Origin of the sequence: Ancylobacter mangrovi, assembly GCF_024752355.1 — a bacterium.
Taxonomy (GTDB): domain Bacteria; phylum Pseudomonadota; class Alphaproteobacteria; order Rhizobiales; family Xanthobacteraceae; genus Ancylobacter; species Ancylobacter mangrovi.
On the sequence record NZ_JANTHZ010000005.1, the window covers coordinates 111895 to 167894 of the forward strand.

At 68.6% G+C, this 56000-nt stretch carries 56 protein-coding genes and 1 tRNA gene (2 of these 57 only partly in view); 29 read left to right on the forward strand and 28 right to left on the reverse strand.

Going from position 1 to position 56000, the window contains the following annotated elements; all coding sequences use genetic code 11:
• Positions 1 to 418, reverse strand: partial view of a glutamate decarboxylase gene (gene gad, locus NVS89_RS12770; protein ID WP_258733139.1) — the beginning only. 989 nt of this gene lie to the left of the window's left edge; the window shows 418 of its 1407 coding nt (coding positions 1–418); the start codon lies at positions 416 to 418; the stop codon falls past the left edge of the window.
• 252 nt (positions 419 to 670) lie between these two features.
• Between gad and NVS89_RS12775 the strand changes: the two genes are divergently transcribed.
• The gene (locus tag NVS89_RS12775; RefSeq protein ID WP_258733140.1) at positions 671 to 1558 is read left to right on the forward strand and encodes a hypothetical protein; all 888 of its coding nucleotides are present in this window, start codon (positions 671 to 673) and stop codon (positions 1556 to 1558) included.
• Between the two features lie 6 nt (positions 1559 to 1564).
• Here NVS89_RS12775 and NVS89_RS12780 read toward each other — a convergent pair whose 3' ends face one another.
• The 13 genes from NVS89_RS12780 to NVS89_RS12840 all read right to left on the reverse strand — a co-directional run bounded on the left by NVS89_RS12780 (position 1565) and on the right by NVS89_RS12840 (position 13300).
• A complete protein-coding gene (locus tag NVS89_RS12780; protein WP_258733141.1) occupies positions 1565 to 2638 on the reverse strand; it encodes a threonine aldolase family protein in 1074 nt (357 codons plus the stop codon).
• On the reverse strand, positions 2635 to 3843 hold the full coding sequence (locus tag NVS89_RS12785) for an aminotransferase class V-fold PLP-dependent enzyme (protein ID WP_258733142.1): 1209 nt from the start codon (positions 3841 to 3843) through the stop codon (positions 2635 to 2637). Before NVS89_RS12785 ends, NVS89_RS12780 begins: the two co-directional genes overlap by 4 nt.
• 6 nt (positions 3844 to 3849) lie before the next feature.
• Positions 3850 to 4623 (reverse strand): amino acid ABC transporter ATP-binding protein, encoded by a 774-nt coding sequence (locus NVS89_RS12790; protein WP_309486223.1) that lies wholly within the window; start codon positions 4621 to 4623, stop codon positions 3850 to 3852.
• A complete protein-coding gene (locus NVS89_RS12795) occupies positions 4620 to 5747 on the reverse strand; it encodes an amino acid ABC transporter permease (protein WP_258733143.1) in 1128 nt (375 codons plus the stop codon). Before NVS89_RS12795 ends, NVS89_RS12790 begins: the two co-directional genes overlap by 4 nt.
• A gap of 1 nt (position 5748) precedes the next feature.
• Positions 5749 to 6966, reverse strand: a complete 1218-nt coding sequence (locus NVS89_RS12800) for an amino acid ABC transporter permease (RefSeq protein ID WP_258733144.1) — start codon at positions 6964 to 6966, stop codon at positions 5749 to 5751.
• Positions 6967 to 6994: 28 nt separating this feature from the next.
• Entirely contained in the window at positions 6995 to 8017 is a 1023-nt protein-coding gene (locus NVS89_RS12805) for an amino acid ABC transporter substrate-binding protein (RefSeq protein WP_258733145.1), read from the reverse strand.
• A 22-nt stretch (positions 8018 to 8039) separates the two neighbouring features.
• Complete coding sequence (locus NVS89_RS12810; protein WP_258733146.1) at positions 8040 to 8735, reverse strand: GntR family transcriptional regulator; 696 nt, start codon at positions 8733 to 8735, stop codon at positions 8040 to 8042.
• Between the two features lie 264 nt (positions 8736 to 8999).
• A tRNA-Leu gene (locus tag NVS89_RS12815) sits at positions 9000 to 9085 on the reverse strand.
• Between the two features lie 199 nt (positions 9086 to 9284).
• Complete coding sequence (locus NVS89_RS12820; protein ID WP_258733303.1) at positions 9285 to 10979, reverse strand: formate--tetrahydrofolate ligase; 1695 nt, start codon at positions 10977 to 10979, stop codon at positions 9285 to 9287.
• A gap of 24 nt (positions 10980 to 11003) precedes the next feature.
• On the reverse strand, positions 11004 to 11414 hold the full coding sequence (locus tag NVS89_RS12825; protein ID WP_258733147.1) for a DoxX family protein: 411 nt from the start codon (positions 11412 to 11414) through the stop codon (positions 11004 to 11006).
• Positions 11415 to 11514: 100 nt separating this feature from the next.
• Positions 11515 to 11904 carry a hypothetical protein gene (locus NVS89_RS12830; protein WP_258733148.1) on the reverse strand — a complete coding sequence of 130 codons (390 nt, stop codon included), beginning with the start codon at positions 11902 to 11904 and terminating at the stop codon, positions 11515 to 11517.
• A gap of 25 nt (positions 11905 to 11929) precedes the next feature.
• A complete protein-coding gene (gene gpt / locus NVS89_RS12835) occupies positions 11930 to 12478 on the reverse strand; it encodes a xanthine phosphoribosyltransferase (protein WP_374114567.1) in 549 nt (182 codons plus the stop codon).
• A gap of 69 nt (positions 12479 to 12547) precedes the next feature.
• Positions 12548 to 13300, reverse strand: coding sequence for a competence/damage-inducible protein A (locus NVS89_RS12840; RefSeq protein ID WP_258733150.1), 753 nt, complete (start codon positions 13298 to 13300; stop codon positions 12548 to 12550).
• A gap of 202 nt (positions 13301 to 13502) precedes the next feature.
• Here NVS89_RS12840 and NVS89_RS12845 point away from each other — a divergent pair, with 202 nt between their 5' ends.
• The 6 genes from NVS89_RS12845 (at position 13503) to NVS89_RS12870 (ending at position 19433) form a co-directional block, all read left to right on the forward strand.
• On the forward strand, positions 13503 to 14924 hold the full coding sequence (locus tag NVS89_RS12845) for a circularly permuted type 2 ATP-grasp protein (protein ID WP_258733151.1): 1422 nt from the start codon (positions 13503 to 13505) through the stop codon (positions 14922 to 14924).
• 52 nt (positions 14925 to 14976) lie between these two features.
• A complete protein-coding gene (locus tag NVS89_RS12850; RefSeq protein ID WP_258733152.1) occupies positions 14977 to 15600 on the forward strand; it encodes a LysE family translocator in 624 nt (207 codons plus the stop codon).
• An 11-nt stretch (positions 15601 to 15611) separates the two neighbouring features.
• Entirely contained in the window at positions 15612 to 16556 is a 945-nt protein-coding gene (locus NVS89_RS12855) for an alpha-E domain-containing protein (protein ID WP_258733153.1), read from the forward strand.
• Positions 16557 to 16578: 22 nt separating this feature from the next.
• The gene (locus NVS89_RS12860; protein ID WP_258733154.1) at positions 16579 to 17421 is read left to right on the forward strand and encodes a transglutaminase family protein; all 843 of its coding nucleotides are present in this window, start codon (positions 16579 to 16581) and stop codon (positions 17419 to 17421) included.
• Positions 17422 to 17508: 87 nt separating this feature from the next.
• Positions 17509 to 18255, forward strand: coding sequence for a proteasome-type protease (locus NVS89_RS12865; protein ID WP_258733155.1), 747 nt, complete (start codon positions 17509 to 17511; stop codon positions 18253 to 18255).
• 431 nt (positions 18256 to 18686) lie between these two features.
• Positions 18687 to 19433: an SDR family oxidoreductase gene (locus tag NVS89_RS12870; RefSeq protein ID WP_258733156.1), complete on the forward strand. Its 747-nt coding sequence runs from the start codon at positions 18687 to 18689 to the stop codon at positions 19431 to 19433.
• An 85-nt stretch (positions 19434 to 19518) separates the two neighbouring features.
• On the opposite strand, the gene NVS89_RS12875 is transcribed toward NVS89_RS12870, so the two are convergent.
• Both NVS89_RS12875 and NVS89_RS12880 read right to left on the reverse strand, forming a co-directional pair.
• Positions 19519 to 20121, reverse strand: a complete 603-nt coding sequence (locus NVS89_RS12875; protein WP_258733157.1) for an exopolysaccharide biosynthesis protein — start codon at positions 20119 to 20121, stop codon at positions 19519 to 19521.
• 152 nt (positions 20122 to 20273) lie between these two features.
• Positions 20274 to 20600: an usg protein gene (locus NVS89_RS12880; protein WP_258733158.1), complete on the reverse strand. Its 327-nt coding sequence runs from the start codon at positions 20598 to 20600 to the stop codon at positions 20274 to 20276.
• Between the two features lie 290 nt (positions 20601 to 20890).
• On the opposite strand from NVS89_RS12880, the gene groES reads away from it, so the two are divergent.
• Both groES and groL read left to right on the forward strand, forming a co-directional pair.
• Complete coding sequence (groES, locus tag NVS89_RS12885; protein ID WP_258733159.1) at positions 20891 to 21205, forward strand: co-chaperone GroES; 315 nt, start codon at positions 20891 to 20893, stop codon at positions 21203 to 21205.
• A gap of 49 nt (positions 21206 to 21254) precedes the next feature.
• A complete protein-coding gene (gene groL / locus NVS89_RS12890; protein WP_258733160.1) occupies positions 21255 to 22889 on the forward strand; it encodes a chaperonin GroEL in 1635 nt (544 codons plus the stop codon).
• Positions 22890 to 22989: 100 nt separating this feature from the next.
• Here groL and NVS89_RS12895 read toward each other — a convergent pair whose 3' ends face one another.
• The 6 genes from NVS89_RS12895 to NVS89_RS12920 all read right to left on the reverse strand — a co-directional run bounded on the left by NVS89_RS12895 (position 22990) and on the right by NVS89_RS12920 (position 30787).
• Positions 22990 to 24516 carry an MFS transporter gene (locus tag NVS89_RS12895; protein ID WP_258733161.1) on the reverse strand — a complete coding sequence of 509 codons (1527 nt, stop codon included), beginning with the start codon at positions 24514 to 24516 and terminating at the stop codon, positions 22990 to 22992.
• A 102-nt stretch (positions 24517 to 24618) separates the two neighbouring features.
• The gene (locus tag NVS89_RS12900) at positions 24619 to 25782 is read right to left on the reverse strand and encodes an ABC transporter permease (RefSeq protein WP_258733162.1); all 1164 of its coding nucleotides are present in this window, start codon (positions 25780 to 25782) and stop codon (positions 24619 to 24621) included.
• A complete protein-coding gene (locus NVS89_RS12905; RefSeq protein WP_258733304.1) occupies positions 25779 to 26732 on the reverse strand; it encodes an ABC transporter ATP-binding protein in 954 nt (317 codons plus the stop codon). The genes NVS89_RS12900 and NVS89_RS12905 overlap by 4 nt, the downstream gene beginning before the upstream one ends.
• A 17-nt stretch (positions 26733 to 26749) precedes the next feature.
• Positions 26750 to 27730: an HlyD family secretion protein gene (locus NVS89_RS12910; protein ID WP_258733163.1), complete on the reverse strand. Its 981-nt coding sequence runs from the start codon at positions 27728 to 27730 to the stop codon at positions 26750 to 26752.
• The gene (locus tag NVS89_RS12915; RefSeq protein ID WP_258733164.1) at positions 27727 to 28404 is read right to left on the reverse strand and encodes a TetR/AcrR family transcriptional regulator; all 678 of its coding nucleotides are present in this window, start codon (positions 28402 to 28404) and stop codon (positions 27727 to 27729) included. Before NVS89_RS12915 ends, NVS89_RS12910 begins: the two co-directional genes overlap by 4 nt.
• Before the next feature lie 169 nt (positions 28405 to 28573).
• Positions 28574 to 30787: an esterase-like activity of phytase family protein gene (locus tag NVS89_RS12920; protein WP_258733165.1), complete on the reverse strand. Its 2214-nt coding sequence runs from the start codon at positions 30785 to 30787 to the stop codon at positions 28574 to 28576.
• Positions 30788 to 31647: 860 nt separating this feature from the next.
• On the opposite strand from NVS89_RS12920, the gene NVS89_RS12925 reads away from it, so the two are divergent.
• From NVS89_RS12925 to bcsS, 7 genes are all read left to right on the forward strand, one after another.
• Entirely contained in the window at positions 31648 to 32778 is a 1131-nt protein-coding gene (locus tag NVS89_RS12925; RefSeq protein WP_258733166.1) for a TRAP transporter substrate-binding protein, read from the forward strand.
• A 71-nt stretch (positions 32779 to 32849) separates the two neighbouring features.
• Positions 32850 to 33437, forward strand: coding sequence for a TRAP transporter small permease subunit (locus NVS89_RS12930; RefSeq protein WP_258733167.1), 588 nt, complete (start codon positions 32850 to 32852; stop codon positions 33435 to 33437).
• A 37-nt stretch (positions 33438 to 33474) separates the two neighbouring features.
• A complete protein-coding gene (locus tag NVS89_RS12935) occupies positions 33475 to 34893 on the forward strand; it encodes a TRAP transporter large permease (protein ID WP_258733168.1) in 1419 nt (472 codons plus the stop codon).
• Positions 34890 to 36257: an amidase gene (locus NVS89_RS12940; RefSeq protein WP_258733169.1), complete on the forward strand. Its 1368-nt coding sequence runs from the start codon at positions 34890 to 34892 to the stop codon at positions 36255 to 36257. Before NVS89_RS12935 ends, NVS89_RS12940 begins: the two co-directional genes overlap by 4 nt.
• Positions 36257 to 36424, forward strand: a complete 168-nt coding sequence (locus NVS89_RS12945; RefSeq protein ID WP_258733170.1) for a hypothetical protein — start codon at positions 36257 to 36259, stop codon at positions 36422 to 36424. Before NVS89_RS12940 ends, NVS89_RS12945 begins: the two co-directional genes overlap by 1 nt.
• A 140-nt stretch (positions 36425 to 36564) precedes the next feature.
• Positions 36565 to 37017: a DUF488 domain-containing protein gene (locus NVS89_RS12950; RefSeq protein ID WP_258733171.1), complete on the forward strand. Its 453-nt coding sequence runs from the start codon at positions 36565 to 36567 to the stop codon at positions 37015 to 37017.
• A gap of 147 nt (positions 37018 to 37164) precedes the next feature.
• Complete coding sequence (bcsS, locus tag NVS89_RS12955; RefSeq protein WP_258733172.1) at positions 37165 to 37920, forward strand: cellulose biosynthesis protein BcsS; 756 nt, start codon at positions 37165 to 37167, stop codon at positions 37918 to 37920.
• A gap of 93 nt (positions 37921 to 38013) precedes the next feature.
• Here the strand turns inward: bcsS and NVS89_RS12960 are convergent, their stop codons facing one another.
• The 3 genes from NVS89_RS12960 to NVS89_RS12970 are packed head-to-tail and all read right to left on the reverse strand — an operon-like array spanning position 38014 to position 40699.
• Positions 38014 to 39678: an NTP transferase domain-containing protein gene (locus NVS89_RS12960; protein ID WP_258733173.1), complete on the reverse strand. Its 1665-nt coding sequence runs from the start codon at positions 39676 to 39678 to the stop codon at positions 38014 to 38016.
• Entirely contained in the window at positions 39675 to 40376 is a 702-nt protein-coding gene (locus tag NVS89_RS12965) for an XdhC family protein (RefSeq protein WP_258733174.1), read from the reverse strand. Before NVS89_RS12965 ends, NVS89_RS12960 begins: the two co-directional genes overlap by 4 nt.
• On the reverse strand, positions 40376 to 40699 hold the full coding sequence (locus NVS89_RS12970) for an XdhC family protein (protein ID WP_258733175.1): 324 nt from the start codon (positions 40697 to 40699) through the stop codon (positions 40376 to 40378). Before NVS89_RS12970 ends, NVS89_RS12965 begins: the two co-directional genes overlap by 1 nt.
• 104 nt (positions 40700 to 40803) lie before the next feature.
• On the opposite strand from NVS89_RS12970, the gene NVS89_RS12975 reads away from it, so the two are divergent.
• Positions 40804 to 41916, forward strand: a complete 1113-nt coding sequence (locus NVS89_RS12975) for a lysine-2,3-aminomutase-like protein (RefSeq protein ID WP_258733176.1) — start codon at positions 40804 to 40806, stop codon at positions 41914 to 41916.
• A complete protein-coding gene (locus tag NVS89_RS12980; RefSeq protein WP_258733177.1) occupies positions 41913 to 43103 on the forward strand; it encodes a BaiN/RdsA family NAD(P)/FAD-dependent oxidoreductase in 1191 nt (396 codons plus the stop codon). Before NVS89_RS12975 ends, NVS89_RS12980 begins: the two co-directional genes overlap by 4 nt.
• Before the next feature lie 15 nt (positions 43104 to 43118).
• Here NVS89_RS12980 and NVS89_RS12985 read toward each other — a convergent pair whose 3' ends face one another.
• A complete protein-coding gene (locus tag NVS89_RS12985) occupies positions 43119 to 43643 on the reverse strand; it encodes a flavin reductase (RefSeq protein ID WP_258733178.1) in 525 nt (174 codons plus the stop codon).
• Positions 43644 to 44010: 367 nt separating this feature from the next.
• Here NVS89_RS12985 and NVS89_RS12990 point away from each other — a divergent pair, with 367 nt between their 5' ends.
• The 7 genes from NVS89_RS12990 to NVS89_RS13020 all read left to right on the forward strand — a co-directional run bounded on the left by NVS89_RS12990 (position 44011) and on the right by NVS89_RS13020 (position 50475).
• A complete protein-coding gene (locus NVS89_RS12990) occupies positions 44011 to 44928 on the forward strand; it encodes a branched-chain amino acid ABC transporter permease (protein WP_258733179.1) in 918 nt (305 codons plus the stop codon).
• An 11-nt stretch (positions 44929 to 44939) separates the two neighbouring features.
• On the forward strand, positions 44940 to 46376 hold the full coding sequence (livM, locus tag NVS89_RS12995; RefSeq protein WP_258733180.1) for a high-affinity branched-chain amino acid ABC transporter permease LivM: 1437 nt from the start codon (positions 44940 to 44942) through the stop codon (positions 46374 to 46376).
• Complete coding sequence (locus NVS89_RS13000) at positions 46376 to 47344, forward strand: ABC transporter ATP-binding protein (protein WP_258733181.1); 969 nt, start codon at positions 46376 to 46378, stop codon at positions 47342 to 47344. The genes livM and NVS89_RS13000 overlap by 1 nt, the downstream gene beginning before the upstream one ends.
• A gap of 68 nt (positions 47345 to 47412) precedes the next feature.
• On the forward strand, positions 47413 to 48126 hold the full coding sequence (locus tag NVS89_RS13005) for an ABC transporter ATP-binding protein (RefSeq protein ID WP_258733305.1): 714 nt from the start codon (positions 47413 to 47415) through the stop codon (positions 48124 to 48126).
• Between the two features lie 113 nt (positions 48127 to 48239).
• Positions 48240 to 48602 carry a DUF6867 family protein gene (locus NVS89_RS13010; RefSeq protein ID WP_258733306.1) on the forward strand — a complete coding sequence of 121 codons (363 nt, stop codon included), beginning with the start codon at positions 48240 to 48242 and terminating at the stop codon, positions 48600 to 48602.
• Positions 48603 to 48733: 131 nt separating this feature from the next.
• Positions 48734 to 49834 carry a branched-chain amino acid ABC transporter substrate-binding protein gene (locus NVS89_RS13015; RefSeq protein ID WP_258733182.1) on the forward strand — a complete coding sequence of 367 codons (1101 nt, stop codon included), beginning with the start codon at positions 48734 to 48736 and terminating at the stop codon, positions 49832 to 49834.
• A gap of 128 nt (positions 49835 to 49962) precedes the next feature.
• Positions 49963 to 50475: a GNAT family N-acetyltransferase gene (locus NVS89_RS13020; RefSeq protein ID WP_258733183.1), complete on the forward strand. Its 513-nt coding sequence runs from the start codon at positions 49963 to 49965 to the stop codon at positions 50473 to 50475.
• A gap of 20 nt (positions 50476 to 50495) precedes the next feature.
• Here NVS89_RS13020 and NVS89_RS13025 read toward each other — a convergent pair whose 3' ends face one another.
• Positions 50496 to 51227 (reverse strand): cytochrome c biogenesis CcdA family protein, encoded by a 732-nt coding sequence (locus tag NVS89_RS13025; RefSeq protein ID WP_258733307.1) that lies wholly within the window; start codon positions 51225 to 51227, stop codon positions 50496 to 50498.
• 228 nt (positions 51228 to 51455) lie between these two features.
• Here NVS89_RS13025 and NVS89_RS13030 point away from each other — a divergent pair, with 228 nt between their 5' ends.
• From NVS89_RS13030 to NVS89_RS13045, 4 genes are all read left to right on the forward strand, one after another.
• Complete coding sequence (locus NVS89_RS13030; protein ID WP_258733184.1) at positions 51456 to 52463, forward strand: P1 family peptidase; 1008 nt, start codon at positions 51456 to 51458, stop codon at positions 52461 to 52463.
• Positions 52464 to 52602: 139 nt separating this feature from the next.
• The gene (locus NVS89_RS13035) at positions 52603 to 53814 is read left to right on the forward strand and encodes a quaternary amine ABC transporter ATP-binding protein (protein WP_258733185.1); all 1212 of its coding nucleotides are present in this window, start codon (positions 52603 to 52605) and stop codon (positions 53812 to 53814) included.
• Between the two features lie 11 nt (positions 53815 to 53825).
• Positions 53826 to 54680, forward strand: a complete 855-nt coding sequence (locus tag NVS89_RS13040) for an ABC transporter permease (RefSeq protein WP_258733186.1) — start codon at positions 53826 to 53828, stop codon at positions 54678 to 54680.
• Positions 54681 to 54759: 79 nt separating this feature from the next.
• Positions 54760 to 55614: a glycine betaine ABC transporter substrate-binding protein gene (locus NVS89_RS13045; protein WP_258733187.1), complete on the forward strand. Its 855-nt coding sequence runs from the start codon at positions 54760 to 54762 to the stop codon at positions 55612 to 55614.
• Positions 55615 to 55736: 122 nt separating this feature from the next.
• On the opposite strand, the gene NVS89_RS13050 is transcribed toward NVS89_RS13045, so the two are convergent.
• Positions 55737 to 56000 carry the 3' portion of a hypothetical protein gene (locus NVS89_RS13050; protein ID WP_258733188.1) on the reverse strand. It continues 120 nt past the right edge of the window, so the window shows 264 of its 384 coding nt (coding positions 121–384); its start codon lies beyond the right edge, outside the window — the gene reads right to left on this strand; the stop codon is at positions 55737 to 55739.

The window sequence follows — 56000 nt, forward strand, 5'->3', positions numbered from 1 at the left end:
ACTGCCATTTCAGCGCCAGCCCGCCCAGCATCGCCGCCTCGGACGAGCCGACCGTCGAGCAGCCGAGCGTGCCCTGCGGGTCGGGCGAGTTCCACAGATCGGCCAGCATGTGGACGCAGCGCGCCTCGATCTCGGCGGTCTGGGGATATTCGTCCTTGTCGATCATGTTCTTGTCGATCGACAGCGACATCAGGTTCTGGATCTCGTCATCGACCCAGGTCTGGCAGAAGGTGGCGAGGTTCTGGCGCGAGTTGCCGTCCAGCATCAGCTCGTCGCGCACGGCGGCGAAGACATGGCGCGGATCCCGCTCGGCCTTGGGAAAATGGACCTTGGGAAGCTGCTTCAGGAGGTCGCTCGACGAATAGACGTCGTCGAGGATCTCGTTGCGCAGCTCGCGGCCGGAATGATGCGACGTCAAGGCTAGCCTCCCTCACCAGAGTATGTCGTTTTTCCCGCGGCGCGGAACGTCATCGGCGCGGCACAATGGATGACTGTTCTGGCGCGACAATCGCGCCATCCGCCGATTGCGGTCAATGTGAGCCGGATATTGAATCACTCATCTTCCGAACCGTGAGGATAGACATATCGCCCATTCGCCGATACCGCGAGCGGGTAACGGAGCGACGCTCTGCGCGAACGCCTCTTGAGTGGAAGTCGGACGATGACGGGCATGGAGAGGCTGCGGACCCCGGACAGTGAGGATGGCCATGGCGGCCCCTCGCCCGGAACGCCCATGGCGACGGCCGGGGCGTGGCCCTTCGTCACGCTGCGCCGCTACCACCTGCCGGGCCGGCGCGTGGTCTGGCGCGACCGCCAGCACCGCAAGGGGCTGGAGCGCGAGGCCCGCGCGCTGGAGGCGCTGCCGGTCGCCTTCTGGCAGACGCAGATCTACAATTTCTATGTCGGCCTCATCTTCGCCGTCGGGTCGTTCCTGTTCATGCTCGGCAGCGCGCTGTCGCTGATACCCGGTAACGCGGGGGTCCCGCTCCACATCGTCAACGCCATCTTCTTTGCCGGCTCGGTCCCCTTCACCACCGCCGCCTACATGCAGCACCTGCAGGCGGCGAATGCGAGCGCCTTCGCGCCCGACCCGGCCGCGCACCTCCCGCGCGAGCGCCCTTCGCTGATCGGCTGGCATCCGCGCAGCCCGGGCTGGCTCAGCACCTTCACCCAGTTCGTCGGCACGCTGGCGTTCAACGTGAACACCTATGACGGGCTTCACGCCCCCGCGCGCTGGTACATGCAGGACCTCGCGCTCTGGCTGCCGGACATGGTCGGCTCGGTGCTGTTCCTGGTCTCGGCCTATCTCGCCTTCATCGAGACCAGCCACGGCTACTGGAGCTGGAAGCCGCGCGAGCTCGCCTGGCAGATCGTGTTCGTCAATCTCGCCGGCTGCGTCGCCTTCATGGTGGCGGCCGTCCTCGCCTATGTCCCGCGCGGCGCGGAGCCGGCATGGATCGGCGCCGCCTCGAACGCGAACCTGTTCGCCGGCGCGCTGTGCTTCTTCATCGGCGCCGCGCTGTCGATGCGCGAGAGCCGCCTCGCCGCGCCGGCGTAAGGGGCGTCAGGCGGCCCGCGCCGCCTGCTCGAGGATGCGCACGAGCTGCGCCGCCGCTTCTTCGACCTGCGCCGTGCCCACGTCGAGATGGGTGACGACGCGCATGCGGGTCGGGCTCTCCACGCCGAGCCGGATGCCCTGCTCGGCAAGCGCGGCGGCGATCCCGCCGGCCTCGATCCCGCAGCCGGACAGGTCGAGGAACAGGATGTTGGTCGTCACTTCAGCCGGGAACACCTTCACCCCGCCCGCGCCGTCGACCTTGCGGGCGAACAGGCGCGCATTGGCGTGGTCCTCGGCGAGGCGCTCCAGATTGTGGTCGAGCGCATAGAGGCCGGCCGCGGCCAGATAGCCGGACTGGCGCATGGCGCCGCCGAGCCGGTGCTTCCAGTACCAGGCTTCCTCGATGAATTCCTTCGTGCCCGCCAGCACCGCCCCGACCGGGCAGCCCAGCCCCTTGGAGAGGTCGATCCAGGCGCTGTCATAGCCGCGCGTGTGGTCGGCCATCGGCGCGCCGGAGGCGACGGCGGCGTTGGGGAGCCGGGCGCCGTCCATATGGGCGGCGAGGCCGCTCGCATGGGCGAGGCGCGCCATCTCCGCCAGTGTCGCCGTCGGCCACACGCTGCCGCCGCCGCGATTGGCGGTCTGCTCCACCGATATCACCCGGCTGCGCGGCGAGCGGTGGCGCGGCGCCCGGATCGCGGCGCGCGCCTCCTCGACGCCGAAGATGCCGTCCGGCGTCGCGACGGGGCGGAACTGCGCCCCCGCGAGCGCCGACGCCCCCGCCCCTTCCGAGCCGAACACATGCGCGTTCGCGGCGACGATGATCTCGTCGCCGGGCCGGCAATGCACGAGATAGGCGATCTGGTTGCACATGGTGCCCGAGGGCAGGAACAGGGCGTCGTCCATGCCCAGCATCTGCGCCACCCTTGCGCACAGGGCGAGCGTGGTCGGGTCCTCGCCGCGCTGCTCGTCACCGACCTCGGCCGCGCCCATCGCCGCCAGCATGCCGGCCGAGGGGCGGGTCGAGGTGTCGGAGACGAGATCGATCGCCCAACTCTTGGTCGCGGTACCCTGCGTCACTTTCCGGCCTCCAGATGATGGGCGAGCCGCTCGAACAGGCGCGCCACGTCATCCTCGTTGTTGTAGAAATGCGCCGCCGCGCGCAGATGGCCGTCCTTGCTGGCGACCCGCACCCCGTCGGCCGCCAGCAAAGACTCCATCCGGTCCGCATCCGCGCCGCCGAGATCGAAGCTGACGATGCCCGCCCGCTGGTTCCACGGTCGCGGCGTGCGCAGCCCGAGCCCGTGCCGGTCGGCCTCCTCGATCATCAGGTCGGTCAGCGCATGCACCCGCGCCTCGATGGCGCCGAGCCCGATCGCGCCGATGAAGCGGGCCGAGCGGCGCTGCACGGCGAGGCCGAGGAAGTTCGGATTGCCATATTCGAACCGGTGCGCGTCCGGCGCCAGCTCCGGCTCGGGGTCGGTGCGGTCGAAGGTGGCGAAGGAATATTTGGCGGCGAAGGGCGGGCGGAAGCGGTCGAGCGCCTCGGGCGCCACATACATCAGGCCCGCGCCGGCGACGCTCATCTGGGCCTTGTGCCCGCCCGAGGCGACCACATGCGCGCCGAGATCGTCGAGCCGCCGGTTCAGCACCCCGATCGCCTGGATGCCGTCGACCAGGAACAGCACGCCCTTCTCGCGGCAGAGCTGCGCCAGCGCGTCGACATCGGCACGCTCGCCGAGCCCGTAGGCGACCCAGGCGATGGAGAGGATGCGGGTGCGCGCATCCACCGCCGCGCGCAGCGCATCGGTGCTCACCTGCCCGTCCGGGCCGGCGGCGACGATGCGCAGCTCGACCCCGCGCCGGGTGAGCGGGCGCCAGGGGAAAGTGTTGTTCTCGTGCTCGGAGACCGAGATCACGACATTGTCGCCCTCGCGCCAGTCGAAGCCCTGGGCAACGATGTTCACCGCCTCCGAAGTGTTCTTCACCAGCGCCAGCGTCTCCGGCGCCGCGCCGAAGGTCTCGCCGACCGCGCGGCGCGTCTCCTCGACCTTGTCCATCGAGAAGGACTGCTTGCCGGCCGCCGGACCCTCGATGTCGGCGAACCAGTCGGCCGCGGCCTGCGCCGCGCAGCGCGGCAGCAGCGCCTTGCGGGCGATGTCGAGATAGGCGGTGGACTGCGTCGCGCCGAACTCGCGGCGCAGAGCGGCCCAGTCCGGCGTGCCGTCGGCGAGGCGAGGAACGAGCGGGGTCTCGTCCTGCGGCGGATGCATGGTCTTGTTCATGACGTCCTACGTGATGGGGCCCTGATTGGCGTGGGAAATCTGTCCGATGAAGGTCCGGGCGCGTTCCGTCGCCGGAGCTTCGAAGAAGGTGGCCGGCGGCGCGGCCTCGACGATCTCGCCGCGGTCCATGAACACGACGAGGTCGGCGACGCGGCGCGCGAAGCCCATCTCATGGGTCACGACGATCATGGACTGGCCGGCCGCCGCCAGCTCCTCCATCACGTCGAGCACCTCGTGCACCATTTCCGGGTCGAGCGCCGAGGTCGGCTCGTCGAACAGCATCACCTCCGGCTCGAGCATCAGCGCGCGGGCGATCGCCACCCGCTGGCGCTGGCCGCCGGAAAGCTGGCCGGGAAACTTCAGCGTCTGGTCGCTCAGCCGCACGCGGGCGAGAAGGCCGTGGGCGCGCTCGGCCGCCCGCGCCTCCGGCTCGCCGCGCGCATAGACCGCGCCGAGCGTCAGGTTCTCCAGCACGGTGAGGTGCGGGAACAGGTTGAAGCTCTGGAACACCATGCCGGCGTGCCGGCGCACCTCGGCCAGCGCCTGCGCGCTGCCGTCGAGCCGGGTGCCGCACACGGTGAGGTCGCCCTCGTGGAACGGCTCCAGCCCGTTGATGCAGCGGATCAGCGTCGACTTGCCCGAGCCGGACGGCCCGCACAGCACGATCTTCTCGCCGCGCGCGAGGCCGAGCGCGACGTCCCGCAGCACATGGTGCTCGCCGTACCATTTGTTGAGGCCGGCCATCTCGACCACCAGCCCGCCGCGCTCGATCCCGCTCATCGCGCCGCCTTCCGCGCCCGGCGCTGGTTGTCCCGCTCGATCGACGAGCCATAGGCGGACATGGCCGAACAGATGAGGAAATAGAGCAGGAAGACGAACAGGTACCCCTCCGTGCCGTAGCGCACCCACTGCGGGTCCTGCAGCGCCGCCTTGGTGGCGCCGAGCACGTCGAACAGGCCGAGAATGCTGAAGAACGTGGTGTTCTTGAAGGCACGGATGATGTCGTTGAACAGCGCCGGCACCACGATGGCGAGCGCCTGCGGCAGGATGATCTTGCGCGTGCGCAGCCAGTAGCCGAGCCCGAGCGCCTTGGCCGCCTCGTCCTGGCCCTCGGGTATCGCCTGCAGCCCGCCGCGGATCACCTCCGCGGCATAGGAGGCGAAGAACACGATCATGCCGACCTCGGCGCGGATCAGCTTGTCGACCGTGAGCTGCGGCGGCAGGAACAGCGGCAGGATCAGCGCCGCGAAGAACAGCAGCGCCAGCAGCGGAATGCCGCGCACGCCCTCGATCGTCGCCACGCAGATGAACCGCACCACCGGAAGCTGCGAGCGCCGCCCCAGCGCCAGCAGCACCGCGAGCGGCAGCCCGCCGGCCACCGTGCCGCCGAAGATGATGAAGGTCAGCGGCAGGCCGCCCCACACATCGGTACCCACCGCCTCGAGGCCGAGAAAGCCGCCGCCGAGCAGCAGGATCGAGGCGACGAACACCACCGCCCAGCCAGCGAGGCGCAGCGTCACCGACAGGAGCCGCGTCGCCGAGATCGCGCCCCAGCCGAGCCAGAGCGCGACGACGAGTGCCCCGCGCCACTGCTGCTGATAGGGATAGGCGCCGAACAGGATGACGCGGTATTTCTCGGCGATCACCGCCCAGCAGGCGCCGGCCGCGTCGCGGCAGGCGCTGCCGTCGCCCGGCGAATACCAGACGGCGTCAACCACGCTCCACTGCAGCACCCGCCACAGCACGATGGCGATGACGGCACCCAGCACGAAGGTCGCGACGCCGCCCAGCGGCGAGTTGAACAGGTGCCGGTGCAGGAAGGCGCGGACGCCGCGCGGCACCTCGGGCGGGGTGCGGGTCGCCGCCGTGCCGGAATAGGCGAAGGAGCGCGGAGCGGTCGTCATCTCAGCGCTCCGGGATCTGCACGAAGCGGTTGACGAGATTGGCGACCGCACCGATGGCGAGGCACATCAGCAGGTAGATCACCGCCATGATGCACAGCACCTCGATGGTGCGCCCGCTATAGGTCAGCGCCGTGTTCGAGACGCTGAACAGGTCCGGATAGCCAACCGCGACGCCGAGCGAGGAGTTCTTCAAGAGGCTCACATATTGCGCGGCGAGCGGGGGCACGATCACCCGCATCGCCTGCGGCACCATCACCTTCCGGTAGAGGTCTGCGCGGCGCAGGCCGATGGCGTTGGCGGCCTCGATCTGGCCAGCGTCGACGCTGATCAGCCCGCCGCGGATGATCTCGGCGATGAAGGCGGCAATGTAGAAGGACAGGCCGAAATAGATGGCGAGGAATTCCGGCGCCAGCGTCGCCCCGCCCGTATAGTTAAAGCCGCGCAGCACCGGCACCGACCATCCCGTCGGCGCGCCCATGGCGAGCCAGGCGGCGAGCGGCGGCAGCACCAGCGCGGCGATCTCGACGACGCCGACATATCGCCAGCGCCGGCCGGTGCGGCGCCGGCGGCGATCGGCGAGACGGCCGATCGCAAAGGCGGCGATCGCGCCGACGACCAGCATGCCGGCCACCAGCAGCGCCACCCCGCCCTGCTCCGGCGCCGGCACGGTCAGGCCGCGATTGGAGGCATAGCCGAGCCCGAGCAGCGGCCAGGACTGCCGGGGCGGCGGCAGCAGGGTGAAGAAGCTGTACCAGAAGACGATCTGGACGAGCTGCGGCGTGTTGCGGAACGCCTCGACATAGGCCTTGGCGAGGCCCGAGACGAGCGCGTTGCCCGACAGCCGCGCGAAGCCCAGCGCCACGCCGAGCACGCTCGCCGTCACAATGCTCACCAGCGAGAGCAGCACCGTGTTGCCGACGCCGACCGCAAACGCGTCGAGATAGGGCGAGCCCGGCGTGAAGGTGAAAAAGGCTTCGCCGAGCGCAAAGTTCGCGGGGTCGAGCAGGAAGCCGAAGCCCGAGGTCATGCCGCGCTCGTCGAGCGCGCGGCGGGCGTTCATGGCCAGCCACAGCACCAGCGCCAGCAGGGCCAGCACCAGCAGCGCCTGCCAGACGAAGGCGCGCACGCGCGGGTTCCGCCACGGCGGAATGCCCGGGGACGGCGCGCCGGAGGACGGCACGCGCGGCGCCGCCCCCTGCGATGTGGATGACAGGCTCATCGACGAGCGCTCGCCACCGTTGCCATGGTCACAGCGGCGGCGCGTAGATGAGGCCGCCGTCGGTGTACTGGGCGTTGATGCCGCGCTCCAGCTTCAGCGGCGAATCCTTGCCGACATTGCGGTCGAACACCTCGCCGTAATTGCCGACCTGCTTGATGACGTTGTAGGCCCACGCCGGATCGAGACCGAGGCCCTTGCCGCCGGAATCGTCGACGCCGAGCAGGCGGCGCACGGTGGCGTCCTTGGAGTCGGCCTTCATCTCGTCGACGTTCTTGGAGGTGACGCCGCTCTCCTCGGCCTGGAACAGCGTGAACACGGTCCACTGCACGATGTCGCGCCACTGCGGGTCGTCCTGGCGCACCACCGGGCCCATCGGGTCCTTGCCGAAGATCTGCGGCAGGATCACGTAGTCGTCCGGGTTGGGCGCCACCGCCGCGCGGGTCGAGGACAGGCCGGAGGTCGACTGCACCGCCACGTCGCAGCGCCCGCCGAAGAAGGCGGTGTTGATCTCCTTCTGGTCGTCGATGACGACGAGCTTCAGCTTGATGCCGAACTTCTTCTGGATGTCGGCCACCACGCGCTCGGAGGTCGAGCCGGGACGCACGCAGACGCTGGCGCCGTCGAGCTCCTGCGCGTTCTTCACGCCGAGCGCCTTGGGCACCATCAGGCCCTGGCCGTCATAGAAGGTGGGCGACACGAAATCGAGGCCGAGATCGGTGTCGCGGGCGCGGGTCCAGGTGGTGTTGGCCACCGTGACGTCGACCTCGCCGGTCTGCAGCGCGGTGAGGCGCGTCTGGTTGTTGGTCTTGAGGAACTTCACCTTGCTCGCGTCGCCGAACACTGCCGCGGCGAGGGCCCGACAGGTGTCGACGTCGATACCGTGCCATTCGCCCTTGCTGTCGACCGCCGAGAAGCCCGGGCGGCTGCCGTTGACCGCGCAGGTCACGACCCCGTTCTTCTTCACCGTGTCGAGCGTGGACGCGCCGGCCGGGCCGCACACGGCGGCAAGCGCGCTCAAGGCCACGAGCCCCGTCGCCAGATAGTTCCTCATCTCACTGTCTCCGTGCCTCTGGTTATGACGCTTGTGCGTCGCTTTTCTGCTTGGAAGTTCGGGGTGCGCTGGTCGCGCCGAGACGCAGCCGCATCTCGAGGCCGCGACGCAGATGCGCGCGCATCAGCTTCGCGGCGGCCCGCGGCTTGCGCGCGATGATCGCGTCGAGGATCTCGATGTGGTCGGTGAGCGTCGAATAGACGTTCTCGTGCGAGAAATAGCGCGGCAGGTGGAAGGCGAGCCGGAAGCGCAGGCGCAGCAGCCGCACCGTCTCGACCAGCGCGGCGTTGCCGGCCGCCTGCATCATCAGCTCGTGGAATTCGGTGCCGGCGTCGTCGATCTCCACCGCCGTGAAGGCGGAAGGGTCCTGCGCCATGGTCCGCATGCGCGTGCCGCAGGCGACGAAGGCCGGCGGCGCCTCGCTTGCCGCGGCGAGCTCGGCGGCGAGGCATTCGAGCGCCTCGCGTACGCGGTAGATCTCGGCGAGGTCCTCCGCCGCCACACGCCGCACGAAGGTGCCGCGCGCCGGCTTCACCTCGACCACGCCCTCCTGCTCGAGCTGGTGCAGCGCCTCGCGCACCGGCATGCGGCCCATGCCGAGCTGCTCGGCGAGCTTGCGCTCGGAAAGGGGCGCGCCCTCCTCCAGCGTGCCGCTGAAGATCAGCGCCACGAGGCGGTTATAGGCGCGGTCGCGCTCGAACTCGAAGGTGCTCGTCATACCGGCATACTGGACGACCGGTATACCAGTTACAAGCCGAAAGATTGGACGGCCACTGTCCGTTTCGTGGCCATCGGGGTGCCGATGGAGCGCGCGGATGGCGCGCCGGAACGGGACGCGGCGGCTCGGAGGCGGCAACGGACCGTCCGTGTTTCAGGGAATCGCGGGATCGGCGTTCCGCCGCTGGGAAGACGGCGAGGCGGCCGGACTATGTGAGAAGGTCGCACCGACGGCGCCCCGTCATCGGGACGGCGGCATGATCACTGGTGCGGGCGGCCGGACTCGAACCGGCACTCTCAGAGAGAAACGAATTTTAAGTTCGTTGCGTCTACCCGTTTCGCCACGCCCGCAGGTGCTGCCGTATCGGCCAGCTTAAAGGGATTCCCGACTTGGCGCGCCGGCACAACGAATATCCTTCAATATTCCAAATATCTCTGCGGGGCGTCGCCTGAAGGGCGGCCGATCGGCCCCGCGCCCAGCTATTCGCGCGGCCCTCCACCGCCCACCGGCCCGCCGCATGAGGCTGCCGAGCGGACGGGGCGGGAAGAATCAGCTCAGCCCGCCGATGAAGCCCGATTCGTCGACGAAGATGTTCTCGGCCGCGGGGTGCGAAGGCAGTCCCGGCATGGTCATCACGTCGCCGCACAGCGCCACCACGAAGCCCGCGCCGGCGGAAAGCCGCACGTCCCGGATCGGCAGGATGAAGCCCTCCGGCGTGCCGCGCCAGGTCGGGTCGGCGGAGAAGCTGTATTGGGTCTTCGCCATACAGACCGGCAGTTCGCCGTATCCCATCGCCTCGAAATCGGTCAGCTTCCTCAGCGCCGCCGGCTCGGCCGAAACGCCCGCCGCGCGATAGATGCGCTGCGCGATCGCCTCGATCTTCTGCACCAGCGGCAGCCCGCTCTCATAGAGCAGGCGGAAGTCGGACGGCGCGTCGGCCAGCCGGATCACGTCCTCGGCAAGGTTCATCGCGCCGGCCGAGCCGTCGGCCCAGTGCGAGCACGGATGCACCCGCGCGCCGACCGCCGCGCAGGCCGCCTCGATGGCCGCGATCTCATCCGGCGTGTCGCTGGTGAAGCGGTTGATCGCCACCACCACCGGCACGCCGAACGCCGTCATGTTCTCGATGTGCCGCACGAGGTTTCCCGCGCCGCGCTTCACGGCGGTGACGTTCTCCGGGCCGAGGTCCTTCTGCGCCACGCCGCCATGCATCTTCAGCGCACGCACGGTGGCCACGATCACCACTGCCGAGGGCGCGAGGCCCGCCTGCCGGCACTTGATGTCGAGGAACTTCTCCGCGCCCAGATCGGCGCCGAAGCCGGCCTCCGTCACCACATAATCGGCGAGGCCGAGCGCGGTGCGCGTCGCCATCACCGAGTTGCAGCCATGGGCGATGTTGGCGAACGGGCCGCCATGCACCAGCGCCGGCGTCCCCTCCAGCGTCTGAACGAGGTTGGGCTGGAACGCGTCGCGCAGCAGCGCGGCCATCGAGCCGGTGATCTTGAGTTCGCCGGCCGTCACCGGCTGGCGCGCCCGGTTCTGCGCCACAACCATGCGCCCGAGCCGCTCCTCGAGATCCTCGAGCGAGCGGGCGAGGCAGAAGATCGCCATCACCTCGCTGGCGACGGTGATGTCGAAGCCGTCCTCGCGCGGGAAGCCGTTGGCCGGCCCGCCCAGGCCCACGATCACGTTGCGCAGGGCGCGGTCGTTGAGGTCGACCACCCGGCGCCAGCTTATGCGGCGGGTGTCGATGTCGAGCGCGTTGCCCCAGTAGACGTGGTTGTCGATCGCCGCCGCCAGCAGGTTGTGGGCGGCGCTGATGGCGTGGAAATCGCCGGTGAAATGCAGGTTGATGTCCTGCATCGGGATGATCTGCGAATGCCCGCCGCCGGTCGCCCCGCCCTTGGAGCCGAACACCGGGCCGAGGCTCGGCTCGCGCAGGGCGATGGCGACCTTCTTGCCGGCGCGCGCCAGCGCGTCGCCGAGCCCGATGGTGGTGGTGGTCTTGCCCTCGCCCGCGGGGGTCGGGTTGATGGCGGTGACGAGGATCAGCTTGCCGCCGGCCCTCGCCTCGGCGTGACGGGCAAAGCCGAGCGCGATCTTGGCCTTGTCATGGCCGTAGCGGAACAGCGCTTCGGCCGGCACGCCGAGCTTGGCGCCGATCTCCTCGATCGGACGCGGCTCGACCTTCGCCGCGATGGCCGCGTCGCTGTTCGGATCGATCTCACGCACTGCCTTGTCCATCACGCTTGCCACCCTCTTCGCGTCTCAGGCCGTGCGCGCACGCTCGGCCAGTATGGCCACCAGCAGCATCCCGCCGATGACCGACAGATGCTCGATGGCGAAAAAGAACTCGATCTGCGCCATGTCGCCTTCCATCGTCCAGAAATGATGGACGATCGGGATCGTCAGCAAGGTGAACACCCCGAGCACGCCGGCGCCAAGCCACGTCGCCCGGTTGATGAGGATCAGCGCGCCGCCCGTCAACTGGGTGACGATGGTGAGCACGGCGAAAAGCCAGGGCGGGTTGAGCCCGAAATGGGCCATCTCGGCCTGGGCGCCGGTGAAGTTCAATAGCTTGTCGATGCCGCTGCCGAGGAACATGAACACCAGCAGGAGGCGCGCCACGAAGGCGGTCACGGGGGACCGCAGGATGCCGGAGATCAGGGCGGGAGTCATGGGTGAGTTTTCCTAAGGAGAGCCGCACGTATTTGGATACTGCAACATCCGGTTGAAAGCGAGTGGCCATGCGGTCTCGCGCGGCCTTCCGCCCTCCCCGCTAGGCCGATCCCGGACCGTCCTTCTCCCCGGGCTTCTCCTTCCCTTCCTCCTCGCCCTCCTCGTCCTCCTCCTCGCGCGCGGACTTGGCCTCGGCGATGAACTCGGCGGCGTGGCGCTTGGCCTCGCGCACGCTCTCGCCCAACTCGCGCGCGTAGCGGTCGAGGTCGAGCCGCAGCCCGCCGATCGAGGGCTTCTCGGTCTCCGCCGCATAGGCGATCATGCGCAGCGACAGCGCGAGATCGGCGACGAGGTCGGCCATGAAGCCGTCGCTCAGATCGTGATCCTCGGCATAGGCCATGAGCTGGTCGTAGAGCCCCGCGCGGTGCTCCTCATAGGCCTGCTCGTAGCCGTCGTCCTCGTCCTCGGGTTGCCCGTCCCATTCCGCCATGATCGCCCCTCCGGCCTGATGAACGTCAGGCGACGCCGTCGCGGATCGGTGGCTGAAAGCTCAGCCCCATGTCCCACGGAAAATAGATCCAGGTGTCCTGGCTCACCTCGGTGATGAAGGTGTCGATCACCGGGCGTCCAAGCGGCTTCGCGTAGACGGTGGCGAAATGCGCCTCCGGCAGCATGTCGCGCACGACCCGGGCTGTCTTGCCGGTGTCCACGAGGTCGTCGATCACCAATATGCCCCGCCCGTTCGCGCCGGCGGCGCGGATCACCGCGTCGGAGATCGGCTTCAGCACCTCCGCCTCGCCCTGCGTCTGGTAGTCGTGATAGCTGGCGATGCAGACCGTCTCGATCATCCGCACCCCGAGCTCGCGCGCCACGATCGCCGCCGGCACCAGACCGCCGCGGGTGATGCACACGATGCCGAGGAACGGCCCGGCCCCGGCCAGCCGCCAGGCCAGCGCCCGCGCGTCGCGGTGGAACTGGTCCCAGGAGACCGGGAAGGCCTTTGTCTGGCGGTCGTCGGACATGGGTCTACCTTCGGATCGTCTGGTTGCAGCGCCCGAGATCATTAGCGGGAGCGCGGCGGCTACTCCAGTGCCGGTGCGGGCGCGCGCGCACGATATCCCCGCTCATGCGGCTCAGGAGGCGAGCCGGACCGCGACCTCCGCCACCATGCGCCGCACCTCGTCCATCGCCGCGGCGAGCTTTTCCGGGTCGCGCGAGCGCACGACCAGATTGGTGTTCGGCCGCCCGTCCTCGCCGATGAAGGGATAGGAGCCGATCGTCACCTCGGGATGCGCCTGCGCGATCGCCCGCAGCGGGCCGCCGACATCGCCCTCCTTGGCGTTGGCGGGGATGGTTTCGGAGAGCATGCGGATGCCGGTCTTCAGCTTCGGCGCCACCTCGTCCAGCATCGCCTGCATGATGGTCGGCACCCCCGCCATGACGATGACGTTGCCGATCCAGAAGCCCGGCGCCTTGGAGACCGGGTTCGCCACCAGCTCCGCGCCGGCGGGAATGCGGGCCATGCGCAGGCGCGCCTCGTTGAGTTCGGCTTCGGGGATGCGCTCCAGCAGCATGGCGCGCGCGCGCGGGTCGACATCGATCGTCACGCCGAAGGCGGCGGCGATGGAATCGGCGGTGATGTCGTCATGGGTCGGCCCGATGCCGCCGGTGGAGAACACATAGGTGTAGCGGGCGCGCAGCGCGTTCACCGCGGCGACGATCTCCGCCTCGATGTCCGGCACGACGCGCACCTCGCACACATCGATGCCGATCCCGGTGAGATATTCCGCGATGTAGCCGATGTTCCGGTCCTTGGTGCGCCCGGAGAGGATCTCGTCGCCGACCACCATGATGGCCGCGGTGACGGGCTCGACCTTGTCGTTCATCCGATTCCACTCCCGATCCCGGCGCTCACGGGCCTTTTCGCCGCAAATGAACGCACCCTGCGCCCCAAGCAAGTGCATCAAGCCTGCCAATTGGGCAAATGCACGTCTTTCCCTCAAATATCGCCATTCGGATTCTTCCGCCTCTTCCGCTGGCACGGCGTTTGTAGCTAACTTGGCTGAGTTGGGGAGTAGATTTGCACCGATGAGCGTCGCTTTCGACGAGATGACCAACGCGGACGGCTCCGTCCGTTCCGCCTATTCCGCCCTGGCCCGCTGGCTCAGCGATGTTCCGCCTGACGTGCTCGACTATCGCCGCAAGGAGGCGGAATTCATATTCCGCCGCATCGGCATCACCTTCGCCGTCTATGGCGACAGTGATGCGCAGGAGCGGCTGATACCGTTCGACATCATCCCCCGCGTCCTGACCGGGACCGAATGGCGGCGCCTCTCGCGCGGGCTCGAGCAGCGCACCAAGGCGCTGAACCTCTACATCAAGGACGTCTACTCCAAGCGCGACATCCTGAAAGCGGGCGTCGTGCCGGAGGACCTCGTCTACCAGAACCCGGTGTTCCGGCCCGAGATGAACGGCCAGAAGGTCCCGCACGACCTCTACGTCCACATCGCCGGCATCGATGTGGTGCGGGTCGACGCCGACACGTTCTACGTGCTCGAGGACAATGCCCGCACGCCCTCCGGCGTCTCCTACATGCTGGAGAACCGCGAAATCATGATGCGGCTGTTCCCCGAGCTGTTCGCCGACAACCGCGTCGCGCCGGTCGAGAACTACACCGACGAATTGCTGGCGACGCTGAAGTCGCTCGCCCCGAACACGGCGACCAGCGATCCCGTGGTGGTGGTGCTGACGCCGGGCATCTACAACTCGGCCTATTACGAGCACTCCTTCCTCGCCGACAAGCTGGGCGTCGAGCTGGTGGAGGGGCGCGACCTGTTCGTGCGCAACGACATCGTCTACATGCGCACCACCGAGGGCCCGCGCCGGGTGGACGTGATCTACCGCCGCCTCGACGACGACTTCCTCGACCCCCTCGCCTTCCGCCCGGACAGCGCGCTCGGCGTGCCGGGGCTGATGAGCGCCTACAATGCCGGCAACGTCACGCTGACCAACGCGGTCGGCACCGGCGTCGCCGACGACAAGGCGGTCTACAGCTACATGCCGGAGATCATCCGCTTCTATCTCGGCGAGGAGCCGCTGCTGAAGAACGTGCCGACCTGGCGCTGCCGCGAGCCGGACCACCTCAAATACGTGCTCGACCATCTGGGCGAGCTGGTGGTCAAGGAGGTGCACGGCTCGGGCGGCTACGGCATGCTGATCGGCCCGCGCGCCGACAAGGCGCAGATCGAGCTGTTCCGCGCCAAGCTGATGGACGACCCGACCAACTTCATCGCCCAGCCGACGCTGGCGCTCTCCACCTGCCCGACCTTCGTGGACGAGGGAATCGCGCCGCGCCATGTCGACCTGCGCCCCTTCGTGCTCACGGGCTCGGACCGGGTCCGCATCGTCCCCGGCGGGCTCACCCGCGTGGCGCTGCAGGCCGGCTCGCTGGTGGTGAATTCGAGCCAGGGCGGGGGCACGAAGGACACCTGGGTGCTGGAGGAGAGCTGAGCCGACGGACCTCGCGCCGTATTGGGCCCATCGGAGTTGAGGGAGCGCACCGATGTCGATCGAAACATGGCTGGCCTTCGTCGCTGCCTCGGCGGTCCTCCTGCTGATCCCGGGGCCGACGGTGCTGCTCGTCGTCTCCTACGCGCTCGGACAGGGGCGGCGCGTGGCACTGCCGGTCGCCGCCGGCGTGACGCTGGGCGACTTCACCGCCATGACGCTGTCCATGCTCGGCCTCGGCGCGCTGCTGGCGACCTCGGCCGCGCTGTTCACGCTGCTCAAATGGATCGGCGCCGCCTATCTGATCTGGCTCGGCATCCGGCTGTGGCGCGCCGGCGGGCAGGCGCAGTTCGGCGCCGAGCGCTCGGAGGGCTCGCAGGTGCGGCTCGTCGCCCATGCCTGGCTCGTCACCGCGCTCAACCCGAAGAGCATCACCTTCTTCGTCGCCTTCCTGCCGCAGTTCCTCGATCCCGGCCGGCATTTCTTCACGCAGATGATCGTGCTCGAGGCGACCTTCCTCGCGCTGGCCGCGGCCAACGCGTTCAGCTTCGCGCTGGTCGCCGGACGCATGCGCGAGGCGATCGGCCGTCCTTTCATCGTCACCGCCATCAACCGGGTCGGCGGCTCGCTCCTCATCGGGGCGGGTGTCGCCACCCTCGCCTGGCGCAACGCCAAATAGACGCGGGTCCCATGCTTTCACGTACTGCAGACAACCTCTACTGGCTCGCCCGCTACATGGAGCGCGCGGACTGCCTCGCCCGCATCATCGACGTCACCCAGCGCCTGGCGCAGCTGCCCGCCTCCTATGGCGGCTCGACCAATGAATGGCGCTCGGCCCTGCTCACCGCCGGCTGCGCCGACCTGTTCAAGCAGTTCCACGGCGACGCCACCACCGAGCAGAACGTCATCGCCTTCCTCGCCTTCGCGCCGGAGAACCCCTCCTCCATCCGCAACTGCTTCGAGACCGCGCGCACCAATGCCCGCTCGGTGCGCACCGCGCTCACCATCGAGATGTGGGAGACCATCAACTCCGCCTGGCTGGAGCTGAAGCGCTATTCGACCAAGAACATGACGCGCGAGGAGCTCGCCCGCTTCCTCAGCTTCGTCAAGGAGACCTCGCTGCGCTTCGACGGCGCCGCCTACCGCACCATGCTGCGCAACGACGCCTTCTGGTTCTCGCGCGTGGGCATGTATGTCGAGCGCGCCGACAACACCGCCCGCATCCTCGACGTGAAGTACCACGTGCTGCTGCCCGATTCCGAGCATGTCGGCGGGCCGCTGGACTATTTCCAGTGGGCCTCGATCCTGCGCTCCGTCTCCGCGCTCACCTCGTTCCACTGGGTCTATCGCGAGAGCGTCAAGCCGTGGCTGGTGGCGGACCTGCTCATCCTCAACGGGCAGATGCCGCGCTCGCTCACGAGCTGCTACCAGAACATCACCCGCTATCTCGACGACATCGCCGCCTATTACGGCCGGCAGGGCCACGCCCAGCGCGTCGCGCGCTCCACCCTCACCCGCCTCGGCAACAGCCGCATGGACGACGTGTTCCAGACCGGCCTGCACGAGTACATCGACAATTTCGTCATCGAGAACAACCGGCTGGGCAGCAACATCACCGAACAGTACCTGCTCTGACCGGCCTACAGGTGCCTGCGTCATGCGTATCCAGATCAACCACGCGACCACCTACACCTATGATCCGCCGGCCAATGGCGCGATCCAGGTGCTGCGCCTCACGCCCGGCAATCACGACGGGCAGTATGTCGTGCGCTGGCGGATCGACGTGTCCGAGAACTGCCGCCTGCGTGCCCACCAGGACGCGTTCGGCAACATCACCCATTCCTTCGCCGTCGACGGCCCGCTGAGCACGCTCACCGTGCTGGTCGAGGGCGAGGTGGAGACGCAGGACACCTCCGGCGTGGTGCGCGGCGTGAAGGAGCGCTTTCCGCCCTCGCTGTTCCTGCGCGAGACCGATCTCACCGCACCCGACGCGGAGCTGCGCGCCTTCGGCGAAACGGCGACGGCGGCGGTCGAGGAGCCGGGCCGCCTGCCCCTGCTCCACGCGCTGATGGACGCGGTCGCGGACACCATGACCTACGACGCCGATCCCACCCATGCCTCGACCACGGCCGGCGAATCCTTCGCGCTGAAGCGCGGCGTGTGCCAGGACTTCGCGCATATCTTCATCGCCTGCTGCCGCCATCTCGGCGTGCCGGCGCGCTATGTCAGCGGCTATCTGGTGGGCGACGGCGCCGCGCCCGGCAGCGGTGCCGGCCACCAGGCCGGCCATGCCTGGGCCGAAGCCTATGTCGAGGATCTCGGCTGGGTCGGCTTCGACTGCACCAACCGGCAATGCCCGACCGAGGCCTATGTGCGCCTCGCCATAGGGCTCGACTATCTCGGCGCGGCGCCGGTGCGCGGCAACCGCTATGGCGGCGGCGACGAACAGCTCTCGGTCGCGCTGAAAGTCGACCAGTCGAGCCGGCAGATTCAGGGCTGACCTGTTGCCCGGCGGGAAAGCGCCCCGCTATAAGAGCGCGCGAACACCGCACGCCTTGACGCGGCGGATCAGGGGGAAGTGCCTTTCATGACCTATTGCTGCGGGATCCTGGTGAATGACGGCCTGGTCATGATCGCCGACACGCGCACCAATGCCGGGCTCGACAATGTGTCGACCTTCCGCAAGCTCCACATCTTCGAGGAGCCGGGCCGGCACGTCATGGCGCTCGCCACTGCCGGCAACCTCTCGATCTCGCAGGCCGTCATCAGCACGCTGCAGGAAGGTCTCGACAATCCCGAGACCGGGGTCAGGGAGACGCTGGTCGGCTGCACCAGCATGTTCCGCGCGACCCAGCTCGTCGGGCGCGCCACCCGCCACGTCTACAGCCTCTATGGCGAGAGCCTCAAGGCCGCCGATGTGCGCTTCGACGTGTCGTTCCTGTTCGGGGGGCAGGTGAATGGCGGCCGGCTGCGGCTGTTCATGATCTACGCCGCCGGCAATTTCATCGAGTGTACCAACGACACCCCGTTCCTGCAGATCGGCGAGCACAAATACGGCAAGCCGGTGCTGGACCGCTCCATCACCTACGACATGGACCTGTATGACGCGCTGAAATCGGGCCTGATCTCGATGGATTCGACCATGCGCTCCAATCTCGGCGTCGGCATGCCGATCGACATTCTGGCCGCGCGCCGCGACGCGGGCCAGGCGGAACTGAACTACCGCATCGAGCCCGGCGAGCCCTATTTCCACGATCTGCGCGAGCGCTGGTCGGCGGCGCTCAGGGCCGCCCACACCTCGATTCCGCGCCCGCCTTATGGCGACGGACGCTAAAGCGGCGTCGAGACTGCGCCGTATACGACCCGCCTCTCCGCGCGAAGAAAAGAAAAGCGCCTGAAGGACAGGCAGCTTCCTTCAGGCGCTTTTCGGTCCGCCCACCTGCGGTGCGGGGCGTCAACATCCGATCATCAGGTAATCAGATAAAGAAGAATGATGATCGGAATCGGAATACCAATAAGCCACATCAGAATAGCAGGCATTGGAAAGCTCCTTCCTCGTCCGTCACTTGAGCGCTTTCGTAATGACTTGATTTACTCAACGCGCTGTCGAGGAAACAACGCGGAAGGCACCCGCCGGTTCCCACCCCTGCCTCATCGGCATCCCGATGGGCAATCCGGCCGGTATCCCGAGGGGCTTTCGGGCGCAGGCGCGCCTTGCCCGCTGCGTGGGGCTCGTCCATCTTCCGCCGCTTGGGAGGAAAACCAATGAGTCTGAAGCGCATCGCCCTCGTTACCGGCGCCGGCACCGGCATCGGCAAGGCCGCCGCCCTCGCCCTGGCGAAGGACGGGTTCACCGTCGTCCTCACCGGCCGCCGCCGCGAGCCGCTCCAAGCCGTGGCCGACACGATCGGCCCGAACGCCGAGGTGATCCCCGCCGACGTCGCCAGCCCCGAATCCGTGGCGGCGCTGTTCGGCGCGGTGGCGGAACGCCACGGCCGGCTCGACGTGCTGTTCAACAATGCCGGCGGCTGGTCGGCCGCCACCCCGATCGAGGACATCGCGCTGGAGGACTGGCAGCGCGTGGTGAGCGTCAACCTCACCGGCGTGTTCCTGTGCATCCAGCACGCCATGCGGATCATGAAGGCGCAGAACCCGAAGGGCGGGCGCATCATCAATAACGGGTCGATCTCGGCCCACGCGCCGCGCCCGCTCACCGCCTCCTACACCGCCACCAAGCACGCAGTGACCGGCCTGACCAAGCAGGTCGCGCTGGAGGGCCGCGCCCACAACATCGCCTGCGGCCAGATCGACATCGGCAATGCCGACACCGACATGGCGGCGAAAATGAAGACCGGCATCCTGCAGCCCAACGGCCAGATCATGGTCGAGCCGACCTTCGACCCGGCCGATGCCGGCCGCGCCGTCGCCTATATGGCGAGCCTGCCGCTGGAGGCGAACGTGCTGACCATGACCATCATGGCGAGCGCCGCCCCCTTCGTCGGGCGCGGCTAGGACGGATCGCGATCGTCTCGGGGTGCGGAGGTGGTGATCGCAGACCCGTCCGGCGCACCGGTGCCGGGAGGCCGCGTTCCGGGCGTCAGATGTAGGCCAGCGCGCCCTGGAACAGCATCCAGCTCAGCAGCCCCATCACCCCGAGGCTGATCAGGGTCGCGACGATACCGGCGAAGATGAAGGCGCCGTCGCGCTCCACCAGGCCCAGCCCGAGGATGCACACCGCGATGCCCGGCGGCAGGTTGCCGAAGATCGGGATCGGCAGCAGCAGCAGGAGCCCCAGCACCAGCACCATGCCGCCGAGCACGAAGCGCGCCGAGGGGCTGGAGAAATAGATCAGCCGCGGGCGGGAATAGCTCTCGAACCGCCGTACCCATTTCAGGGCGCCGCTGATGATCTTGTCGAGCAGGCGGCGGGAGATGGTCTTGTTGGCGAGCCAGCGCGGCAGCCACAGCTCGTCGCGGCCCACCATCATCTGCGCGCCAACGAAGCACAGCAGCACGCCGCAGATGACCGGAATGCCGGGCGGCATCGGCAGGCAGTTCGGCAGGCCGAGCAGCAGCAGCGAAAGGCCGAAGGCGCGGTTGCGCAGGGCGTGCACGACTTCGCCCACGCCGATGCGTTCCGCCGAATGGGCGGTGACGATGGCGGAGAGCAACTCCGACGTACGCGGCGATCGGTGATCCACTGGCCGACCTGATACCTCATGCCACGGCGGCCGTGCGGCCCCCGTTTCGCCGCCCTCATAACACGGCGAACGCGGCAAAGAGAGGGCCTATCCGAGGAAAAGCCCGTTCGGCCGGATGGCGGCCCGGCGCGTGACCCGCGGCGTCGATCCGCTCAGTTGAGCCGGAACATGCCGTCCACGCTGCGCAATTCGGCCGGCTGGATCAGCCGCGAATGCGTCACCGTGACCGAGTGCAGCGGGCCGTCCAGCTCGCGCTTCCAGAACTCCAGGAAGCGGTTCAGCTCGGGAAAATGCGGGCACAGGTCGTAATGCTGCCAGAGATAGGTCTGCAACAGTCCGGGATGGTCGGGCATGCGATAGAAGATCTGTGCCGTCGTCAGCCCGTAGCCGGCCCATTGGCGGACGAAATCGGCCGAGGCGGAGCACTGCGGCGAACCGGCCTCCTCGGCCGGCCCTTTCGACGCGTCGTGGAATGCCATGCGGAACCTCCTTTCGCGATGATTCTAAATTCTGCGGGCGCCGCGAAGGTCCGGCAAGGTTAAAGATTAAATTTCGCGTTCAATATCAATGCATTGGCAGCATATGCGAAAGAGTGCTGACAAAGGTTCGGGTCGTAACCCTGGCAGTCTCGAAATGAGAGTGCCAATTTTTTCGCCTCCGGCCCTTGCGTCGCTTTTTTCTGACTCCTAGATGTCCGCCCAGCGGCACGCCGGCGAGACCGGTGCCGTGCCGCAGACCTCGCGATCGATACGAATTCTGGAGAGAACCGATGAAGTTCCGTCCCCTGCATGACCGGGTCGTGGTCAAGCGCCTCGACGCGGAGCAGAAGTCCGCTGGCGGCATCATCATCCCCGACACCGCGAAGGAAAAGCCCTCCCAGGGCGAGGTGATCGCGGTCGGCCCCGGCGCGCGCGACGAGGCGGGCAAGCTGGTCCCGCTCGACGTCAAGGCCGGCGACAAGGTGCTGTTCGGCAAGTGGTCCGGCACCGAGGTCAAGATCGACGGCGTCGATTACCTCATCATGAAGGAAGCCGACATCCTCGGTGTCCTCGAAGGCACCGCCTCGGCCAAGAAGGCCGCGTGAGCACCCTCTGAGCCTGCTGGCCGCAACGCTTCACCGGAGTTGAAAAGATATGTCTGCCAAGGAAGTAAAATTCTCGACGGATGCGCGCGACAAGATGCTGCGCGGCGTCGACATCCTCGCCAATGCGGTGAAGGTGACGCTGGGCCCGAAGGGCCGCAACGTCGTCATCGAGAAGAGCTTCGGCGCGCCGCGCATCACCAAGGACGGCGTCACCGTCGCCAAGGAGATCGAGCTCGAGGACAAGTTCGAGAACATGGGCGCCCAGATGGTGCGCGAAGTGGCCTCGAAGACCAATGACCTCGCCGGCGACGGCACCACCACCGCCACCGTGCTGGCCCAGGCCATCGTCAAGGAAGGCGCCAAGGCGGTTGCCGCCGGCATGAACCCGATGGACCTCAAGCGTGGCATCGACCTCGCGGTCGAGGCGATCGTCGCGGACATCAAGAAGAACGCCCGCAAGGTCACCTCCAACGGCGAGATCGCCCAGGTCGGCACCATCTCCGCCAATGGCGATGCGGATGTCGGCAAGTTCCTTGCCGAGGCCATGCAGAAGGTCGGCAACGAGGGTGTCATCACCGTCGAGGAAGCCAAGACCGCCGAGACCGAGCTCGACGTCGTCGAGGGCATGCAGTTCGACCGCGGCTACCTCTCGCCGTACTTCGTGACCAACGCCGAGAAGATGCGCGTCGAGTTCGAGGACCCCTACATCCTCATCCACGAGAAGAAGCTCTCCGGCCTTCAGGAGCTGCTCCCGGTCCTCGAGGCCGTCGTCCAGTCCGGCAAGCCGCTACTGATCATCGCCGAGGACGTCGAGGGCGAGGCCCTGGCCACGCTCGTCGTCAACAAGCTGCGCGGCGGCCTGAAGGTCGCGGCCGTGAAGGCGCCGGGCTTCGGCGACCGCCGCAAGGCCATGCTGCAGGACATCGCGATCCTGACCGGCGGCGAGGCGATCTCGGAAGACCTCGGCATCAAGCTCGACTCGGTGACGCTCAACATGCTCGGCCGCGCCAAGAAGGTGGTGATCGAGAAGGAGAACACCACCATCGTCGACGGCGCCGGCAAGAAGAAGGACATCGAGGGCCGCGTCGGGCAGATCAAGGCGCAGATCGAGGAGACCACCTCGGACTACGACCGTGAGAAGCTGCAGGAGCGTCTCGCCAAGCTCGCGGGCGGCGTCGCGGTGATCCGCGTCGGCGGCGCGACCGAGGTCGAGGTCAAGGAGAAGAAGGACCGCGTGGACGACGCGCTGCACGCCACCCGCGCGGCGGTCGAGGAAGGCGTCCTTCCGGGCGGCGGCGTCGCGCTGCTGCGCGCCACCAAGGCGCTCGAGGGCATCAAGACCGCGAACTCCGACCAGAAGACCGGTGTCGACATCGTCCGTCGGGCGATCCAGGCCCCGGCGCGCCAGATCGCCAGCAATGCGGGCGAGGACGGCTCGGTGATCGTCGGCAAGATCCTCGAGAAGGACAGCTACGCCTACGGCTTCAACGCCCAGAGCGGCGAGTATGTCGACATGTTCAAGGCGGGCGTGATCGATCCGGCCAAGGTGCTGCGCTCCTCGATCCAGAACGCGGCCTCCGTGGCCTCGCTGCTGATCACCACCGAGGCGATGGTCGCCGAGCTGCCGAAGAAGGCGGCCCCGGCGGCGCCGGCCATGCCCGACATGGGCGGCATGGGCTTCTGATCGGTTCCCGATCGAAGCCTTCGCTTCAGAGATGCGGAAGGGCGCGGCGAGAGCCGCGCCCTTTTCGTTTGCGCGCCCTGTGAGATAGCCCTTCCAGCGGCTAAGCCGCCTCGCGCCCCACGCCCGCCGCCGCATCGAGCTCGGCATCGAGCTCGCGCTCATGCGCGCGGTCAAGGTTCACGCCCTTGGTCTCGATCCGGAACGTCCAGGTGACGAGCGCGCCGATCACCGAGGTCGCGGCAAGTCCGTAGAGCAGGTGCGTCGTGCCGATATCCGCCAGCAGGATCGGGAACAGGAACGCCGTTGAGACCGCGCCGATCTTGCCGAACGCGGCCGCGAAGCCGGCGCCCTTGCCGCGCACCGCGGTGGGGAACACCTCGCCCGCCAGAAGGTAGGTCTGCGCGTTCGGGCCGATATTGGTCATGAAGTTGAACAGCATGAACCCGGCGAAGATCAGCGCCGTCTGCATCGCGCCCGTGTAGCTCTCCGCGAGCGAGGCGATCAGCAGCCCCGCCGCGCAGCCGACGAAGCCGAGCGCCTGCAGGGGAATGCGCCCTACCCGATCGGCCAGCAGCACCGCCCCGATGATGCCGACGATCAGCAGTACGTCGATCAGCGCCGCGCCTTCCGCGGCGAGGATCTGGTTGGCGATGATGTCGGTGATGTCGTGCGTGTGCACCGTCGCGTGGCCGAGCGCGGCGGCGAGGATGGTCGGCGTGAACAGCCCGATGCCGTAGGTGCCGAGGTCCTGCAGGAACCACGGCACCGAGGCGAGGATGGTGGCGCGCCGGTTGCGCGCGCTGAACAGCGCCGCCCAGCCGCGATCGGCCGCGTGGTGCCGCCCCTCGCCGCGATGGCGGGCGAGCCGGATCTCGGACGGATAGGCCGGCTCGCGCTTGAGCAGCTTCGCCGCCTCGCGCTCGGCGTCGTCGAAGCGCCCATGCGCGAACAGCCAGGGCGCGCTCTCGGTCACGTAGAAGCGCCCCACCGTGACCAGCGCCGCCGGGATGATGGCGGTGGCGTACATCCAGCGCCAGGCGGAAATCTCCGGCAGGTTGGCGAGCACGACGTAACCCACCGCGCTGCCCACCAGCGCGCCGAGCGCCTGGAAGCCGAAGGCGCCCAGCACCAGCCGTCCGCGCGCGGCGCTGGGAATGCTCTCGGAGATGATGAGGTGGGCGGTCGGGTAGTCGCAGCCCAGCGCCACGCCGACGCCGAACAGGAACACGACGAGCCACGGATAGCTCGGGCTGAGCGCCAGCAGTACGAGGAAGACCATGAAGATGATCATCTCGACCACGAACATGAACTTGCGCCCGAACGTGTCCGACAGCCCGCCGAGGGCGAGCGCGCCGACCAGGATGCCCGCCAGCGAGGCGGCGCCGACGATGCCGTGCTGGGTCGCGCTCATGTCGAACTCGGTGGCGATCAGCGGAATGGCAACGCCGGTCATGAACACGACCAGACCCTCGAAGAACTTGCCGAAGGCCGCCAGCCACCAGATGCGCCACTGCATCACCGTCATCGGTGCGCGCCCGACCGGCGTGCCGTCGGCCCAGAGCGGCGACTCGTCGATATAATCCTGCACCCGCTTGCCGGCGCCCGGCCCGATGGAAGGCTCACGCATCATCGCATCCCCTGATACCTGCGAACGCCACCAGTTACGGCGTGCGGCGTGAATGCGCTGTGACAGCCGCCCCGGTTCCTCCCAGGTCGGCGCGAAGGAGGATCAGTCGAGCGTCTGGCGGAAGCGGCGCACCGCGATCACCATCGCCACCAGCATGATCGCCGACAAGGCGAGGATGTTGTTGAGCAGGTCGGAGACGTCCGCCCCCTTCAGCAGGATGCCGCGCACCATGCGCAGATAATGCGTCAGCGGCAGCGTCTCGCCGATCCACTGCGCCCATTCCGGCATGCCGGCGAAGGGGAACATGAAGCCGGACAGCAGGATGTTCGGCAGGAAGTACATGAAGGTCATCTGCACCGCCTGGAGCTGGTTCTGCGCCAGCGTCGAGAAGGTGTAGCCGATCGACAGGTTGGCGACGATGAACAGCACGGTGAGCGCGGTGAGCAGCGACAGAGAGCCGATCATCGGCACGTCGAACAGGAACAGCCCGGCGAGGACGATCATCGACGCCTGTCCCGCGCCCACCAGCACATAGGGCGCGATCTTGCCGAGCATCACCTCGACCGGGCGGATCGGCATGGCGAGCAGCGTCTCCATGGTCCCGCGCTCGATCTCCCGCGTCACCGAGAGCGCGGTGAAGATCAGCATGGTCATGGTGAGGATGGTGCCGAGCAGGCCCGGCACGATGTTGAGCTGCGTCACCGCCGCCGGGTTGTAGCGCGCATGGGTGATGATCTGGAACGCCGGCGGCGCGGTCTCGAAGCCCGAGCCCGACGGCCCTCCCTCCTCGGCGAAGCGCTCGCGCCGCACTGCGGTCTCGATCAGCCCGCGCAGCGCGGCGACGGCGCTGCCGGAGGCGACCGGGTCGGTCGCGTCCGCCGCCACCAGCATGGACGGGCTCTCCCCGCGCCGCACCGAGCGCTCGAAGCCGGCCGGAATCTCGACGATGAAGGACACGTCGCCCGCGCGCATCAGGTGGTCGGCCTCCGCCGCGCTCGTGGGATGGGCGACGACGGCGAAATACTTGGTGTTCTCGATCGCGGCGAGGATGGAGCGCGTGAGCGATGTGTTTTCATAGGCCAGCACCGCGGTCGGCAGGTGCCGGGGCGTGGTGTTGATCGCGTAGCCGAACAGCACGAGCTGCAGCAGCGGGATCGAGATCATGGTGGCGAAGGAGATGCGGTCGCGCGCGAGCTGCAGGAACTCCTTGCGCATCATCGCGCCCACGCGCCGGAAAAAGCCGCCGACGGCGGACGCGCCGCTCATTGGAAATTGTCCCTGGAGCGGCTCATCAGGTCGATGAACACGTCTTCCAGCGTCGGCTGGTCGCGCCGCCAGGTCAGGCCCTCGCGCTCGCGCAGCGGCGCGATCGCCGCTTCCAGCGCCTTCTCGTCATGGCCGCCGACATGCACCGAGTTGCCGAACGGCGCCACCATGTCGATGCCCGGCAGGTCGGCCAGTTCGCGCGCCAGCGCGGCCGGGTCGGGGCTGGAGACGCTCCACGTCACCAGTCCGGCCGAGGCGACCACCTCGTCGACCGTGCCCTGCGCCAGCAGGTCGCCATAGGCGATGTACGCGATCTCATGGCAGCGCTCGGCCTCGTCCATGTAGTGGGTCGAGACCAGCACGGTCAGCCCGTCGGCGGCGAGCTCATGGATTTGCGCCCAGAACTCGCGCCGCGCCTTGGGATCGACGCCGGCGGTCGGCTCGTCGAGCAGCAGGAGCTGGGGCTGCGGCAGGATGCAGGCGCCGAGCGCGAGCCGCTGCTTCCACCCGCCCGAGAGCGAGCCGGCGAGCTGGCGCCCGCGCCCGTCGAGCCCCAGCCGCGTCACCGCCGCGCGCGCCGCGCCCACAGGGTCCGGCACGCCATAGACCCGGGCGACGAATTCGAGGTTCTCGCGCACCGACAGATCGGCATAGAGGCTGAAGCGCTGCGTCATGTAGCCGACATGGCGGCGTATGGCGCGCGACTGGGTGAGGATGTCCATGCCGAGGCAGGTGCCGCGCCCGGAATCGGGCGTCAGCAGGCCGCACAGCATGCGGATCGTGGTGGTCTTGCCCGAGCCGTTCGGCCCGAGGAAGCCGTAGATCTGCCCGCGCCGCACCCGCATGGTGAGGTCGCGCACCACCACCCGGTTGCCGAACGACTTGGACAGGCCCTCGACCTCGATCGCATAGTCGGCCTTGGCGGGATCGGCGGCGCCGGGCGGCGCGATATGGGGCGTGTCCTCCTTCACGGCGCGATCTCGACCGTGATCGGCTGGCCCGGGCGCAGCTTCAGCGGCTCGTCCGGCTTCGCCTCCAGCACGAAGACCAGCTTGGAGCGCTCGTCGAGGCTGTAGATGACCGGCGGGGTGTATTCGGAATCCTCGGCGATATAGCTCACCGTGGCGGCGACGCCCCCGCCGCAGCCGTCGCAGCTCATCTGCACCCGCGTGCCGAGCTTGAAGCGGTTTAGGTCGGGCTCGGGCACGAAGAAGCGCATCTTGATGAGGTCCGGCGGCAGCAGCGCGAGCACCGGCCGGCCGACCGGCACCAGTTCGCCGGGGCGGAAATAGACGGTCTCGACCGAGCCGTCGGCGGGAGCGGCGAGCTTGCGCCGCGCGAGCCGCGTCTTCGCCGCCTCGAGGCTCGCCTGCGCCGCATCCACCGCCTTCTGTGCGGCGCCGATCTGCGCGTCGCGCGAGCCCATGCGCCCGACCTCGATCTGCTTGTTGATCTCGTCGAGCGCCGCCTTGTTCTGGTCGAACGTCGCCTGCGCGGTGTCGAGCGCGGCCTTGGAGCCGACCTTCTTGTCGTAGAGGTCCTGCTGCCGGCCGAGCTCGATGCGCGAGAGCTCGAGCGCCGCCTCGGCCCGCCGCTTGCTCGCCTGCAGCACCTCGATCTCCTGCGGCCGCTGCGCGCTGGCCTGAAGGTCAGCGAGTTGAGCTTTGGCCTGCTCTAGGCTCGCCGCGGCGGAATCGACATCGGCCTGCTGGAGATCGGCATCGACCTCGAACAGCGGCTGACCCTTCTTCACCCGGTCGCCCTCGTCGACGTCGAGCCGCGTCACCCGCCCGGCCTCGTCCGGGCCGACGAACACCAGATCGGCCTCGGCATAGCCCTGATAGCGCGACGGCCCCTTATCGGCGCAAGCGGCGAGCGAGAGCGCGAGAAGCGCGGCACAGAGCGGCCCGCGCCACGCGAGGGAGCCTCGTGAGCGGATGCGCATCATGGCTCCTTCCATCCGAGGCCGCGCAGCGTGATTTCGGCATGCGCTTCCAGCATGCCCTGGACATCGAGCGCCTCGTGGCGCTGGAACAGCCCCTCCCACACCGTCGCGACGAGCAGCGGGGCGATGAGGAGCTGGGGGAAGCGCAGGCCGGCGTCGGAGGAAATCTCGCCGCGCTCCAGCGCCCGCGCATTGATCGCCCGCAACAGGCCGAGCCCGCGCGAGACCACTTCGCGATAATAGAAGCCGGCGATCTCCGGGAAGCGCTCGCCCTCGCCCAGCATCAGCCGCACGATGTGCCGGCGCGGGGAATGCACCGCCTCGTTGGCGAGATGGGCGAACGATACGGAGAGGAAGGCGCGGGTGCTGCCGGGGAAGTCCGCGAACTCGCGCTCCAGCCGGCCCAGCACGGGGTCGATCGCCTGCCGCACCAGCCCTTCGAACAGGGCTTCCTTGTCCTCGAAGTAGAGGTAGAGCGTGCCCTTGGCGACGCCCGCGCGCGACGCCACGTCCTGCATGCGCGCGCCGGCGAAGCCCGCCTCGGCGAACACTACCAGCGCCGCCTCCAATATCTCGCGGCGCCGGTCAGCCGGCTCCTTGCTGGCGCGGCGGCGCGTCGGGGCAGCCGTCCGCGGCTTCGCGCCGCCGCCCTCCCCGCTTCCCTCTCCGCTCGCCATGGCACACCTCGAAAATGACTGACCGGTCAGTCATACCGCAACGCAGGTCTTCTGGCGAGGTTCCGCAGCGGGAAATTTCGATGATGGCCGACGGGTGGCGGGCCCGCCCCGAAAACGAAACGGGCGCCCCGGAGGGCGCCCGCTGGCAGCGTCTGCAGGAAGTTCGCGATCAGTCCATCTTGCCGATGCCGATGAACTGCGTTTCGCCCGAGGAGCCGTCGACGCCGTCATTGTCGGTGACGATGAAGGCGTTGCCGTCCTTGTCGATGGCGAAGCTCTCGACCTTATCGAGCACGTAGCCGTTCGGCGCCTTGAGCAGCGGCATCAGGTCCTTGGCCTCGGTCTTGGTGAGGACAGGCGGCTTCGCCTCCGAACCCAGCGCCACCGGCGTCACGCCGCTGAGCGAGACGAAGGAGAGCTTCTTCACCCGGGCCTCGGGGCCGATCAGGTTGTCACGCTCGATCACCACCAGGCCATCCTTGTAGGCGGTGATTTCGGAAAGGCCGATCCAGCCCTTCTCCGGCGTGTCGAGCGGGTAGCGCACATAGCTCCAGCTCTTGTCGGCAGGCTTGTAGGCGATCAGCTTGACGAAGCCCTTCGGGTCGTCCTTCCACTCGCGCTGCACCGCCATCCACACGGTCTCGTCGGCGCCCGAGCCGGTCACCGTCACGCCCTCATAGCCGTAGCGGATCGCCTGCGCGGCCACCGCCTCCGGCAGCGCGATCTCCTGCGCAATGGCGCCGTCCGCGCCCACCTGCAGCAGCAGGTTCTGGGTCGGATTTTCCTTCTTCTCCGGGTTGCCCTCGGAGACCAGCCAGAAGCCGCCTTCCGGCCGCGCCGCAATGCCCTCCAGGTCGAGCCCCTTGGCCGGCTTGCCGTCGCGGGTGACGATCGTCGCCGCGGTGATCTTCGCCGGCATCGCCGAGGCGTCCACGGTGAGGATGCGGCCCTGCGCATAGGCGCTGTCGGTCACGGCGTAGAGCTTGCCGGGGGTCGAGGGATCGGCCGCAAAGCCCGAGAGCGCCGACCACCAGATCGGCAGGCCGTCCGGCCCGTTCGCGGATTCGATGGTCGGATAGGCGACCTTGGCGCCGGGCTGGCGCTCATAGATCGTCACCAGCGCGCCGATGCCTCCCTCTTCGCGCAGGTCGGTCTCGCTCGCGGTCACGAACAGGTTGCGCGAGGGGATCGCCATCAGCCCTTCGGGGCCGACGCCGCCCGGCAGCACCTGCAGGAACTCCGGCGCCTCGGCGCCGCCCTTGTCGCGGTAGACGAACACGATCGAGCCGCGCTCGGAAGCGACGAAGATCAGGCGATCGTCGCCGAAGGTCGCGACCTCCGCGCCCTCCATCTCGATGCCCTTCTTGTTGCGCTTGTCGGGATAGTGGCCGAGGCGCACCGCCATGTGCTCCGGCGCCGTGCCGGATTCGAACAGCAGCTTGCCGGTCTTGTCGAAGATCGAGAAGCCGCGCGTGCCGCCCTTCCAGTCGCCCTCATTGGCGATGACGAAGCGGTCGTCGTCGATCCACTGCACCGTGTCGGGCTCGCGCGGCACGTCCTTCATCGAGCCGGACAGGTCGATCACCTTGTCCTTCTTGGTGTCGATGTGGTCGAGGTCGACCGTGCCGGCGGAAAAGCTGTTCGTCACCTTGCCGGTGGGCAGGTCGACGATGACGATGTGGTTGTTCTCCTGCAGCGTGACGACGACCTCGTTGCGGGAGTTGATGTCCACATACTCAGGCTCGGGATCTTCCGGCGCGATGGCAGCGAGGCCGGTCAGGTCGACCACCTTCTTGGAATCGTCGACCACGCGCCCGTCCTTGACCTCGAAATAGGTCAAATTGCCGGGCGGCATCTGCGGGATGGCGCCGTCATTGATCTCCTCGTCGCGCTCGTTCTCCATCGCGATGGCGAGGTAGCTGCCGTCCGGGCTCTTGGTCACCGCGTCGGGCTGGCCGCCGAGGTCGATCTTGTCCTCGACCTTGCGCGAGGCGATGTCGACCACCGCGAGGTGGCCCGAGGGGTTCGACTTCGATTCAGAGGTGTTCACGCCGACATAGGCCTTGCCGCCGATCACCACCGTGGTGGTCGGCTCACCCTCGAGCGCCACCACGCCCGCCGCCTTGGGCATGTTGGGGTCGGAGATGTCGATGAAGCCGATCCGGTGGCCGGGGCTGTCGCTGTAGATCAGCGTCTTGCCATCTTCCGTGAAGGTGATGATCTCCGCCGCCGTCGACTTCGCCGGATCCGCCCCCGCCGGCAGGTTGTCGATGACGTTGAAGGTCGCGATCCGGTTGAACGGAGCCGGCGACTGGGCCACGGCGCCGGCCGCCGTGAGGCCGAGCACGACCGCCGACACGCCTGCGAGAAGAATCGAGCGCATGATTGATGTCCCCTGATGATACGGGGCCGGGCCCCGTCGTCGCGGCACTTCAAAGGGCCGCGAATGACAGGCGGATGACAAATGGACGCGGAAACTGTGCGGAAACACCGATACGTACGACTTTCGTACAATCGGAATAGGCGGAAAACGACGAAATAGTACTTGCACTTACCTCTTGGGCATCGTCTCCTTGCAGCAGCGGGACAAGGCGCGAAAAGCGCTGCCCGGCGCGATCATTTCTTGGTCGCGCGGTGTGGAAGACTCGGCTTGGCCGGGCACGCACATTGGGAGGATTTATGAGCCAGAAACGCCATGGCATCGCCACCGACACATGCCGAGCCGGCCGCGACCTGACGGGCGCCGACGGCCCCGCCGCGAGACCGCGGCAAGTCTAGGCGCGCCAAGGGCTCATGGCGTGAAGGCCCCGCCCCGGATTCGGTTCGGGGCCACCCATTTGCGATGCGTTTTCCGCGGGCAAGGATTCCTGCCGGCCTTCGACCGAGGGCACGGAACGCCATAGGGATCCGACGCTCGACGCCATCGGGGAACGCGCGCCCGCATCCGCCGCAGCCCTTCCGCGTGCCAGGACCCGTATCGGAGCGATCTCCGGGGCGGGCCCATGTGTTGCAGACCGATCCGCCGTCCCCGGAAAGCGTCTCCGGGGCGAATGCGGTATCTTATGCTCGAACGCTCGATGTCTTACGACAATGTCATTTACGTAAGGCGCGCTTGTAACTTGCCGAACGTGGTTTCCTGATCAATAGTTTTTAATGCAAACCAGCCATGCAAAGCGCTGGAGGCACCTGGGCCGTGTCAGGAAACGTGGACCGTGTCCGGAAATACGAAAAAGGGAGGACGAAATGTCTGAATCAACCAAGGCGCTGTCGCGCCGCTCGTTCCTGAGTTCGGGTGCCCTGGCCGGCGGTGTCGCCGCCAGCGCCCTCGCCGCCCCGGCCGTGCTGGCCCAGGCGCCCGTCGTGGTGAAGATGCAGACCTCCTGGCCCGCGTCGGACATCTGGATGGAGTTCGCCCGCCAGTACGTGGTCGCGGTGGAGGAGATGTCCGGCGGCCGCCTGAAGATCGACCTGCTGCCCGCGGGCGCCGTGGTCGGCGCCTTCCAGGTGCTCGACGGCGTGAATGACGGCGTCATCGATGCCGCCCACAGCGTGTCGTCCTACTGGTACGGCAAGCACAAGGGCGCCTCCTTCTTCGGCACCGGCCCGGTGTTCGGCGGCTCGGCCACCACCATGCTCGGCTGGTACTATCAGGGCGGCGGCCAGGAGCTCTATCGCGAGCTCACCCAGGAGATCCTCGGGCTCAACGTGGTCGGCCTGTTCGGCTTCCCCATGCCGGCGCAGCCCTTCGGCTGGTTCAAGAAACCGATCAACGGCCTCGCCGACATCAAGGGCCTCAAATACCGCACCGTCGGCCTCGCCGCCGACCTGATGCAGCAGATGGGCATGAGCGTCGCCCAGCTTCCCGGCGGCGAGATCGTGCCGGCGATGGAGCGCGGCGTCATCGACGCCTTCGAGTTCAACAACCCCTCCTCCGACCTGCGCTTCGGCACGGCGGACGTTGCCACCAACTACTATCTCAGCTCCTACCATCAGGCGTCCGAGGCCTTCGAGTTCCTGTTCAACAAGGACTTCCTGGAAGACCTCGACCCCGACCTGCAGGCGATCCTGAAGCACGGCGTCAACGCGTCGGCCTCCGCGAACACCTACTTCGCGCTCGATAACTACTCCTCCGACCTGCAGAAGCTTCAGAACGACCTCGGCGTCACGGTCTACCGCACGCCGAAGGACATCCTGAACGCGCAGCTCGTGGCGTGGGACGTGCTGATCGAGACGCTCAGCCAGGACGACTACATGAAGCGGGTGATGGACAGCCAGCGTGCCTGGGTGGAACGCGTCACCTATTACGAGCTCATGAACCAGGCCGATCTCGGCCTCGCCTATGAGCACTACTTCCCGGGCAAACTCTCGATCTGACCTGTTCGGAAGCCTGAATCGGCCGGCGGCGCGCCCGACGCGCTGCCGGCATCCTGACCGGGGAGCTCCCATTGATCGGATACATACGCTTCGCCGACCGGCTGTCGGGCTGGTTCGGGAAGACCTTCGCCTGGCTGATCATTCTGATGACCTTCGGCACCAGCTACGAGGTCTTCGTGCGCTACGTGCTGAACGCGCCGACGCCGTGGGCGTTCGACATGTCGTTCATCATGTACGGCACGCTGTTCCTGATGGCGGGTGCCTACACCCTGTCGCAGGGCGGGCACGTGCGCGGCGACTTCGTCTACCGGCTGTGGAAGCCCCGCACCCAGGCGGCGGTCGATCTGGTGCTGTACCTGATCTTCTTCTACCCGGGCGTGATCGCGCTGATCGTCACCGGCTGGAAGTATTCGAGCCGCTCCTGGAGCTATGGCGAGGTCAGCATCAACAGCCCCGCCGGCGTGCCGATCTTCCAGTTCAAGTCGGCCATGGTGGCGGCCGGCATCCTGCTCGCGATCCAGGGCCTCGCCCAGATATTCCGCTGCATCCTGTGCCTGCGCACCGGCGAATGGCTGCGGGCGGAGAAGGACGTCGAGGAGACCGAGGACGCCCTGATCCATCAGCACGAGTACGAACTCGAGCACCAGCCCCGTCCGTGACCGCCCACCTGTTCAGACAGACCGACGGAGCACGTCTGTGACCGACCCTCAAGTTGCCCTGCTGATGCTGGGGCTCTTCATCTTCGTGGTGTTCCTCGGCTTTCCCATCGCGTTCACGCTGATGGCGATGGGCATCGGCTTCGGCTACTACGCCTATTTCGACGGCGACCGCATGTGGCGCGCCTATCATCGGCTGTCCGAGACCGCCGGCGCGCTGGAACGATGGTCCGACTGGATAGCCGGCTTCTTCAACAACCGCATCTTCGACCTCTTCATCAACCAGACCTATTCGGTGATGTCGAACGAAGTGCTCACAGCCGTGCCGCTGTTCCTGTTCATGGGCTACATCGTCGAGCGCGCCAACATCGTCGACCGCCTGTTCTCGACCCTCAACGTCGCCTCCAAGAACATCCCCGGCTCGATGGGCGTCGCGGCGCTGATCACCTGCGCGCTGTTCGCCACCGCCACGGGCATCGTCGGCGCGGTGGTGACGCTGATGGGCCTGCTCGCCCTGCCGGCGATGCTGAAGGCGCGCTACGACAAGAGCTTCGCCACCGGCATCATCTGCGCCGGCGGCACGCTGGGCATCCTGATCCCGCCCTCGATCATGCTGATCGTCTACGCCGCCGCCTCGGGCGTCTCGATCGTGCGGCTCTATGCCGGCGCGCTGCTGCCGGGCTTCATCCTGGTCGGCCTCTACCTCGTCTATGTGATGGGCCGCTCTATCCTCCAGCCGCACGCGGCCCCGCGCCCCACCGCCGACGAGGTGCCGGACGTGCCGATCGGCCGGGTGGTGTGGATGCTCATCACCTCGTTCTTCCCGCTCGCGGTGCTGATCCTCGCCGTGCTCGGCTCGATCCTGTTCGGCCTCGCGACCCCGACCGAGGCGGCCTCGATCGGCGCGCTGGGCGGCATCGTGCTGGCGGCCGGCTACCGGGCGCTCACCTTCCAGCGGCTGCGCGAGTCGGTCTACCTGACCGCGCGCACCACGGCGATGGTGTGCTGGCTGTTCGTCGGCTCCTACACCTTCTCCTCGGTGTTCTCCTATCTCGGCGGCGAGCAGATCATCGGCAACTTCGTGACCGGCCTCGACCTGTCGCCGCTCACCTTCCTGATCCTGGCCCAGATCATCATCTTCCTGCTTGGCTGGCCGCTGGAATGGTCGGAGATCATCATCATCTTCGTGCCGATCTTCCTGCCCCTGCTGCCGCATTTCGGCATCGACCCGCTGTTCTTCGGCATCCTGGTCGCGCTGAACCTGCAGACCAGCTTCCTCACGCCGCCCATGGCGATGTCCGCCTACTACCTCAAGGGGATATCGCCCCCCGAGGTGCAGCTCACGGACATCTTCCGCGGCGTGATGCCCTTCCTGCTCATGGTGTTCATCGCCATGGCGATCGTGTACGCGGCGCCGGAATCGATCTACTGGCTGCCCAACCTGGTGTATGGCCGATGACAGCGAAACCGACCTTCAGGGGAGCCGAGGCGATCGTCGGGCTCGGCGCCGTCGAACAGCGTAACCGCATCGCCTCGGGCGCGCTCAGGGCCGAGGAACTGACCGAAGCCTGCATCGCCCGCATAAGCGCGACCGAGCCCGAGCTGCACGCCTGGGCCTGGTTCGACCCCGAGCATGCCCGCGCCCAGGCGCGGGCGCTCGACGCCTATCGCGGCACCGGCCAGCCCATCGGGCCGCTGCACGGCGTGCCGGTCGGGCTGAAGGACATCATCGACACGGTCCGCATCCCGACCGCCAACGGCACGGCGCTCGACGAGGGCCGCACGCCGGAGCAGGACGCCTTCGTCACCGCCCAGCTCAAGGCGGCCGGCGCCGTCATCATGGGCAAGACGGTGACGACCGAGCTGGCCTATCTGCACCCCGGCCCCACCCGCAACCCGCACAATCCGGCCCACACGCCGGGCGGCTCCTCCTCCGGCTCCGCCGCTGCGGTCGCCTCCGGGCAGGTGCCGCTCGCGGTCGGCACCCAGACCGGCGGCTCGCTGATCCGCCCCGCCGCCTATTGCGGTGCGGTCGGCTTCAAGCCGAGCTTCGGGCGGATTCCGCGCACCGGCATCCTCGCCGAGAGCCCGAGCCTCGACACGGTCGGCGTCATCGCCCGCTCGGTGCCGGACGCCGCGCTCCTCGCCGACGTGCTGTTCGGCCACGACCCGGCCGACCGGGCCACCTCCCCGGCCCCGGCCCCCCGGCTTCTGGAAAGCGCGCTCTCCACCGCGCCTCTGCCGCCGGTCTTCGCCTTCGTGCGGCCGCCGCATTGGGAGCTCGCCGCGCCCGAGACGCGCGACGCGCTGGACGAGGTTGCGGGCCTGCTCGGCGAGCAGTGCTTCGCGGTCGAGCTTCCGCCCGCCTTCGACGAGGCGCAGGCGGTGCACCGGCGCATCTACAGCGCCGAGATGGCCAAGTGCCTGCACGCCTATGAGCGGCGCGGGCGCGACCGGCTCTCCGACGTGCTGCTCGAGGCGATGGACGCCGGCAAGGCGATCCCGGCCCGCGACTACATCGCCGCGCTGGACTGGCCGGACGTGCTCTATGCCGGCCTCGCCGAGATCTTCACCCGCTGCGACGTGATCCTGACCGCGGCCGCGCCGGGGCCCGCGCCGCTCGGGCTCGAGAACACCGGCGACGCCGTGTTCAACGCCCTCTGGACGATGCTCGGCGTGCCGGCCATCACCCTGCCGCTGCTGCAGGCCGACGGCCTGCCGATGGGCGTGCAGCTCATCGGCCGCCGCGGCGACGACGGACGGCTGCTGCGCACCGCCCGCTGGCTGACGGACCATCTCACGCGCATAGAAGGAGGCGCCTGATGATCGAACGGCTCATGGCCCTGCTCGCCTTCCTGGTGCTCGCCGGGTTCCTGTCGATCCTGGTGATCTGGGTCCCGCGCGTCGATCTCGGCGCCTGGGTGCTGCTGACCCTCGTCTGCGCCGGCTACGACATGATCGACAGCCATCGCGGCCAGGGAACCTCCTGAGCGCGGCCGGCACGGCGAGCCCGCCGACGCCACGACGATCACCATCGTCTTCGCGGCGATGACGCACTAAGCTCGCGCCCGTGCCAACATCCCGGCGCCGCCCTCACCCGGGCGGCGCCGCTCCACTATGGGACCACGCGATGCCGCCGCTCTTCACCATCGGCTATGAACAGGTCTCCGCCCCGGCCGTGCTCGACACGCTGGCGCAGGCCGGGGTCGGTCTGCTGGTGGATGTGCGCGCGGTCGCCGCCTCCCGGCGCGCCGGCTTCTCCAAGAGCCTGCTCGCCGCCGGCGTCGCCAGCCGCGGCATCGACTATCTCCATCTGCGCGGCCTCGGTACGCCCGCCGAAGGCCGACAGGCGGCCCGCACCGGGCATTACGACGAGATGCGCCGCATCTTCGCCGAGCACCTCGCCACCCCGACCGCGCAGGAGCAGCTCGACGAGCTCGCCGGCCTCGCCGCCGCCGGCCGCGCGGTCTGCCTGCTGTGCTATGAGCGCCACCCCGAGCACTGCCACCGCCAGATCATCGCCGACCTCATCTGCGAACGGGTCGGCGTGAAGGTGGAGCATCTGGCCGCCCCGCCGGTGTGATCGCGGCTACACTGCGGCAAAAGGCGGGGCCGGGATGCCGATACCGTGGATATTTCAATTTTTGATTGATTGAGCACAACCGCCCGGAGGTGCTCGGATGGGTTGCGTGCCCTCGCGGCACCAGCTCCCCACCGGATCGGGCAAGGTATGGGCGCTCCGTCGACGCTTGCAGCATCGTGCCTTGCCGTCCTCGCGACCCTCGTCGCGTCGATGGCCGCGGGCGCGGGCGGCGATGCCCTCGCCGACGACGGACCGGCCGGCGCCTTCACGAAGCGGTTGTATTTCTATTCGGGCGTCGATGTCGCCCGCGACAACGTCTATGGCTGGGCCGGCGCCGCCTGGTCGCCGCGCGGCCTGATGGACCAGGAGGGGCTGCGGGTGCGGCTCCAGGGCGGCGGCGGGCAGTACAAGTACCGCACCGACGCCGTGCCGGGCGGCTGGAACACGGTCAGCAAGACCGAGGGCGAACTGCTCCTCGGCTGGCAGTTCCTCAACGGCCGCCAGGCGCTCGCGATCTATGGCGGCGTCAACGTCACCGAGAACCTGCTCGACCAGCCCGACCCCTACAATCGCGACCAGGGCACGGCGGTCGGCGCCAAGGCGGTCGCCGAGTGGTATTACCGCTACGACGACGACTGGACCTTCACCGCCGCGCTGGGCGGTTCCACGGCCGACGAGACCGCCTTCCTGCGCGCCACCGCCGGGCGCCACGTCACGTCATGGTTCGATCTCGGCGCGGAGGCCGGCGCCTCGACCGACTGGCTGTCGCAGGACGCACGTGCCGGCCTGTTCATCGCCACCCCGCTGCCCGGCCGTCAATGGCGCGCCGCCGGCGGCTGGCGCTGGAGCAGCGACAGCGACGACGGCGCCTATGCGACGCTCTCGCTCTATTCGCCGTTCTAGGCCGGCTGGCGCCGCCGCACAGGCCGTGCGCCGGACTGGACGGCCAGAGCCCTCCCGAAGAGCCGCAGCGGGCGGCGAAGGCCAGCCTCGGCCTCAGGCGTCCTCCGCCTTCATCGCGTCGAGCGCGGGCCCCGCGTCCACACTCGCCTTCTCGGCCAGTTCGTGGATCTCAAGCGCCTCAAGCTCCTCGCGCGTATCGATGTCGGCAAAGGCGGCGTCGCCCTCCACCGGCACCTCGGCCACCGCCTCGGCATGGGCGGCGATGAGGTGGCGCGCGCCGATATCCCCGCTCAGCGCCGCCAGCTCGGGGAACAGCCGGGCCGACCAGGCCACCGGATTGCCCCGGCGCCCCTCGGCGACAGGCACCGCGACCAGCGTGCCGGCCTCATCGTCGAGCGCCTCGGCGAGCCGGTCGATCAGGCCGGCATCCACCTTCGGCATGTCGGCGAGCGTCACCACCGCGCCCGACGCCTTCGGCGGCAGCGCGGCGATGCCCGCCTTGAGCGAGGTCGAGAGCCCGTCGGCGAAATCGGGATTGTGCACGAACTTCACGTCGAGGCCGGCCAGCGCGCGGCGCACCTCCTCGGCCTCATGGCCGGTGACGACCACCACCGGGCGCTGCTTCGAGGCGAGGGCCGCGCGCACGGCGCGGCGCACCAGCGGCTCGCCATTGACCGTCGCGGTCAGCTTGTAGGCGTGCGGCATGCGGGTGCCGCGTCCGGCGGCGAGCACCACCACGCCGATGCCCTCGCTGCCGTCCGGCGCCTTCTCCCGCGGCTGCGGGCGTGAGGGGATTTCCATGAGCAGTCCTCCAACTCCCATGGACATGATGTCGTGCGAGGTGACGTCAAGGCCCGCCAGCAGGCGATGCAGCACCCAGTCGAAGCCGTTCTCCTTCGGGCTGCGCGCGCAGCCCGGCGCGCCGAGCACCGGCATGTCGCCGATGCGCCCGACCAGCAGGAGGTTGCCGGGATCGACCGGCATGCCGAAATGGTCGATCCGCCCGCCCGCCGCCTCGATGCCGGCGGGGATGACGTCCAGCCGGTCGGCGATGGCCGAGGCGCCGAACACGATGGCGATCTCCGCCCCGCAGGCGAGCGCCCGCCGCAGCGCCGGCGCCAGCGCGCCGTCCTCGTGGCGCACCCGCTCCTCGCTGACGATGCGCGCGCCCGCGGCGGCGAGCCGGGCCGCCATGGTCCTCAGCGTGCCGGCGACCACCTTCTCGGTCGAGCCCGGCAGCATGGTGCAGATGACGGCGGCGCGGGTGAGCCGGAACGGGGCCACCTGCACCATCGGGCCCGAGGCCAGCCGGATGCGCTCCATCACGCCGGCCGGCACGGCGAAGGGGATGATCTTCACCGTCGCCACCATGGCGCCGGCCTCGACCGGGTGGAACTCCGGCAGCGTCGCCAGCGTCGCCGCCTCGTCGATCCGGTTGAGCGCGTCGACCGCCCGGCGGTCGATCCTCATCAGCCCCGCCGCGCCCGCGCGCAGGTTGGCACGCCCGGTGAAGGCCCGGTCCACCCGCACATGATCGCCCGCGATGGCGGCCGCGATGCGGGCCGCCGCCTGGTCCTCGCCGACGTCGCCCGGCTCCAGCCGGGCCGCGACGATGCTCTTAACACCGGCCGCGCGCAGCTTCTCGAGCGTCGGCCGGTCGATCGGCGCACCCTTCTTCAGCTCGATGCCGGGCAGACGCAGCGCGTGGACGTTCACGGCGCCTTCCGCCTCGTCGACCGGAAAGCGCCCGAACCTCACGCCGCCTGCTCCCGTGCCGCCGGCCGGCGCCGCAGGACGCCGATCACCTCGGCGAGGATCGAGACCGCGATCTCGGCCGGGCTCACCGCGCCGATGTCGAGCCCGATCGGCGCATGGATGCGCGCCAGATCCTCGCGCGAAACGCCGAGCCCGGCGAGGCGCTCCACCCGTGTCGCATGGGTGCGGCGCGAGCCGAGCGCGCCGACATAGAAGCAGCCGCGCGCCAGCGCCTCGGCCAGCATGCCGTCGTCGATCTTCGGGTCATGGGTCAGCGCCGCCACGGCGGTGAAGGGGTCGAGCGCGAGCTCGGGCAGCACCACCTCCGGCCACTCGGCCCGCAGGTCGACGCCGGGGAAGCGCTCGGGCGTGGCGAAGGCGGTGCGCGGGTCGACGATGGTGACGTCGAAGCCCGCGCCGGTCGCCATCGGCACCAGCGCCTGCGAGATGTGTACCGCGCCGGTGATCACCAGCCGCGGCGAAGGCACCTGCACGGTCAGGAACACCCGCTCATTGCCCAGGTCCACCAGCGCGCTGCGCCCGGTGCGGAAGCCTTCCGCCAGTCGCTCGGCGAGCGGATCGGAAGGCGCCTCGGCGGGCGTCACCAGCCGCTGGCGCCCGCTCCCGATCTCGGTGACGAGGATCGTCGCGCGCCGCGCCGCGCGCTCGGCGTTCAGCCGCTCCAGCAAAGCGAGTTCCATCAGGCGACCTTCTCGACATAGACGCTGATGCGCCCGCCGCAGGACAGGCCGACCTCCCACGCCGTGGCGTCGGCGACGCCGAACTCCAGCATCCGCGCCTGCCCGTCAGCGATCACCTCGGCCGCCTCGGTCACCACCGCGCCTTCGACGCAGCCGCCCGAGACCGAGCCGAGGAAGTTGCCTTCCTCGTCCACCGCGAGGTGGCTGCCGACCGGGCGCGGCGCCGAGCCCCAGGTCTCCACCACCGTGGCAAGCGCCACGCCGCGGCCCTCGCGCCGCCAGCCGGCGGCGGCTTCAAGCACGTCTTCCTCGCGCGCGAACATCGCGGCCTCCACGTTCCGTCCGAAGGGTCATATTCAGATGTATATAGCGCACTGCAACATCAAGCGCCTTGCCCCTAAAGGCGGAAGATATCAAAACAGCGCGCATGAGCGCCCTCCGCCGTCCCTCCGCCACCCCGGCCGTCCCTCAGCACGCGCCCTCGCACGCGCCGCTGCCGCTTCCCGCACGCACCCTGCGCAGCGTCGGGGAACTGGCCGAGGCCGGCCTGCTGCAGGACAGCGAAGGGCTCGAGGCCGTCGCGTCGCGCTACGCAACCGCCGTGACGCCGACGCTGGCCGGCCTGATCGACCCGCAGGACGCAGCGGACCCCATCGCCCGCCAGTTCCTGCCCGACCCGCGCGAGTTCGACACCCGGCCCGAGGAGCTTGCCGACCCGATCGGCGACGAGGCGCACAGCCCGGTGCCGGGCATCGTCCACCGCTATCCGGACCGGGTGCTGCTGAAGCTGGTCGGCGTCTGTGCCGTCTATTGCCGCTTCTGCTTCCGGCGCGAGATGGTCGGGCCGGGGGCGGAGACGAGCCTTTCCGAGGCGGCGCTGGACGACGCCCTCGCCTACGTCGCCGCGCATCCCGAGGTGTGGGAGGTGGTGGTGACGGGCGGCGACCCGCTGGTCGTCGCGCCGCGTCGGCTCGCCCATCTCATGGCCCGCCTCGCCGCCATCGATCACGTGAAGATCGTGCGCTTCCACACCCGCGTGCCGGTCGCCGCGCCCGAGCGCGTCACGCCGGCTCTGGTGGAGGCGCTGCGCGCGCCGGGCGTCACCACCTGGGTCGCGATCCACGCCAACCATGCGCGCGAACTCGGCCGCGAGGCCCGCGAGGCCATCGCCCGCCTCGCCGATGCCGGCGTTCCGCTGGTCGGCCAGAGCGTGCTGCTTGCGGGCGTCAACGACGACGCGGACACGCTCGCCGCCCTGTTCCGCGCGCTCGTGGAATGCCGGGTGAAGCCCTACTATTTGCACCATCCCGACCTCGCCCCCGGCACGGCGCATTTCCGCCTGCCGATCGCGCGCGGGCAGGAGCTGATGCGGGCGCTGCGCGGGCGCGTCTCCGGCCTCGCGCTGCCGACCTATGTGCTCGACATTCCGGGCGGCTACGGCAAGGTGCCGATCGGCCCGTCGCATCTCGAGCCCGCACGCGAGGGCTGGCGCGTGACCGACTATTGCGGCGGCGTGCACCGCTACGGCGACCCGGCGTGAACGCAACTCGACAGGCCGACGTGGTGATCGTCGGCGCCGGTGCCGCCGGCATGATGTGCGCCATCGAGGCCGGCCGGCGCGGGCGCTCGGTGATCGTGCTCGACCATGCTCGCGCGCCGGGTGAGAAAATCCGCATATCCGGCGGCGGACGCTGCAATTTCACCAATCGCGATGCGGCGCCCCGCCACTATCTTTCGGCCAATCCGAGCTTCTGCATCTCGGCCCTGCGGCAATATTCCGCCCAGGATTTCATCCGCCTCGTCGAGGTCCGCGGCATCGCCTATCACGAGAAGACGCTGGGCCAGCTCTTCTGCGACAGCTCCTCGCGCCAGATCGTCGAACTGCTGACGGACGGCCTCGCCGCGGCCGGCGCCGAGCTCAGCCTGTCGACCGGCATGCGCGAGGTGGCGAAGACGCCCGACGGCTTCCGTCTCGAGACCGACCGCGGCACGCTGGCCTGCCGCTCGCTGGTGATCGCCTCGGGCGGCCGATCGATCCCGAAGATGGGCGCCACCGGCTTCGGCTACGACGTCGCCACGCGCTTCGGGCTCGGCATCGTGCCGACCCGCCCCGGCCTCGTGCCGCTCACGCTCGACCCGCCGACGCTGGAGCGGCTGGCCCCGCTCGCCGGCGTCGGCGTGGAGGCGCGGGTGCGCCACGGCCGCACCGCCTTCGAGGAGGGTCTGCTCTTCACCCATCGCGGCCTCAGCGGCCCCTCCATCCTGCAGATCTCGTCCTACTGGCGCGAGGGCGAGGAGATCGAGATCGCCCTCGCCCCGCATGCCGACGTCTTCGCCCATCTGCGCGAGGCACGCGGCCGCAACGGCAAGCAGTCGCCCGCCACCGCCCTCGGCGCCCTGCTGCCCAAGCGCCTCGCGCAGGCGATCGGCGAGGCGGCGGAACCGGCGGCCGCCCGCCTCGCCGACCTCTCCGACAAGGCGCTGCGCCGTCTCGAGCAGGCGGTGAATGGCTGGCGGCTCAAGCCCGCCGGCTCGGAAGGCTACCGCACCGCCGAGGTCACGCTGGGCGGTGTCGACACGGCCGACCTCGATTCGCGCACCATGCAGGCGCGCAACGTGCCCGGGCTCTATTTCATCGGCGAGGTGGTGGACGTCACCGGCTGGCTCGGCGGCTATAACTTCCAGTGGGCCTGGTCCTCCGGCTGGGTCGCCGGCCAGCACGCGTAAGAGGACGCTCGCCCCTTACACCACGAGGAAGTCGCGGCCGAGATAGGCGAGCTTCGGCCCGTCGGGGCCCAGCGTCACCGCCTCGACCCGCCCCACCAGCACGTCATGGGTGGCGATGGTGCGCGCTTCCACCAGCCGGCACTCGAAGCTCGCGACCGCACCGGCCAGCACCGGCACGCCGAGCCTTCCCTCGTGCCACTGTCCGACCGCGAATCGCGTCTCGCCGGTGACCGCGGTCCGCCCGCCGAAGGCCTGCGCCAGCGCCTGCTGCTCGCCCGCCAGCATGTTGACCGCGAACACGCCCGCGCGCCGGAACGCCGGGGCCGAATGGATGCGCCGGTTGAGGCAGACGAGGAGCGTCGGCGGCGTGTCGGAAACCGAGGCGACCGCCGTGGCGGTGAAGCCGGCGCGCCCTTCCTCGGTGCGGGTCGTCACCACGTGGACCGCGGCGACGAGCCGGCTCATCGCCTCGCGGTAGAGCCCGGCCTCGACCGGACGTTCCGTGCCGTGATTGGCCCCCTGGCCGCTCGCCTCGTCCACAACCGCCTCCGATCGCCGTCAGTCACCGGATCGCGCGTAACTTACCGAGGGGAAAAGCGAAACGCTGTGTCCGGCGGACATCACAACCTTGTCGTCAACAGGCCGGGAAAGAAAGTCGCGACACGGCCGACGAACGCTACGTCCACAGGCAAGCAATTGAATTGTAATGGATTCGTTGCATTTCCATACCTGGATACCGTTGTATCACTTGTTTCGATCAATTGCATTTCGTCTTTCGATCGAATTGTATCAGGTCGCTGTGCACGCTAAGAGTCAGTCGGCGCACATGACACGGGCACGATCAGAATATGTGCAAGGCCCGGCGTGAGCGCTCACTCGATGCGGCTGAGGGGAGCCGAAAAGCACAATGGATATTTTTGTTCAGCAGCTCATCAACGGGCTGACGCTCGGCTCCATCTACGGGCTGATCGCGATCGGCTACACCATGGTCTTCGGCATCATCGGCATGGTGAACTTCGCCCATGGCGATGTGTTCATGGTGTCGACCTTCATCGCTCTGATCTGTTTCCTGCTGCTGACCACCGTGATCGGCATCACCTCGATCTTCCTCGCGCTGGCAATCGTGCTGGTGGTGGCGATGTTCTTCACCGCGCTCACCAACTGGGCGATCGAGCGGGTCGCCTACCGGCCGCTGCGCGGCTCGTTCCGCCTCGCGCCGATGATCTCGGCCATCGGCATGTCGATCTTCCTCGCCAATTTCGTGCAGGTCTCGCAGGGTCCGCGCAACAAGCCGATCCCGCCCATGGTCACCGACGTGATCGTGCTGATGGACAATAACGGCTACCAGGTCACGCTTGCCTGGAAGCAGATCATCATCATGGTCTCCACCGCGGTGCTGCTCGGCGCGTTCTGGTACCTCGTGCAGAAGACCTCGCTCGGCCGCGCCCAGCGCGCCTGCGAGCAGGACCGCAAGATGGCGGCGCTGCTCGGCATCAATGTCGACCAGACCATCTCGCTGACCTTCGTCATCGGCGCCGCCCTCGCCGCCGTCGCCGGCGTCATGTACCTGATGTATTATGGCGTGGCGCATTTCGCGGACGGCTTCGTCCCGGGCGTGAAGGCCTTCACCGCGGCGGTGCTCGGCGGCATCGGCTCGCTCCCCGGCGCGGTGCTGGGCGGGCTGCTGATCGGCCTGATCGAGGTGTTCTGGTCGGCCTATTTCTCTATCGAGTACAAGGACGTCGCCGCTTTCTCGATCCTCGCGATCACTCTCATCTTCATGCCCCAGGGCCTGCTCGGCCGCCCCGAAGTCGAGAAGGTCTGAGGTAGGTCGACATGGCGCAGATCGTCGATACCGCGCCCGCCTCGGCGCAGGCTTCCGAATCCGTTCTGGCCCACGCGCTGAAGGACGCCTTCATCACCGGGCTCGTCGCCCTCGGGCTGCTCGGGCCGCTGATCGGCTTCGAGACCGTCATCATCGACGGCGCATTGGGCCTGAACTACCGCCCGCTGGTGCTGGCGGTCATGGTCGGCATTATCTTCGTCGGCCGGCTGATCCTCAACCTGACGGTCTGGTCGCCCAACCGGCAGCCGAAGATCCGCACCGGCCCGACTGTGTTCGACCGCGCCGGCGCCATTATCGGGCCGGTGGTGAAGCCCGCCCTGCTCGCCTTCGCGATCTGCTTCCCGGCCATCGCCGTCTTCTGGAGCGGCGGGCTCAACCCGAGCCGCTACTTGGTCGACCTCGGCATCCTCATCCTCACCTACGTCATGCTGGGCTGGGGCCTCAACATCGTGGTCGGGCTCGCCGGGCTTCTCGACCTCGGCTACGTCGCCTTCTACGCGGTCGGCGCCTACACCTACGCGCTGCTGGCGACCTCGCAGCCGATCCACGACTTCTTCGCCGCGCTGGTCGGCGAGGATTTCTGGTCGAACTGGGCGTTCTGGTTCTGCCTGCCCATGGCCGGCCTGTTCTCCGGCCTGTGGGGCATGATCCTCGGCTTCCCGGTGCTGCGCCTGCGCGGTGACTATCTCGCCATCGTCACGCTGGCCTTCGGCGAGATCATCCGCCTGGTGCTGATCAACTGGGTGGACTTCACCGGCGGCGGCGCCGGCATCGCCTCGATCCCGCGCGTCACCTTCTTCGGCGTCCCGTTCGAGCGTGGCGAGGACGGCTTCGCGGCGCTGTTCGGGCTCTCCTACAGCCCGATGCACCGGCTGATCTTCCTTTACTTCGTCATCCTCGGCCTCGCCCTGCTGACCGCCTTCGCCACCGTGCGGCTGCGCCGGCTGCCGGTCGGCCGGGCCTGGGAAGCGCTGCGCGAGGACGAGATCGCCTGCCGCTCGCTCGGCATCAACACCACCAACACCAAGCTGTCCGCCTTCGCCACCGGCGCCATGTTCGGCGGCTTCGCCGGCTGCTTCTTCGCGGTGCGCGCCGGCTTCGTCAGCCCGGAAAGCTTCACCTTCGACATCTCGGCCATGATCCTCGCCATCGTCGTGCTGGGCGGCATGGGCTCGCAGATCGGCGTCGCGGTGGCGGCGGCGGTGATGATGGGCGGCATGGAGATGCTGCGCAATCTGGACTTCCTGAAGGAATTCTTCGGCGACGCGTTCGACCCGACCCTCTACCGCATGCTGATCTTCGGCTTCGCCATGGTCGCGATCATGGTGTGGAAGCCGCGGGGCCTCGTCTCCACCCGCGATCCGACCATCTTCCTCAAGGAGAAGAAGTCCGTCTCGGGCGACCTCGTGAAGGAGGGCCACGGCTGATGGCGACCGCTCCCCACACTCCCCTCCCGCGCTGGGAGGAGGACCCCATCCTCGCCGTCGAGCACCTGTTCATGCGCTTCGGCGGGCTGATCGCGGTCAACGACCTCAGCTTCAAGGTCGGACGCGGCGACATCACCGCGCTGATCGGGCCGAACGGCGCGGGCAAGACCACGGTCTTCAACTGCATCACCGGCTTCTACAAGCCGAGCGAGGGCCGCCTCGTGCTGGCCCATGGCCGCGCGCCGACCGATGGCGAGCTCGCCAGCGTCACCCTCATCGGCGAGCGCGCGCTGGTGGGCGCGAGCTCGGGCGTCTACCTGCTGGAGCGCATGCCCGACCACCGCGTCTCGGGCGAGGCGAAGGTCGCGCGCACCTTCCAGAACATCCGCCTGTTCACCGGCATGACCGTGCTGGAGAACCTGATGGTGGCGCAGCACAACGCGCTGATGGCCGCCTCCGGCTACTCGCTCAAGGGCCTGTTCGGCCTGCCGAGCTGGAACACGGCGCAGTACGAGGCGACCGAGAACGCCAAGTACTGGCTCGACAAGGTCGGCCTCACCGACCGCGCCGACGACCCCGCCGGCGACCTGCCCTACGGCGCGCAGCGCCGGCTCGAGATCGCCCGCGCCATGTGCTCGGGGCCGATCCTTTTGTGCCTCGACGAACCCGCCGCGGGCCTCAATCCGCGCGAGAGCCTCGAGCTCAACGAGCTGCTGCGCTCGATCCGTGCCGAGCACGGCACCTCGATCCTGCTGATCGAGCACGACATGAGCGTGGTGATGGAGATTTCCGACCACGTCATCGTGCTCGACTACGGCACCAAGATCTCCGACGGCACGCCCGACGCGGTGAAGAACGACCCGCGCGTCATCGCCGCCTATCTCGGCGTCGACGAGGACGCGGTCGAGGAGGTCGAGGCCGAGATCGAGGCGGAAGTGGCCGGCAGCACCACAGAGGCGACATCGTGAGCGCAAGCGATACACTGGCTCCCGACCCCGCGGCAGCCTCCCAGCCCGCCGGCTCGGGGGCCGTGCCGATGCTCTCGGTGCGGGGCGTGAAGACCTTCTACGGGAACATCATGGCGCTGAAGGGCGTCGACGTGGACGTCTACCAGGGCGAGATCGTCACCCTGATCGGCTCCAACGGCGCCGGCAAGTCGACGCTGATGATGACCATCTTCGGCCAGCCGAGGGCGCGCGAGGGCGCGGTGATTTATGAGGGGCGCGACATCACCAAGGTGCCGACCCACGAGATCGCCCAGCTTCGGATCGCCCAGTCGCCCGAGGGCCGGCGCATCTTCCCGCGCATGACCGTGTTCGAGAACCTGCAGATGGGCGCGGCGGTCGACGGCTTCGCCCATTTCGACGACGACCTGCGCAAGGTGTTCGACCTGTTCCCCCGGCTCAAGGAGCGCATCAACCAGCGCGGCGGCACGCTGTCGGGCGGCGAGCAGCAGATGCTCGCCATCGGCCGCGCGCTGATGAGCCGCCCGCGCCTTCTGATGCTCGACGAGCCCTCGCTCGGCCTCGCCCCGCTGATCGTGAAGCTGATCTTCGACGCGATCCGCGAGCTCAACCGCTCCGAGGGGCTCACCGTGTTCCTCGTCGAGCAGAACGCGTTCCACGCGCTCAAGCTCGCCCATCGCGGCTACGTGCTGGTGAACGGCGCCGTCACGCTCTCGGGCAGCGGCCACGAATTGCTGGAGCGCCCGGAAGTCCGGGCGGCCTACCTGGAAGGCGGGAAGCACTGATGTCCGATCGCGCCGGCACCCTCATCTCCCAGGGCGCCCCGACCAGCCTCGCGGTCGTGGTGCCGATCGTCATCATCGTCGCGCTCGTGCTGGCCTGGGTCTTCGCGCCCACGCTGGTGGCCGGGGTCTCGCGCGGCGAGTTCGCGCTGGTCACCGCCTTCCTCGGCGGGGGCGCGGCCTGGCTGTCGGGACGCTCCATGGCCCACACCTGGCGCAGCTACCGGCAGGCGGTGCTCTACGCGCTGCTGCTGGCCTGCGTGGTGCGTTTCTTCCACTACGCGCTGTTCCAGGGCACGTTGCTGTCGCTCCACTATTTCATCGTCGACGCCGCCTTCGTCATCTCGGTCACCACGCTCGGCTTCCGCGCCGAGCGCGCGAACCAGATGGCCACGCGCTATGGTTGGATTTACCGTCGGTCAGGACCGTTCGGCTGGACCGAGGACGCCAGCCGCGCGAGCGCCGGGAACTCGGCGTGAACGACCTTCGCCATGTTTCGCTTCGTAATCGACACGGGCATGGAAAAGGGCATGATATCGGCTCGGGGGGAGAGCCACCGCGCCGTAGAGGCCGTGAAAACACCACCCTTGGATAACCAGGAGAGAAGTTCATGAAGAAGCTTCTGTTTGCCGGCATCGCGCTTGGCGCCATGGCGGCGTTGGCCGTACCGGCCTCGGCGCAGGTCAAGGTCGGCGTCGCCGGCCCCATCACGGGGGCGAACGCAACCTTTGGTGCGCAGCTCAAGAACGGCGCCGAGCAGTGGGCGGCAGACGTCAATGCCGGCGGCGGCCTGCTCGGCAAGAAGGTCGAGATCGTCATCGGCGACGACGCCTCCAAGCCCGAGCAGGGCATTTCGGTGGCCAACAAGTTTATTGCCGACGGCGTCAAGTTCGTGCTCGGCCACTTCAACTCGGGCGTGTCGATCCCGGCCTCCGAGCAGTATGACGAAGCCGGCGTGCTGATGATCTCCCCGGCCTCGACCAACCCGACCCTGACCGAGCGCGGCCTCGCCGAGGTGTTCCGCACCTGCGGTCGCGACGACCAGCAGGGCGCCATCGCGGCCGAGTACATCCTGAAGAACCTGAAGGACAAGAAGGTCGCGATCGTCCACGACAAGACCCCGTACGGCAAGGGCCTCGCCGACGAGACCAAGAAGGCGATGAACGCCGGCGGCGTCGAGGAAGTCGTCTATGAGGGCATCAACCCGGGCGAGAAGGACTATTCGGCCCTCGTCTCGAAGCTGAAGGCCGCGGGCGTCCAGGTCCTCTACTATGGCGGCCTGCACACGGAAGCCGGCCTGCTGGTGCGCCAGATGCGCGACCAGGGCATGGACACCGTGCTGTTCTCGGGTGACGGCATCACCGACAAGGAGTTCTGGACCATCGCCGGTCCGGGCGCCGCCGGCACGCTCATGACCTTCGGCTCGGATCCGCGCAAGATCCCCTCGGCCGCCAAGGTTGTGGACGAGTTCAAGAAGAACGGCATCGATCCGGAAGGTTACGTGCTCTACACCTACGCCGCCGGCCAGGTGCTGCAGCAGTCGGCCGACGCGACCAAGTCGCTCGATCCCGAGAAGATCGCCGAGTACATGCACTCGGGCAAGGAGTTCGACACCGTTCTGGGCAAGCTCTCCTTCGACAAGAAGGGTGACCGCACCAGCGGCGACTACGTCGTCTACGTCTGGAAGGACGGCGGCTACTCGGAGCTCTGAGCGCGCGCGCCGACCGGGCGCCAGCGTCTGAACGAGGAAACCCGCCGGAGCGATCCGGCGGGTTTTCTTATGGGTGACTTGTCGGGCGATTTGCGGAAACCTGCCGCGCCGTGCCGCAGGATTCCGAAATGCCGATGCCTCCCGATATCCGCCTCGCCACTGCCCGTCCCGACGATGCCGAGGCCATCCTCGCGGTGCACCGCGCCGCCATAAGGGGCACGGCGGCGGATTTCTATCCGCCCGAGATCATCGAGGCCTGGGCTCCGCTCCCGATCCGGCACGCGCATGTGGAGGCCCTCGCCCTGCGCATCGAGAACGGGATCGAGGAAGCGGTCGTGGCGCGGGCGCGCGGGGTGGGGATCGTCGGCTTCGGCTCGTTCGTCCCGGACCGGCGCGAATTGCGCGCGGTCTATGTGCACCCCGACTATGGCCGCAAGGGCATCGGCGCCGCCATGCTCGCGGCGCTGGAGCGCCGAGCCCGCAGATACGGCCTTCGCGAGCTGGTGATGGATGCGAGCCTCAATGCGGAGGCGTTCTACCGCAGCCACGGCTTCGCGGTCGAGCGGACCGGCGAGCACGTGCTGGGCGGCGGGTTGCGCATGGCGTGCATCCGCATGCGCAAGCCGCTCGGCGGGCACTGACGGCCGTGCCGACGCGGGTCTCAGCCGAAATTGGCCAGCCCCGGGAAGGTCTCCAGCATCCAGTAGCTCAGCGTCGACATCCATCCCGACAGGAAGCCGATGCCGGTGAGCACCAGCAGCGCGCCCATCACCTTCTCGACCACCGGCAGGTAGCGGCGCGCATGGCCGAGCATGCCGAGCGCCGGCCGCGCCATCGCGGCGACGAGGATGAACGGCACGCCGAGCCCGGCCGAGTAGATCGCCAGCAATCCGGCGCCGTGGGTCAATGTCTGCTCGCTCGCGGCGACCGCGAGGATCGCGGCCAGCACCGGGCCGATGCAGGGGGTCCAGCCGAAGGCGAAGGCGAGGCCCATCACATAGGCGCCGGCGAGCGTGGTGGGCGCGTCGACATGCACCCGCTTGGTCTGCGTCAGCCAGCCGAACCGCAACACGCCGAGGAAGTGCAGCCCCATCGCCAGGATGGCGACGCCTGCCACGATCGCCAGTTCCTGCGAATACAGCCGCAGATAGCCCCCGATCACCGAGGCGCCCGCGCCCAGCGCGACGAAGACGGTGGAGAAGCCGGCCACGAACAGCAGCGCCGCGCCGAGCGTGCGCCGCGCGGCGGCATCGGTCGGGGCCTTGTGCGTGATCTGGTCGAGGCTGGTGCCGGCGAGATAGCACAGATAGGGCGGGACCAGCGGCAGGACGCAGGGAGAGGCGAAGCTGGCGATTCCGGCCACGAAGGCGGCCGGGAGCGTGACGTCGGCCATGAAACTGGACAACCTTGCATCGTTCCGAGAGCTTCCCAATGCACGCCCGCCGGAGGTTATGCAATGCGGCGGGTTGGAGCACGGGCCGCGGGACTTGAACCCGGACCGCGCCCGGCACAAGCTGCAAGCCGTTGAATCGGCGCCCTTTCCAGGCGTCGGGGCCGGCGGGCCGGATCGCGGGGAAGCGCGCCTCTCGCCATGATGTGATGCCGGGATACGGAGATTTCCATGCGCAACCTGATCACCGACGTCGCCGGCCTGAAGGTGGGCAACGCCACCGACCTCGCCCTCGCCTCCGGCGTGACGGCGATCGTGTTCGACGAGCCGACCGTCGCCTCGGTGGACGTGCGCGGCGGCGGTCCCGGCACCCGCGAGACCGACCTGCTCGCGCCCGACGAGACCGTGGGCGCCATCCACGCGCTGTGCCTCTCGGGCGGCTCAGCCTTCGGGCTCGATTCCGCCGCGGGCGTGATGGCGGCGCTGGCCGAGCGCGGCATCGGCTTTCCGGTCGGCGATGCGCGGGTGCCGATCGTGCCCGGCGCGGTGCTGTTCGACCTGATCAATGGCGGCGACAAGGAGTGGGGCCGCTTCCCGCCCTATCGCGAGCTCGGCTACGCCGCTGCCAACGCGGCCGCGATCGATTTCGCGCTCGGCACGGCCGGCGCGGGCACCGGCGCGACGACGGCGACGCTCAAGGGCGGGCTCGGCTCGGCCTCCATGGTCGCGGCCTCCGGCCACGTGGTCGGCGCGCTGGTGGCGGTGAACGCGTGCGGCGCCACGAATGTCGGCGAGGGCCCGCATTTCTGGGCCGCGCCGTTCGAGCGGGAGGCCGAGTTCGGCGGCCTCGGCCTGCCGAGCCCCCTGCCCGACCTGCCCTCGCGCCCGGCGCTGAAGGGCCTGCCCCCGGAGGTCGAGCCGGCCATCGCCAACACCACCATCGCGGTGGTGGCGACCGATGCCGTGCTGACCAAGGCCCAGTGCAAGCGCCTCGCCGTCATGGCCCATGACGGCTATGCCCGCGCCATCTGGCCGGTCCACACCCCGCTCGACGGCGACACCATCTTCGCGGCGGCGACCGGCAAGCACGCGCTGGCCGATCCGGTGTTCGACCTCGCGCTCATCGGCTCGGCGGTGGTGGCGACGCTCGCCCGCGCCTGCGCCCGCGCCGTCTACGAGGCGACCGCCCTGCCGCAGCCCGGCACCCTGCCGAGCTGGCGCGCGCGCTGGGACGGCTGAAGGGCCCGCTTATTGCGGGGAACGCAACAGAAGTGACCTTTCGTCATAGAAGTGTCGTTTCCGCAGCCCTGCTTGTCGCATCGGTCCAATCTGCATAGCAGCCATGCGCCCGACACTTCCCTCAATCAGAGGGGAGCGCATGAGCCAGAACCGGCCACGCATCAGGGTTCGCGGCCTGACCAAGATCTTCGGCGACGACGCCGGGCCCGCGCTGTCGCTGCTGCAGGCCGGGCGCGACCGCAATGAGGTGCTCAAGGCCACCGGCGCGGTGGTCGGGCTGCAGGACGTCTCCTTCGACATCGCCGAGGGCGAGATCCTCGTCGTCATGGGCCTCTCGGGCTCGGGCAAGTCGACCTGCCTTCGCTGCATCAACCGGCTGATCGAGCCGACCGCCGGCCAGGTGATGGTCGACGATGTCGACGTGACGACGCTGGGCGAGCGGGAGCTGCTGGCGTTCCGGCGCACCCGCTTCGGCATGGTGTTCCAGCAATTCGCGCTGTTCCCCCATCGCACCATCCAGCGCAACGTCGAATACGGGCTCGAGGTGCAGGGCGTGCCGGTCGCGCAGCGGCGCGAGCGCGCCCTCGCCGCCATCGAGACGGTCGGGCTCGCGGGATGGGACCAGCATTATCCCGCCCAGCTCTCCGGCGGCATGCAGCAGCGCGCCGGGCTCGCCCGCGCCCTCGCCCTCGACCCCGACATCCTGCTGATGGACGAGGCCTTCAGCGCCCTCGACCCGCTGATCCGGCGCGATATGCAGCAGGAGCTTGTAGCGCTGCAGCGCCGGCTGAAGAAGACCATCGTCTTCGTCAGCCACGACCTCGATGAGGCGATCGCGCTGGGCGGGCGCATCGTGCTGATGAAGGACGGGCGCGTGGTCCAGGAGGGCACCGCCGCCGATTTCCTCGCCGCCCCGGCGGACGAGTATGTGCGCCGCTTCGTCGAACATATCGACGTGCTCGGCGTGGTGACGGCGGGCGACGCGATGCGCGCCCCGGCGGCGGTGAAGCCCTGGTTCAGCACCGCCGCGGCGGCGCTCGCCAGCCTCACCCAGTCGGGCGAGCCGGTCGTCACCGTGGTCTGCCAGGAGGGCCGCTTCCAGGGCACGGTCGACGCCGAGACCCTGAAGGGCGCGGGCGAGACCGAGCTGCGCTTCCTGCTCAGCGACAAGGACGCCTGCGTGCCCGAGGGCGCGACGCTCAACGACGCGGTCTCGAAGCTCGCCTCCGGCCGCGGCGAGATCGCCGTGGTCGGCAGCGGCCGCGAACTGAAGGGCGTCATCGCCAATGCCGACCTCGTCGCCGCGCTGGCGCGCCGGCGGCAGGAAGCCGGCCCGCAGACGGCGCATTGAGGGGACCGGCCATGGCGTTCGAGATTCCGCAGATCCCCCTCGCCGAATGGTGCGACATCGCGCTCGACTGGGCGACCGACCATTTCTCCGGCGTCACCCGGGCGATGAGCGCGGTGGTCGGCACCGGCATCGAGGCGACCACCGATTTCCTGGTCGGCCTACCGCCCTGGCTCGTGATCGCCGCCTTCGGCCTGATCGTGTGGCGGCTGACCACGGTGCGGATCGCGCTGTGGTCGGTGCTCGGCTTCCTGTTCCTGTGGAACGTGGAGCTGTGGCGCGCGACCCTGCAATCTCTGGTGCTGGTGCTGGTCTCGACCCTGTTCGCGCTGGCGATCGGCATCCCGATCGGCATCAGCGCCGCGCTCAGCAAGCGCTTCTGGCGCGTCGCCTCGCCGGCGCTCGACATGATGCAGACCATGCCGAGCTTCGTCTATCTGATCCCGGCGATCCCGTTCTTCGGCCTCGGCGCGGTGTCGGCGAGCTTCGCCACCATCGTCTTCGCCATGCCGCCGACGATCCGGCTCACCGCGCTCGGCATCCTGCAGACGCCGCCCATGCTGGTGGAAGCGGCCGACGCGTTCGGATCCACCAAATGGCAGAAGCTGTTCAAGATCCAGCTTCCGCTCGCCATCCCGACCATCATGGCCGGCATCAACCAGACCATCATGCTGGCGCTCTCCATGGTGGTGATCGCCGCCATGATCGGCGCCGGCGGGCTCGGCGGCGAGGTGTGGAAGGCGATCCAGCGGCTGGAGGCGGGCATGGGCTTCCAGGCCGGCATCGCCATCGTCGTGCTCGCCGTCATCCTAGACCGCATCACCCAGCACATCGCCCGGCGCCTGCGCACCGACACGGAGCACGGCTGAACCGCGTGGCCTGAACGAACCGGCACAGAAAGGGCGTCAGCAGCCCTGCCCCGAACCTCTGAGAGTGGAGCCAACCAACATGTCCATCCTAGGAAAACTCGCCCGCACCGCCGCAGCGGCGGCCACCGTCTTCGGCCTAGCCTCGGGCGCGGCCCATGCGGAGAAGAAGGATCTGACCATCGCCTATGTCGAATGGTCGGATGCGGTGGTGGCGACCAACATCGTCAAGGCCGCTCTCGAGGACAAGGGCTACACGGTGAAGATCGTCCCGCTCTCGGGCGCCGCCATGTGGCAGGCCGTCGCCTCGGGCGAGGCGGACGGCATGGTCGCCGCCTGGCTGCCGGCGACCCACGCCGCCTACTACAAGAAGCTGAAGGACAAGGTGGTCAATCTCGGCCCGAACGTGACCGGCGCCAAGATCGGCTGGGCCGTGCCGACCTATGTCGACATCGACTCGATCGAGGACATCAAGGGCAAGGCCGACATGTTCGGCGGCAAGATCATCGGCATCGACCCCGGCGCCGGCCTGATGAAGGCCTCGGAGACGGCGATCAAGGATTACGACCTGCCGGTGACGCTGGTCGAGGGCTCGGACGCCACCATGGTCGCCGCCCTCAAGGACGCCTATTCCAAGAAGCAGCCCATCGTCGTGACGACCTGGACCCCGCACTGGATGTTCGCCACCTGGGACCTGAAGTACCTCAAGGACCCGAAGGGCGTGTTCGGCGGCGAGGAGACCGTCAACACCGTCGTCTCGACCGGTCTCAAGGACGAGGCGCCGGAGGCCTACAAGATCCTCGACAATTTCAACCTGTCGCTCGCCGACGAGCAGGCGGTGATGGTCGAGAACAACAAGCCCGGCACCGATCCGGCGGCCACCGCCCGCGCCTGGGTCGACGCCAACAAGGACAAGGTCGACGCCTGGTCCAAGTGACCTTGGTCTGAATGAGGCCCGCTCGACCGGCCCGCATGGGCCGGCATGAGACGAGAACGGCGGCCGGGACATCATCCCGGCCGCCGTTTCGTATCGCACGCTTCAGGCGCGACCGCCCCGGATCAGGGGCACGGCTCCCAGAAACCGGTCGTGCGCTGGGGGTTGGTGTAGAACCAGCAATAGTTGGGATGGGGCGGCGGGCCGGCGAGGCTCGCCGCGGCGACGCCCGTCAGGAACCCGAGCGCGGCGCCCGCGGCCACCGCTCCGCCCGGCGCCCAGTAGCGGCGCGGATTGACCACCACCACGCCGCCACCGCGCGGCACGGGGCCGTAATAGCGCCCGGCGCCGTAGTAATGGCCGGGATTGTAAAAGCCGGGCCCGCCCGC

Bases quoted from the DNA above. Each gene is read 5' to 3' on its own strand.
- NVS89_RS13030 (WP_258733184.1), top strand. From the start codon at position 51,456: ATGCGCAACCTGATCACCGACGTCGCCGGCCTGAAGGTGGGCAACGCC.
- NVS89_RS12940 (WP_258733169.1), top strand. From the start codon at position 34,890: ATGACAGCGAAACCGACCTTCAGGGGAGCCGAGGCGATCGTCGGGCTC.
- NVS89_RS12810 (WP_258733146.1), bottom strand. From the start codon at position 8,735: ATGACGAGCACCTTCGAGTTCGAGCGCGACCGCGCCTATAACCGCCTC.
- NVS89_RS13045 (WP_258733187.1), top strand. From the start codon at position 54,760: ATGTCCATCCTAGGAAAACTCGCCCGCACCGCCGCAGCGGCGGCCACC.
- NVS89_RS12855 (WP_258733153.1), top strand. From the start codon at position 15,612: ATGCTTTCACGTACTGCAGACAACCTCTACTGGCTCGCCCGCTACATG.
- gpt (WP_374114567.1), bottom strand. From the start codon at position 12,478: ATGATCTCGGGCGCTGCAACCAGACGATCCGAAGGTAGACCCATGTCC.
- NVS89_RS12775 (WP_258733140.1), top strand. From the start codon at position 671: ATGGAGAGGCTGCGGACCCCGGACAGTGAGGATGGCCATGGCGGCCCC.
- NVS89_RS12805 (WP_258733145.1), bottom strand. From the start codon at position 8,017: ATGAGGAACTATCTGGCGACGGGGCTCGTGGCCTTGAGCGCGCTTGCC.
- bcsS (WP_258733172.1), top strand. From the start codon at position 37,165: ATGGGCGCTCCGTCGACGCTTGCAGCATCGTGCCTTGCCGTCCTCGCG.
- NVS89_RS13005 (WP_258733305.1), top strand. From the start codon at position 47,413: ATGCTCTCGGTGCGGGGCGTGAAGACCTTCTACGGGAACATCATGGCG.
- NVS89_RS12830 (WP_258733148.1), bottom strand. From the start codon at position 11,904: ATGGCGGAATGGGACGGGCAACCCGAGGACGAGGACGACGGCTACGAG.
- NVS89_RS12865 (WP_258733155.1), top strand. From the start codon at position 17,509: ATGACCTATTGCTGCGGGATCCTGGTGAATGACGGCCTGGTCATGATC.
- NVS89_RS13020 (WP_258733183.1), top strand. From the start codon at position 49,963: ATGCCGATGCCTCCCGATATCCGCCTCGCCACTGCCCGTCCCGACGAT.
- NVS89_RS12790 (WP_309486223.1), bottom strand. From the start codon at position 4,623: ATGAGCGGGATCGAGCGCGGCGGGCTGGTGGTCGAGATGGCCGGCCTC.
- NVS89_RS13000 (WP_258733181.1), top strand. From the start codon at position 46,376: ATGGCGACCGCTCCCCACACTCCCCTCCCGCGCTGGGAGGAGGACCCC.
- NVS89_RS12920 (WP_258733165.1), bottom strand. From the start codon at position 30,787: ATGCGCTCGATTCTTCTCGCAGGCGTGTCGGCGGTCGTGCTCGGCCTC.
- NVS89_RS13040 (WP_258733186.1), top strand. From the start codon at position 53,826: ATGGCGTTCGAGATTCCGCAGATCCCCCTCGCCGAATGGTGCGACATC.
- NVS89_RS12825 (WP_258733147.1), bottom strand. From the start codon at position 11,414: ATGACTCCCGCCCTGATCTCCGGCATCCTGCGGTCCCCCGTGACCGCC.
- NVS89_RS12860 (WP_258733154.1), top strand. From the start codon at position 16,579: ATGCGTATCCAGATCAACCACGCGACCACCTACACCTATGATCCGCCG.
- NVS89_RS12945 (WP_258733170.1), top strand. From the start codon at position 36,257: ATGATCGAACGGCTCATGGCCCTGCTCGCCTTCCTGGTGCTCGCCGGG.
- NVS89_RS12870 (WP_258733156.1), top strand. From the start codon at position 18,687: ATGAGTCTGAAGCGCATCGCCCTCGTTACCGGCGCCGGCACCGGCATC.
- NVS89_RS12850 (WP_258733152.1), top strand. From the start codon at position 14,977: ATGTCGATCGAAACATGGCTGGCCTTCGTCGCTGCCTCGGCGGTCCTC.
- NVS89_RS12910 (WP_258733163.1), bottom strand. From the start codon at position 27,730: ATGATGCGCATCCGCTCACGAGGCTCCCTCGCGTGGCGCGGGCCGCTC.
- NVS89_RS12880 (WP_258733158.1), bottom strand. From the start codon at position 20,600: ATGGCATTCCACGACGCGTCGAAAGGGCCGGCCGAGGAGGCCGGTTCG.
- groL (WP_258733160.1), top strand. From the start codon at position 21,255: ATGTCTGCCAAGGAAGTAAAATTCTCGACGGATGCGCGCGACAAGATG.
- NVS89_RS12965 (WP_258733174.1), bottom strand. From the start codon at position 40,376: ATGGAACTCGCTTTGCTGGAGCGGCTGAACGCCGAGCGCGCGGCGCGG.
- NVS89_RS12785 (WP_258733142.1), bottom strand. From the start codon at position 3,843: ATGAACAAGACCATGCATCCGCCGCAGGACGAGACCCCGCTCGTTCCT.
- NVS89_RS13035 (WP_258733185.1), top strand. From the start codon at position 52,603: ATGAGCCAGAACCGGCCACGCATCAGGGTTCGCGGCCTGACCAAGATC.
- NVS89_RS12925 (WP_258733166.1), top strand. From the start codon at position 31,648: ATGTCTGAATCAACCAAGGCGCTGTCGCGCCGCTCGTTCCTGAGTTCG.
- groES (WP_258733159.1), top strand. From the start codon at position 20,891: ATGAAGTTCCGTCCCCTGCATGACCGGGTCGTGGTCAAGCGCCTCGAC.
- NVS89_RS12895 (WP_258733161.1), bottom strand. From the start codon at position 24,516: ATGCGTGAGCCTTCCATCGGGCCGGGCGCCGGCAAGCGGGTGCAGGAT.
- NVS89_RS12800 (WP_258733144.1), bottom strand. From the start codon at position 6,966: ATGAGCCTGTCATCCACATCGCAGGGGGCGGCGCCGCGCGTGCCGTCC.
- NVS89_RS12970 (WP_258733175.1), bottom strand. From the start codon at position 40,699: ATGTTCGCGCGCGAGGAAGACGTGCTTGAAGCCGCCGCCGGCTGGCGG.
- NVS89_RS12840 (WP_258733150.1), bottom strand. From the start codon at position 13,300: ATGAACGACAAGGTCGAGCCCGTCACCGCGGCCATCATGGTGGTCGGC.
- NVS89_RS12900 (WP_258733162.1), bottom strand. From the start codon at position 25,782: ATGAGCGGCGCGTCCGCCGTCGGCGGCTTTTTCCGGCGCGTGGGCGCG.
- livM (WP_258733180.1), top strand. From the start codon at position 44,940: ATGGCGCAGATCGTCGATACCGCGCCCGCCTCGGCGCAGGCTTCCGAA.
- NVS89_RS12915 (WP_258733164.1), bottom strand. From the start codon at position 28,404: ATGGCGAGCGGAGAGGGAAGCGGGGAGGGCGGCGGCGCGAAGCCGCGG.
- NVS89_RS12845 (WP_258733151.1), top strand. From the start codon at position 13,503: ATGAGCGTCGCTTTCGACGAGATGACCAACGCGGACGGCTCCGTCCGT.
- NVS89_RS12950 (WP_258733171.1), top strand. From the start codon at position 36,565: ATGCCGCCGCTCTTCACCATCGGCTATGAACAGGTCTCCGCCCCGGCC.
- NVS89_RS12975 (WP_258733176.1), top strand. From the start codon at position 40,804: ATGAGCGCCCTCCGCCGTCCCTCCGCCACCCCGGCCGTCCCTCAGCAC.
- NVS89_RS12795 (WP_258733143.1), bottom strand. From the start codon at position 5,747: ATGACGACCGCTCCGCGCTCCTTCGCCTATTCCGGCACGGCGGCGACC.
- NVS89_RS13025 (WP_258733307.1), bottom strand. From the start codon at position 51,227: ATGGCCGACGTCACGCTCCCGGCCGCCTTCGTGGCCGGAATCGCCAGC.
- NVS89_RS13015 (WP_258733182.1), top strand. From the start codon at position 48,734: ATGAAGAAGCTTCTGTTTGCCGGCATCGCGCTTGGCGCCATGGCGGCG.
- NVS89_RS12990 (WP_258733179.1), top strand. From the start codon at position 44,011: ATGGATATTTTTGTTCAGCAGCTCATCAACGGGCTGACGCTCGGCTCC.
- NVS89_RS12820 (WP_258733303.1), bottom strand. From the start codon at position 10,979: ATGGACAAGGCAGTGCGTGAGATCGATCCGAACAGCGACGCGGCCATC.